At 62.6% G+C, this 49,223-nt stretch carries 41 protein-coding genes, 1 tRNA gene and 1 pseudogene; 14 read left to right on the top strand and 29 right to left on the bottom strand.

From position 1 onward, the window contains the following. Both E2A64_RS09925 and E2A64_RS09920 read right to left on the bottom strand, forming a co-directional pair. A pseudogene (locus E2A64_RS09925) lies at nucleotides 1-180 on the bottom strand (5-aminolevulinate synthase); the annotation flags it as partial. A 212-nt stretch (nucleotides 181-392) separates the two neighbouring features. After that, nucleotides 393-1,781, bottom strand: coding sequence for a glutamine synthetase family protein (locus E2A64_RS09920; RefSeq protein ID WP_133284180.1), 1,389 nt, complete (start codon nucleotides 1,779-1,781; stop codon nucleotides 393-395). 116 nt (nucleotides 1,782-1,897) lie between these two features. On the opposite strand from E2A64_RS09920, the gene E2A64_RS09915 reads away from it, so the two are divergent. Then, nucleotides 1,898-3,289: an aspartate aminotransferase family protein gene (locus tag E2A64_RS09915; protein ID WP_133284179.1), complete on the top strand. Its 1,392-nt coding sequence runs from the start codon at nucleotides 1,898-1,900 to the stop codon at nucleotides 3,287-3,289. 100 nt (nucleotides 3,290-3,389) lie between these two features. Here E2A64_RS09915 and E2A64_RS09910 read toward each other — a convergent pair whose 3' ends face one another. The 6 genes from E2A64_RS09910 to pcsA form a co-directional block, all read right to left on the bottom strand. Further along, nucleotides 3,390-4,460 carry a BMP family ABC transporter substrate-binding protein gene (locus E2A64_RS09910; protein ID WP_133284178.1) on the bottom strand — a complete coding sequence of 357 codons (1,071 nt, stop codon included), beginning with the start codon at nucleotides 4,458-4,460 and terminating at the stop codon, nucleotides 3,390-3,392. Between the two features lie 67 nt (nucleotides 4,461-4,527). Continuing rightward, nucleotides 4,528-5,448 (bottom strand): ABC transporter permease, encoded by a 921-nt coding sequence (locus tag E2A64_RS09905; RefSeq protein ID WP_133284177.1) that lies wholly within the window; start codon nucleotides 5,446-5,448, stop codon nucleotides 4,528-4,530. Between the two features lie 9 nt (nucleotides 5,449-5,457). Further along, nucleotides 5,458-6,543: an ABC transporter permease gene (locus E2A64_RS09900; RefSeq protein ID WP_133284176.1), complete on the bottom strand. Its 1,086-nt coding sequence runs from the start codon at nucleotides 6,541-6,543 to the stop codon at nucleotides 5,458-5,460. Further along, a complete protein-coding gene (locus tag E2A64_RS09895) occupies nucleotides 6,543-8,117 on the bottom strand; it encodes an ABC transporter ATP-binding protein (protein ID WP_133284175.1) in 1,575 nt (524 codons plus the stop codon). Before E2A64_RS09895 ends, E2A64_RS09900 begins: the two co-directional genes overlap by 1 nt. Nucleotides 8,118-8,192: 75 nt before the next feature. Next, on the bottom strand, nucleotides 8,193-9,170 hold the full coding sequence (locus tag E2A64_RS09890) for a quinone oxidoreductase family protein (protein WP_133284174.1): 978 nt from the start codon (nucleotides 9,168-9,170) through the stop codon (nucleotides 8,193-8,195). After that, nucleotides 9,167-9,919: a phosphatidylcholine synthase gene (gene pcsA / locus E2A64_RS09885; RefSeq protein ID WP_133284351.1), complete on the bottom strand. Its 753-nt coding sequence runs from the start codon at nucleotides 9,917-9,919 to the stop codon at nucleotides 9,167-9,169. The genes E2A64_RS09890 and pcsA overlap by 4 nt, the downstream gene beginning before the upstream one ends. A gap of 182 nt (nucleotides 9,920-10,101) precedes the next feature. Between pcsA and E2A64_RS09880 the strand changes: the two genes are divergently transcribed. Continuing rightward, nucleotides 10,102-11,325, top strand: coding sequence for a UbiH/UbiF family hydroxylase (locus E2A64_RS09880; RefSeq protein ID WP_133284350.1), 1,224 nt, complete (start codon nucleotides 10,102-10,104; stop codon nucleotides 11,323-11,325). Here the strand turns inward: E2A64_RS09880 and E2A64_RS09875 are convergent. Continuing rightward, a complete protein-coding gene (locus E2A64_RS09875) occupies nucleotides 11,302-12,264 on the bottom strand; it encodes an AEC family transporter (protein ID WP_133284173.1) in 963 nt (320 codons plus the stop codon). The two genes, E2A64_RS09880 and E2A64_RS09875, sit on opposite strands and share 24 nt — an antisense overlap. Before the next feature lie 144 nt (nucleotides 12,265-12,408). On the opposite strand from E2A64_RS09875, the gene hspQ reads away from it, so the two are divergent. Beyond that, nucleotides 12,409-12,738 (top strand): heat shock protein HspQ, encoded by a 330-nt coding sequence (gene hspQ / locus E2A64_RS09870; RefSeq protein WP_133284172.1) that lies wholly within the window; start codon nucleotides 12,409-12,411, stop codon nucleotides 12,736-12,738. Nucleotides 12,739-12,821: 83 nt separating this feature from the next. Here the strand turns inward: hspQ and E2A64_RS09865 are convergent, their stop codons facing one another. Continuing rightward, the gene (locus E2A64_RS09865) at nucleotides 12,822-13,454 is read right to left on the bottom strand and encodes an invasion associated locus B family protein (protein ID WP_133284171.1); all 633 of its coding nucleotides are present in this window, start codon (nucleotides 13,452-13,454) and stop codon (nucleotides 12,822-12,824) included. A gap of 365 nt (nucleotides 13,455-13,819) precedes the next feature. On the opposite strand from E2A64_RS09865, the gene E2A64_RS09860 reads away from it, so the two are divergent. Together E2A64_RS09860 and E2A64_RS09855 are read left to right on the top strand one after the other, a co-directional pair. Next, entirely contained in the window at nucleotides 13,820-15,691 is a 1,872-nt protein-coding gene (locus tag E2A64_RS09860) for an extracellular solute-binding protein (RefSeq protein WP_133284170.1), read from the top strand. A 55-nt stretch (nucleotides 15,692-15,746) separates the two neighbouring features. After that, on the top strand, nucleotides 15,747-16,433 hold the full coding sequence (locus E2A64_RS09855; protein ID WP_244598206.1) for a DsbA family oxidoreductase: 687 nt from the start codon (nucleotides 15,747-15,749) through the stop codon (nucleotides 16,431-16,433). A gap of 29 nt (nucleotides 16,434-16,462) precedes the next feature. Here the strand turns inward: E2A64_RS09855 and E2A64_RS09850 are convergent, their stop codons facing one another. The 9 genes from E2A64_RS09850 to E2A64_RS09810 all read right to left on the bottom strand — a co-directional run bounded on the left by E2A64_RS09850 (nucleotide 16,463) and on the right by E2A64_RS09810 (nucleotide 26,328). Then, complete coding sequence (locus E2A64_RS09850) at nucleotides 16,463-17,620, bottom strand: alpha-hydroxy acid oxidase (RefSeq protein ID WP_133284169.1); 1,158 nt, start codon at nucleotides 17,618-17,620, stop codon at nucleotides 16,463-16,465. After that, entirely contained in the window at nucleotides 17,617-18,840 is a 1,224-nt protein-coding gene (locus E2A64_RS09845) for a hypothetical protein (RefSeq protein WP_206662439.1), read from the bottom strand. Before E2A64_RS09845 ends, E2A64_RS09850 begins: the two co-directional genes overlap by 4 nt. A 73-nt stretch (nucleotides 18,841-18,913) precedes the next feature. Continuing rightward, entirely contained in the window at nucleotides 18,914-19,915 is a 1,002-nt protein-coding gene (locus E2A64_RS09840) for a zinc-dependent alcohol dehydrogenase (protein ID WP_133284167.1), read from the bottom strand. After that, nucleotides 19,915-21,243, bottom strand: a complete 1,329-nt coding sequence (hisD, locus tag E2A64_RS09835) for a histidinol dehydrogenase (protein ID WP_133284166.1) — start codon at nucleotides 21,241-21,243, stop codon at nucleotides 19,915-19,917. The genes E2A64_RS09840 and hisD overlap by 1 nt, the downstream gene beginning before the upstream one ends. A 52-nt stretch (nucleotides 21,244-21,295) precedes the next feature. Then, nucleotides 21,296-22,093: an ABC transporter permease gene (locus E2A64_RS09830; RefSeq protein ID WP_133284165.1), complete on the bottom strand. Its 798-nt coding sequence runs from the start codon at nucleotides 22,091-22,093 to the stop codon at nucleotides 21,296-21,298. After that, nucleotides 22,090-22,989, bottom strand: a complete 900-nt coding sequence (locus E2A64_RS09825; protein ID WP_244598205.1) for an ABC transporter permease — start codon at nucleotides 22,987-22,989, stop codon at nucleotides 22,090-22,092. Before E2A64_RS09825 ends, E2A64_RS09830 begins: the two co-directional genes overlap by 4 nt. A 186-nt stretch (nucleotides 22,990-23,175) precedes the next feature. After that, a complete protein-coding gene (locus E2A64_RS09820) occupies nucleotides 23,176-24,273 on the bottom strand; it encodes an ABC transporter substrate-binding protein (protein ID WP_133284163.1) in 1,098 nt (365 codons plus the stop codon). Between the two features lie 37 nt (nucleotides 24,274-24,310). Further along, the gene (locus E2A64_RS09815) at nucleotides 24,311-25,444 is read right to left on the bottom strand and encodes an ABC transporter ATP-binding protein (protein WP_244598204.1); all 1,134 of its coding nucleotides are present in this window, start codon (nucleotides 25,442-25,444) and stop codon (nucleotides 24,311-24,313) included. Nucleotides 25,445-25,551: 107 nt separating this feature from the next. After that, the gene (locus tag E2A64_RS09810) at nucleotides 25,552-26,328 is read right to left on the bottom strand and encodes an SDR family NAD(P)-dependent oxidoreductase (protein ID WP_133284162.1); all 777 of its coding nucleotides are present in this window, start codon (nucleotides 26,326-26,328) and stop codon (nucleotides 25,552-25,554) included. Nucleotides 26,329-26,402: 74 nt separating this feature from the next. Here E2A64_RS09810 and hisC point away from each other — a divergent pair, with 74 nt between their 5' ends. Next, a complete protein-coding gene (hisC, locus tag E2A64_RS09805) occupies nucleotides 26,403-27,506 on the top strand; it encodes a histidinol-phosphate transaminase (protein WP_133284161.1) in 1,104 nt (367 codons plus the stop codon). A 33-nt stretch (nucleotides 27,507-27,539) separates the two neighbouring features. Here the strand turns inward: hisC and E2A64_RS09800 are convergent, their stop codons facing one another. Beyond that, nucleotides 27,540-28,898, bottom strand: a complete 1,359-nt coding sequence (locus tag E2A64_RS09800; RefSeq protein WP_428977472.1) for a formimidoylglutamate deiminase — start codon at nucleotides 28,896-28,898, stop codon at nucleotides 27,540-27,542. Between the two features lie 111 nt (nucleotides 28,899-29,009). On the opposite strand from E2A64_RS09800, the gene hutI reads away from it, so the two are divergent. From hutI to E2A64_RS09775, 5 genes are read left to right on the top strand one after another with little or no spacing between them, the layout of a single operon-like run. Next, nucleotides 29,010-30,194: an imidazolonepropionase gene (hutI, locus tag E2A64_RS09795; RefSeq protein ID WP_244598203.1), complete on the top strand. Its 1,185-nt coding sequence runs from the start codon at nucleotides 29,010-29,012 to the stop codon at nucleotides 30,192-30,194. After that, on the top strand, nucleotides 30,187-31,716 hold the full coding sequence (gene hutH, locus E2A64_RS09790; RefSeq protein WP_133284158.1) for a histidine ammonia-lyase: 1,530 nt from the start codon (nucleotides 30,187-30,189) through the stop codon (nucleotides 31,714-31,716). The genes hutI and hutH overlap by 8 nt, the downstream gene beginning before the upstream one ends. Further along, entirely contained in the window at nucleotides 31,716-32,528 is an 813-nt protein-coding gene (gene hutG / locus E2A64_RS09785) for an N-formylglutamate deformylase (protein ID WP_133284157.1), read from the top strand. The genes hutH and hutG overlap by 1 nt, the downstream gene beginning before the upstream one ends. 12 nt (nucleotides 32,529-32,540) lie before the next feature. Beyond that, the gene (gene hutU / locus E2A64_RS09780; RefSeq protein ID WP_133284156.1) at nucleotides 32,541-34,238 is read left to right on the top strand and encodes a urocanate hydratase; all 1,698 of its coding nucleotides are present in this window, start codon (nucleotides 32,541-32,543) and stop codon (nucleotides 34,236-34,238) included. Continuing rightward, on the top strand, nucleotides 34,235-34,771 hold the full coding sequence (locus tag E2A64_RS09775; protein WP_133284155.1) for a HutD/Ves family protein: 537 nt from the start codon (nucleotides 34,235-34,237) through the stop codon (nucleotides 34,769-34,771). The genes hutU and E2A64_RS09775 overlap by 4 nt, the downstream gene beginning before the upstream one ends. 6 nt (nucleotides 34,772-34,777) lie before the next feature. Here the strand turns inward: E2A64_RS09775 and hutC are convergent, their stop codons facing one another. The 3 genes from hutC to E2A64_RS09760 all read right to left on the bottom strand — a co-directional run bounded on the left by hutC (nucleotide 34,778) and on the right by E2A64_RS09760 (nucleotide 39,639). Further along, nucleotides 34,778-35,554: a histidine utilization transcriptional repressor HutC gene (gene hutC, locus E2A64_RS09770; RefSeq protein WP_133284154.1), complete on the bottom strand. Its 777-nt coding sequence runs from the start codon at nucleotides 35,552-35,554 to the stop codon at nucleotides 34,778-34,780. A gap of 255 nt (nucleotides 35,555-35,809) precedes the next feature. Beyond that, nucleotides 35,810-39,319, bottom strand: a complete 3,510-nt coding sequence (mfd, locus tag E2A64_RS09765; RefSeq protein WP_133284153.1) for a transcription-repair coupling factor — start codon at nucleotides 39,317-39,319, stop codon at nucleotides 35,810-35,812. After that, nucleotides 39,316-39,639, bottom strand: coding sequence for an FAD assembly factor SdhE (locus tag E2A64_RS09760; RefSeq protein WP_133284152.1), 324 nt, complete (start codon nucleotides 39,637-39,639; stop codon nucleotides 39,316-39,318). Before E2A64_RS09760 ends, mfd begins: the two co-directional genes overlap by 4 nt. A 100-nt stretch (nucleotides 39,640-39,739) precedes the next feature. Here E2A64_RS09760 and recG point away from each other — a divergent pair, with 100 nt between their 5' ends. Next, complete coding sequence (gene recG, locus E2A64_RS09755) at nucleotides 39,740-41,857, top strand: ATP-dependent DNA helicase RecG (protein ID WP_133284151.1); 2,118 nt, start codon at nucleotides 39,740-39,742, stop codon at nucleotides 41,855-41,857. A 6-nt stretch (nucleotides 41,858-41,863) separates the two neighbouring features. Here recG and E2A64_RS09750 read toward each other — a convergent pair whose 3' ends face one another. The 3 genes from E2A64_RS09750 to glmU all read right to left on the bottom strand — a co-directional run bounded on the left by E2A64_RS09750 (nucleotide 41,864) and on the right by glmU (nucleotide 45,966). Then, nucleotides 41,864-42,559, bottom strand: a complete 696-nt coding sequence (locus E2A64_RS09750) for a DUF502 domain-containing protein (protein WP_133284150.1) — start codon at nucleotides 42,557-42,559, stop codon at nucleotides 41,864-41,866. Between the two features lie 103 nt (nucleotides 42,560-42,662). Then, nucleotides 42,663-44,489, bottom strand: coding sequence for a glutamine--fructose-6-phosphate transaminase (isomerizing) (glmS, locus tag E2A64_RS09745; RefSeq protein ID WP_133284149.1), 1,827 nt, complete (start codon nucleotides 44,487-44,489; stop codon nucleotides 42,663-42,665). Between the two features lie 115 nt (nucleotides 44,490-44,604). Beyond that, nucleotides 44,605-45,966, bottom strand: a complete 1,362-nt coding sequence (gene glmU / locus E2A64_RS09740) for a bifunctional UDP-N-acetylglucosamine diphosphorylase/glucosamine-1-phosphate N-acetyltransferase GlmU (protein WP_133284148.1) — start codon at nucleotides 45,964-45,966, stop codon at nucleotides 44,605-44,607. A 112-nt stretch (nucleotides 45,967-46,078) separates the two neighbouring features. Between glmU and E2A64_RS09735 the strand changes: the two genes are divergently transcribed. Further along, nucleotides 46,079-47,023 carry a DMT family transporter gene (locus tag E2A64_RS09735; protein ID WP_133284147.1) on the top strand — a complete coding sequence of 315 codons (945 nt, stop codon included), beginning with the start codon at nucleotides 46,079-46,081 and terminating at the stop codon, nucleotides 47,021-47,023. A gap of 7 nt (nucleotides 47,024-47,030) precedes the next feature. Here the strand turns inward: E2A64_RS09735 and E2A64_RS09730 are convergent, their stop codons facing one another. Next, nucleotides 47,031-47,774 (bottom strand): cytochrome c biogenesis CcdA family protein, encoded by a 744-nt coding sequence (locus E2A64_RS09730; protein ID WP_158285727.1) that lies wholly within the window; start codon nucleotides 47,772-47,774, stop codon nucleotides 47,031-47,033. A 315-nt stretch (nucleotides 47,775-48,089) separates the two neighbouring features. Here E2A64_RS09730 and E2A64_RS09725 point away from each other — a divergent pair. Further along, nucleotides 48,090-48,165: transfer RNA gene (locus E2A64_RS09725), tRNA-Lys, on the top strand. Nucleotides 48,166-48,185: 20 nt separating this feature from the next. On the opposite strand, the gene E2A64_RS09720 is transcribed toward E2A64_RS09725, so the two are convergent. Both E2A64_RS09720 and E2A64_RS09715 read right to left on the bottom strand, forming a co-directional pair. Beyond that, entirely contained in the window at nucleotides 48,186-48,425 is a 240-nt protein-coding gene (locus E2A64_RS09720) for a hypothetical protein (protein WP_133284146.1), read from the bottom strand. Between the two features lie 47 nt (nucleotides 48,426-48,472). Further along, nucleotides 48,473-49,156 (bottom strand): hypothetical protein, encoded by a 684-nt coding sequence (locus E2A64_RS09715; RefSeq protein ID WP_133284145.1) that lies wholly within the window; start codon nucleotides 49,154-49,156, stop codon nucleotides 48,473-48,475. Nucleotides 49,157-49,223 lie beyond the last annotated feature (67 nt).

The raw sequence follows: 49,223 nt of genomic DNA, 5'->3' as shown, positions 1-49,223 counted from the left end.
GCCCATGCCGAGATAGTCGTTCGAGCACCAGACGGTCACGTCCTGTTCGCTACCGTCCTCGCGATAGCGCGTGGCCGCCGGAAACTGACCCCGCTGGCGGGCGATATCGGCGAATACGCGATAGTTCCCGGCCTTCCGGAGACCTTCCAGCCCCGCCTCGAAAAACGCGTCGAAATCCATAGCAAAAACCTTATATATCCCCACAGAGAATGCGCAATGCCAGGATGGTGGTCAACCCGCGCGGCGCAAATTCCCGAAACCCGCAGTCAAAACTACACGACCAAGCGTTCAGGGGTGGTAAACCAGGGCCGTCATATCTCACAGTTGGATCGGGATTTCCAGTACTTGGCACATATCCCGACTGCGACGAAACGTCGTTAAAGCGAGGCCTCTTACAAATAGGTCGAGCGCTCCAGAGGGGTAATCTCGTTGTCGAAGGCGACAAGCTCCGCGCGCTTGATTTCACCGAAAATCCGGCGGAGTTCGGCACCGAAATAGCGGCGGATGAAATCCGAGCGCTCGAAGTCCTCGATGGCGTCGTCCATGTCGTCGGACAATTGCGGCAAAGGAACGTTGTAGGCATTCCCCTCGACCGCCGGCGGCGGCATCCTGCCGGCCTCGATTCCCTCCAGCATGCCTCCCAGAACACCGGCGAGCACGAAATAGGGATTTGCGTCGGCACCCGACATGCGATGCTCCAGCCGCCGGGCCTTGTCGTCGGAAGCCGGCACGCGGACGGCAACGGAGCGGTTGTTCCGGCCCCAGGCGATACGGGTCGGCGCATAGGAACCGGCCTGCAGGCGGCGATAACCGTTGAAGCTCGGTATGTAGAAGAGAAGCGTGTCCTTGAGCGTCGACAAGAGACCGGCGGCCGCGTGCTGCAGACGCGTGTCCCCGTCCTCTCCGGCAAAGATATTGTCGCCGTTGGCATCGAGCACCGAGGCGTGCACATGCATGCCGTTGCCGGGCCATTCGAGGAACGGCTTGGCCATGAACGTGGCCTTCAGTCCGCGATTGTCGGCGCATTCGGAGATGACCCGGCGCAGGAGAACGGTGTCGTCGGCAGCGGCCATCGGATCGGCGCGATGCTTGAGATTGACCTCGAACTGCCCCGGAGCCGCTTCCTTGATGATGGTGTCGATCGGCAGGTTCTGGGCCAGAGCCGCGCCGCGGATCTCGGCGAACAGGTCGCTCTGCCCGCGCAGTTCCGACAGCGAATACATGTGCTGCTGTTCGGGCCCCGGCCCCTCATCCTTGCCCATGCGGCCCGAGCGGCGGAATGCGGCCGGATCGACCAGATAGAATTCGAGTTCGAAGGCGACGACGGGATTGAGGCCCTTGGCCGTATAGCGGTCGACGATGCCCTGCAGCGCATTGCGCGGGTCGATCGGATAGGGCTCGCCCTCCTCCGTATACATGGACATGAGCACCTGGGCCGCAGGCCGCGGCGACCACGGCGAACGGTTCACGCGGCCGGGAATGGCGCGGCAATAGCCGTCGATGTCGCCGGTCTCGATATGAATGCCGGTCGCCTCCACCTCGCGTCCCCAGATGTCGAGACCGAAGATCGAGAGCGGCAGGTTGATGCCGGGGGCGAATACCTTGGAGATCGCTTCCGCCGGTCCCCACTTGCCGCGCAGCACGCCATTGATGTCAGCGATCAGGAAATCGACCGATTCCAGGTCGGGATTGTCGGCGAGGAACTTTTCGGCTTCCGCGTTCGGTGAAACCCGAGCCTCGGCGTTCACTTCAGCCGTGGCAGTCTGACTCTCATTCAGCATGCAAACCTCTTGTGCGTGTTCACCGCGCTTGTCCAAGCGGCGAAACTGTGCTCACTTCCGAGCCTTCCTAGCCTGCCTCGGGCGGCGCTTCCAATGTTATCTGCAGGAATTTAGAAATGCGCGTCAATGTTTCTTCCCACGATCTGAAGGTGTCCGACCACGCTCACCACTTCCATCCCTTCACCGACCATGGTGCGCTCGGGGTGGATGAGAGGCGAGTGATCTCCCGCGCCGACGGTGTCTGGCTGTGGGACACGGACGGCAACCGCATCATGGATGGCATGGCAGGGCTCTGGTGCGTCAATGTCGGCCACGGCCGCAACGAGATCGTCGAAGCCGTGCGCGCGCAGATGAGCGAACTCGCCTACTACAACACCTTCTTCAAGACCTCCCATCCGCCGGTGATCGAACTGTCGGAGAAGATCGCCGAGATCGCGCCCGACCACATGAACATGGTTGTTTACGGATCTTCCGGCTCTGACGCCAACGATACCGTTTTCCGCATGGTTCGCACCTATTGGGACGTGATGGGCAAGCCCGAGAAGAAGGTGATCATCTCGCGCAAGAATGCCTATCACGGCTCCACGGTCGCCGGCGCATCGCTCGGCGGCATGGGCGGCATGCACGGCCAGGGCGGCCTGCCGGTTCCCGGCATTCATCACATCGACCAGCCCTACTGGTTCGGCGAAGGCATGAAGACCGGCATGAGCGAAGAGGAATTCGGCATCTGGGCCGCGCGGGAACTCGACAGGGCGATCGAGGAGATGGGTGAAGACAAGATTGCCGCCTTCATCGCCGAACCGATCCAGGGCGCGGGCGGCGTCATCGTCCCGCCGGCGAGCTACTGGCCGGAAGTGAAGAAGATCCTCGAAGCACGCGACATCCTCTTCGTCTCCGACGAGGTGATCTGCGGCTTCGGCCGTACCGGCGAGTGGTTCGGCGCCGACTATTACGGCACGAAGCCCGATTTCATGCCGATCGCCAAGGGCCTGACATCCGGATATCTGCCGCTCGGCGGCGTGATCATCTCCGACCGGGTCAAGGAGGTCTTCCACCGTTCCGAAGCCGGCGAATTCTATCACGGCTACACCTATTCGGGTCACCCCGCCGCCTGTGCGGCTGCCCTCGCCAATCTCGAGATCATGAAGCGCGAAAACCTCGTCGGGCGCGTGAAGAACGATATCGGGCCCTTCATGCAGAAGCTCTGGGCCGAACTCGGCGAGCACGATCTGGTCGGCGAAGCCCGCATGGTCGGCCTTGTCGGCGCCCTCGAACTGGTGCCGCAGAAGTCGGATCTCTCCAGGCGTTTCGACAATGTCGGCCGGGTGGGCACGATCGCCCGCGACCATTCCTTCAAAAACGGGCTCGTCATGCGCGCCGTTCGCGACAGCCTGATCATCTCGCCGCCGCTGGTGATGTCCGAAGAGGAAGCGAGCGAAATGGCGGCCACCGCCAAGAAGACACTGGACGACACCTGGAAGACGCTGAAGGCCGACGGCCTGGTCTGACGCTTAAGTCGCGGGCGCGAGCCCTCCGGTAGACGACCGACAAGAAGAAAGGGCGCCTGATGAAGGCGCCCTTTCCATTATCTGCGGTTTGTCGTGCCGGTTACTGCGGCAGCTTGTCGTCCACGCCTTCGACGTAGAAGTTCATGCCGAGAAGCGTGCCGTCGTCGGAGACTTCACCTTCCTTGAGCCACTCGGTACCGTCCTGCTTCTTGATCGGGCCGGTGAAGGGATGCAGTTCGCCGGATTCGATCTTGGCCTGGGTTTCTTCAGCCTGAGCCTTCACGTCGTCAGGCATGTTGGTGTAGGGCGCCATCGACAGAATGCCGTCCTTCAAACCGTCCCAGCTGGACTTGCCGCCTTCCCAGGTTCCGTCCATCGCAGCCTTGATCTGCTTGACATAATACGGACCCCAGGTGTCCTCGATGGCCGTCATCTGCGCGTTCGGACCGGCTTCGATCTGGTCGAATGCCTGGCCGAAAGCCTTGATGCCGCGCTCTTCGGCGACCTGCATCGGGCCGGTGGAATCGGTGTGCTGGGTGATCACGTCGACGCCCTGGTCGATCAGCGCCTTGGCCGCATCGGCTTCCTTGCCGGCGTCGAACCAGGTGTTGACCCAGACGACCTTCAGCTTGAAGTCAGGATTGACCGAACGCGCGCCGAGCAGGAAGGAGTTGATGCCCATCACCACTTCCGGGATCGGGAAGGACGCGATGTAGCCGGCAACACCGGTCTTGGAGACTTCACCGGCAATCTGACCGATGATGTAGCGCCCCTCGTAGAAGCGCGAATTGTAGGTCGTCAGGTTCGGCGCGGTCTTATAGCCGGTGGCGTGCTCGAACTTGACGTCCGGGAACTTCTCGGCGGCTGCCACCGTCTGGTCCATGAAACCGAAGGACGTGGTGAATATGATGCCGCAGCCGGAACGGGCGAAGCGCTCGATTGCGCGCGACGCATCGGGGCCTTCCGGCACGTTTTCCAGGAACACGGTCTCGACCTTGTCGCCGAGTTCCTTGTCGACCATCTGGCGGCCGATGTCGTGGGCCTGGGTCCATCCACCATCGGTCTTGGAACCGACATAGATGAAGCAGGCCTTGAACTTGTCTTGGGCAAAGGCGCCGCCGGCAGCGGTAAGCGCCACGGTTGCAGTCAATGCGAACAGGATTTTCTTCATGGATTTCCCTCTGTGTTTTGCCCCGGAGCTCCCCGGCGCAATCCCTCTGTTGGTTTGGTGTCGTCGCCTACCGGTCGGGTACGAACGGCTGTGCAAGTGAGGCCGGTGTGTTCATCACCGTAAGTCTTCTGTCCCTCGATATTAGGACGAGAACGACGATCGTTGCCAGATAGGGCAACGAAGAAAGAAGCTGCGACGGAATGCCGAAGCCGAGCGCCTGGGCGTGCAGCTGGCCGATCGTCACCGCGCCGAAGAGATAGGCGCCGCCGATGACCCGCCACGGCCGCCACGACGCGAAGACGACGAGGGCAAGCGCGATCCATCCGCGACCAGCCGTCATGTTCTCCACCCATTGCGGAGTGTAGACGAGCGACAGATGCGCACCGGCAAGACCCGCGCACGCCCCGCCGAACATGACCGCCAGATAGCGGTATTTCAGCACGCTGATTCCCAGCGCATGAGCCGACTTGTGGTTGTCGCCGATGGCCCGCAGCGTCAGCCCCGTGCGCGTCCGGAACAGGAACCACATCACCGCCGCCGTCAACGCGATCGAGACGTAGAACAGCGGATCCTGCCCGAACAGGAGACGGCCAATCACCGGAATGTCGGTCAGGACCGGAATGTCGAGATTGGGCAGACGTTCGCCGGCGCGGCCGACGAGATCCTCGCCGATCATGCCGGACAGGCCTATGCCCAGCAGCGTCAGCGACAGGCCGGTGGCAACCTGGTTGGTGGCAAAGGACAGGGCAAGCACGCCGAAAAGCAGCGACAGGACCGCGCCCGCCAGGATGCCGGCCAGGACGCCGATCCACGGGTTGCCAGTCAGATAGGAAGCGGCGAAAGCGCAGACCGCACCGATGACCATCATGCCCTCGACACCGAGATTGAGCACTCCGGATCGCTCGACCACCAGTTCCCCGATGGCGGCGATCAGAAGCGGCGTGGAAGCCGTCGCGATCGTCAGGAGAACGCTTTGAAAAATATCCATCGGTCCGCCCTACCCCGAAACCTTGACCGGATCGCCGAAGACGAGGCGAACGCGATAGTGAATGAGTGTGTCGCAACCGAGCACGAAGAAAAGAAGAAGGCCCTGGAAGACGCGCGCCACCTTGTCCGAAATGCCGAGCGACATCTGCGCGCCCTCGCCGCCGAGATAGGTCAGCGCCAGTACGAACCCCGCGGCGATGGCGCCGAGCGGGTTGAGGCGCCCCAGGAAGGCCACGATGATGGCGGCGAAGCCGTAGCCGGGCGATATGGTCTCGCGCAGCTGGCCGATGGCGCCGGACACTTCCGATATCCCCGCCAGGCCTGCAAGTCCGCCGGACAGGATGAAGGCGAAGAACACCATCCTGGTCGAGGAGAAGCCGGCAAAACGCCCCGCGCGCGGGCTTCCGCCCAGCACCTTCACCTCGAAACCGCGCAGCAGGTATTTCATCATCACCCAGACGATGACCGCCGCGATGATGGCCAGCACGATGCCGAGATGCGCGCCGCCCTGGGACGGCATGATCTCGGGAAGGCGGGCGGCGGAGGGAAAGCGGATCGAGCCGGGAAAGTTGTTGCCGTTCGGATCGCGGAATACGCCGCGGGCCAGCCAGTCGAGGAAGAGTTGGGCGACATAGACCAGCATCAGGCTGGTCAGGATCTCGTTGGTGTTGAATTTGGTCTTCAGGAGCGCGGGGATCGCGCCCATGGCCGCGCCGCCGATGAAGCCGAAGAGAAGCATGAGCGGCAGCGTCAGGGCATTCTGGAAGTCGGGCATAAGGATCGGGATCAGCGAACCGGTGATCCCGCCGATGATGAACTGGCCTTCGGCGCCGATGTTCCAGTTGTTGGAGGCATAGCAGACCGACAGCCCCACGGCGATCATGATCAGCGGCGCGGCCTTGATGGCGAGTTCGTGAAGCTGCCAGGTCTCGCTCAGCGGCTCGATGAAATAGATGTAGAGCGCCTCGAGCGGCGGCTTGCCCAGGAACGAGAAGATGATGAAACCGGCAATGACCGTCAGCGCCAGCGCAAGCAGCGGCGAGACGGCGGAAAACAGTGCGGACTGCTGCGGCCGCTTGACAAGTTCTATACGCATCAGGCGCCCGCCTCTTCCTTGACGCCCTCGAAGGCCATGTGTCCCGGTTCGGCGCCGCCCATCAACAGCCCGATTTTCTCGTAGGTGGCTTCGGCGATCGGCACCGGCTCGGACAGCCTGCCGTCGTGCATGACGGCGATCGAGTCGGAAATCTCGAAGAGCTCGTCGAGGTCCTGGCTGATGACAAGCACGGCCGAGCCGGAGCGCGCAAGTGCAATCAGCGCCTTGCGGATGCGGGCCGCCGCGCCGGCGTCAACGCCCCAGGTCGGCTGGTCGACGATCATGACGGACGGCTGGCGATCGAGCTCACGCCCGATCAGATATTTCTGCAGGTTTCCGCCGGACAGCGCCGAGGCTTCCGGGTCTTCAGCGGTCTTTCGAACGTCCATTTCGCTGATGACGCGCTGCGATGCCGCCTTGACCGCGGCGTTGCGGATATAGCCGAAGGCGCCGAGCATCGTCTTCCTGTCGGTCTGGTGGCGCGACAGGAGCATGTTCTCCGAAAGAGGCAGCGAGGGTACCGCGCCATGACCGAGACGTTCTTCCGGCACGAATCCGACACCGAGGAGACGGCGACCGGAAATGCCGCGGGTGCCGCACTTCTCGCCGTTGAGAGTGATGACGTCGGGACTTTTCTGAACGGCCTCTCCGGAGATCGCCTCGAAGAACTCGCCCTGCCCGTTGCCCGCGACACCGGCAATGCCGATGATCTCGCCGGCGCGCACCGTCAGGTCGATCCCGCGGAGCGGAATGGAGAATGGCGTCGCCGGCGGGCGCTGCAGATTGCGGATCTCGATGAGCGGCTTGCCGAACTCCGGCGCCGCGCCTTCGCGTTTCACCGTTTCGACATCGGAGCCAACCATCATGTTGGCGAGCGACGATGGGGTCTCGTCGCGCGGCACGCAGTGACGGACCACCTTGCCGTGACGCAGAACCGTCGCCGTGTCGCAAAGACGTTTGACCTCGTCGAGCCGGTGCGAAATGTAGAGGATGGACTTGCCCTCGGCCTTCAGGCGTTCGAGCGTCTCGAACATCTTGTTGGCTTCCTGCGGCGTCAGCACCGAGGTGGGTTCGTCGAGGATGATGAGATCCGGCTTTTGCAACAGGCAGCGGATGATCTCGATGCGCTGGCGCTCGCCGACCGACAGATCGCCCACCATGGCGTTAGGATCGAGCGGCAGGCCGTAGTCTACGGAGAGCTGGCGAGCGGTTTCGGCAATCTTGTGGATCGGCGTCTTTTCCTCGAGCACCAGGGCGATGTTCTCGGCGGCGGTAAGCGCCTCGAAGAGCGAGAAGTGCTGGAACACCATGCCGATGCCGAGACGGCGGGCTTCCCCGGGACTGCCGATCCTCACCGGCTGGCCCTTCCAGAGAATTTCACCTTCGGAGGGATCGAGAACGCCGAACATCATTTTGACGAGGGTCGACTTGCCGGCGCCGTTTTCGCCAAGTAGCGCGTGAATTTCACCAGGCGCGATCGAAAGATCGATCCCGTTGCAAGCCTTGACCTCGCCGAAGACCTTGGTGAGACCCGTGGTCTTCAGGAGTTCTGTACCCTCATTTCCGCTCTGCACGCGTCCCCCATGAACAAAAAGCAGGCACGACACCTTTTTGCGCAACAATCAAGCTTCACTAATTTTGAAGCTATTTCAAGGGAGAAGTACTGTCGTCCCCGTCGTTTTCCGATTTTCGAGATCCTCATGGGCCTGCCTTGCATCCGCCAGGGCATAGCGCTGATTGATGTCGATCGAGAGGATTCCCCTGGCAATGACGTCGAACAGGGCATTGGCGGAGCCGGTCAGGTCGTCACGGCTTGCAATATAGGTGAACAGGGTCGGCCGGGTCATGTAAAGCGACCCTTTCTGGCTGAGTATCGCCAGCGGAAATGGCTCGACATTGCCGGAGGACTGGCCGAAGCTTATCCACATGCCGCGCGGCCTGAGGCAGTCGAGCGAACCTGGAAACGTATCCTTGCCGACGGAATCGTAAACCACGTCCACGCCCTTGCCGTCGGTCAGTTCCCTGACGCGCGACACAAAATCCTCGGAGCGGTAGTTGATCACCTCGTCATAGCCGTTGCCACGCGCCATTTCGGCCTTTTCGTCGGAACCGACGGTCCCGATGACGCGGGCGCCGAGCGATTTTGCCCAGCGGCCGGCCATCGAGCCCACACCGCCTGCGGCAGCGTGAAACAGGATGGTCTCGCCCGGCTTCACCGGATAGGTGCGCAACAGAAGATATTCGACGGTCATGCCCTTCAGCATGGCACCTGCGGCGACTTCCAGATCGATGCCGTCGGGCACCTTCACGGCGCGATCGGCGGGCAGCAGGCGCTCCTGGGCATAGGAGCCGAGGCCGGAGACATAGGCAACCCTGTCGCCGACCGCGAGATCGTTCACCCCATCGCCGACGGCCACCACGGTGCCGGCCCCCTCGCCGCCGGGAACGAACGGCGTCCCGTTCGGAGCCGGATAGAGACCGGAGCGATAATAGACGTCGATGAAGTTGAGACCCGAGGCCGCAGTCCTGATCCTTATCTCGCCTGGCCCCGGATCGCCCACCGGGTGATCCTTCCATTCGAGGACTTCCGGCCCGCCGGGGGCGGATACGAGAATGGCCTTCGTCATTGGGTTTCGCTCCCCGCGGTTTCAGCCTTCTTGCCCAGATCGGGGAAGAGCTGCAGGACGGCGCCGATAACGAGAAGATACAGACTTGTAGCCATCACTGCCCATTTGAGCCAGTCGGGGGACGCAAAATGCAGCAGCAGCGCTGTGGCACCGAGCACCGACCAGACCGCGAAAATGGTGAGATTGAGCGGCCGCAGGCGCTGCACGCGCACGGGATGGAGAAAGTTGATGGGCAGGAACGTGGCAATGACTGCAAACAAAACAGCAGTGAAAGCAGGCATTTCCGACGGGTTTATAACAAACAGGCTGAAGACGAGCATGTTCCAGGTGACGGGAAAACCGGAAAAGAAGTTCTCGTCCGTCTTCATGCCCGTATCGGCATAATAGATGGCACTCGAAACGACGATCAGGCCGGCGGCGACGAAGGAGAGGTATTCGCCGAGCATGCCGCTTTCATACAGCGCATAGGCGGGCACGAGGACATAGGTGACGTAATCGATGACATTGTCGAGCATCGTGCCGGACCAGTTCGGCAGCACTTCCGTAACCTTCAGCTTGCGCGCGATCGGCCCGTCGATACCGTCCACGGCGAGTGCCAGACCAAGCCACCACCACATATCGACGAAACGCGCCTCGCCGGCTGCGACGACGGCCAGGAACGCCAGATAGGCGCCGGATGCGGTGAGGATGTGAACGGAAAAGGCGCGGATTTCGGCATAAGGGACGCGCCGATACTTGAAAAAAGGAATTTTCATCGGCAATCGCACCGATTTTCTGGGGTCCGCATCCTGTTCTCTCCCGTCTGCGCCAAAACACCCCATGGAAAAGAAGCGGAATCGGCTCTAAATCGGTCCTGGTATTCTTAGAACGGTTTTATGAGCGAAAGGGGTGCCCAAGCAACCGCTTTCCTTCCGCAAGGAGACATGTCGTGGTGGACGAATTCGATATCGCCGTTGTCGGTGGCGGGCTTGCCGGTACGATGGCGGCGCTGGCGGCGGCGGCGGAAGGCTGGAGCGTCGCCTTCATCGCGCCCCCTCCTCCCGGCAATGACCGGCGCACGACCGCCCTGATGACGGAATCGATCGAGATGCTGTCCCGGCTCGGCGTCTGGGATGAGGTGCGCAAGGAATCGGCAGCCCTTTCGACCATGCGCATTCTCGACGGCACGAAGCGGCTCTTTCGCGCCCCGCCGGTGAGCTTCCAGTCTTCCGAAATCGACCTCCCGGCATTCGGCTACAACATTCCGAACAAGCCGCTGATGGCGGCGGCAACCGCACGGGTGGAGGCCGTCGACGCGATCACGCGCATTCCCCAGGCGCTGGCCGAAGCGCATGAGGACGGCGGCGTGATGAAATTGACGCTAGAGGACGGCACTCTCCTGACAGCCGATGCGATCATCGCCGCCGACGGCCGCAAGTCGAAGGCCCGCGAATGCGCCGGCATTTCCGCCAAGACCTGGAGCTACAGGCAGACGGCGGTGGTGCTCAACTTCACCCACCAGATGCCGCACAACAACATTTCGACCGAGTTCCACACCGAGGCCGGGCCCTTCACCCAGGTGCCGCTTCCGGGCAACCGTTCAAGCCTCGTCTGGGCAATGGATCCGGACGAAGTCGAGGACGTGATGAATATGGAGCGCGAGGAGCTCAATGCCCGCGTCGAGGGGCGCATGTCGTCCATTCTCGGCGCCGTCGAGGTCGAGGACGGGTACCAGGCCTGGCCGATGTCGAGCATGATCGCGCAGAATTTCGCACGTGGCCGCACTTTTCTCATCGGCGAAACGGCGCATGCCTTCCCGCCGATCGGCGCCCAGGGGCTCAATCTCAGCCTGCGCGACGTCGAGATGGCCATCAGCCGGATACGCGACGTCGGCGGCCCCGCAAAAGCCGATGCCGCCGCACTCTCCTACGACAGGGCCAGGCGCTCGGATGTGTCGAGCCGTACCTTCGGCGTCGACCTTCTCAACCGCACGCTCCTGTCTTCGTTCCTGCCGGCGCAGATGCTGCGCGCAGGCGGCCTTGCCGTCCTCGATGCCATCAAGCCGTTGAAGATGCTGGCCATGCGCGAAGGCATGACGCCGGGCTGGCGCAAGCGTTCGATACTTCCGAATATCGCGGACATGGCAGCGGACTTACGGAAAAAGGTCAGCCGGTAGCGTTCCCGACGTTATCAGCCACAACAGGATAGACACGGTCGCCACGGACGTCACGGTGGTGACCAGAATGCAGGCCGAGGCGCGCTCGGTCCATACGCCGTATTGCTGGCCGATCACGAAGACGTTGGTCGCCGTCGGCAGGGACGCGAGCAGCATGGCGGTAAAGACCCAGATACGGTCGAAATCGCCCACCCACGACATGGCGAGATACATCATGGGCGGGTGGACGATCAGTTTCATCGGCACGATGTAGCCAAGCTCCGGCGGCACGCGCTTCAACGGTCTGAGCGCCAGCGTCACCCCCATTGCAAAGAGCGCGCACGGCGCTGCTGCCTGGGCGAGATAGTCGATCAGGCGGCTGACCGGCAGCGGTGGCTGGAAATGGACGGCGGCGGCGAGGACACCGGCGGCGGTCGCCATGATGAAGGGGTGAAAGGCGATCTTCCGCACCACGTCGATTGCGAGCTGGGCCGGAGGCCGCTTGTCGTCGCCGGCGAGCGCCATCATCATCGGTGCCACGGCGAAGTGCATCAGGTTCTCGAAACAGAAGATCAGCGCCACCGGCACGGCGGCCTTCTCGCCGAAGGCAAGAATCGCGATGCCGGGTCCCATGTAGCCGATATTGCCGTAAGCCGCGGCAAGCCCCTGGATGGTCGCGGAATCGATGCCGGCCTTCCGGATCAGGACAGCAACAGCGAAAACCAGCGCGAAGACGAAATAGGTCACGATCATCGAGGTGAGGACGAAATCCCAGCGGGCGAGCTCCTCGATCGGCGTCTTCAGGATCAGCTTGAAGAAAAGCGCCGGCAGCGCGATGTAGATGATGAACGTGTTCAGCCAGCCGAGCGCTTCCTGCGACTGACCGGTTATCCGGGCAGCGATATAGCCAAGAAGAATGAGCCCGAAGAACGGGAGGACCAGCCCGGCGATTTCTGCCATGTGCAACCTCGGCGGGGCGGCCAACAGCGCCATCCCCTCACTGAACAGATGCTGTGGCTATTGGTCCCTCGCCGCATGGTCAAGATCAACGCGTTGATTTTTTGCGCAGCTGCCACCATGTTTCAGGGAAGGAAAGGAAATTTGATGGACCAGCAAACAGCGCGTTTCGGTATCGGCCAGGTCGTCAAGCACCGCATCTTCCCGTTCAGGGGCGTCATCTTCGACGTCGATCCGGTCTACGCCAACACCGACGAATGGTACAATGCCATTCCCGAGCAGGTACGTCCGCGCAAGGACCAGCCGTTTTATCATCTGCTCGCCGAGAACGACGAGACCGAATACGTGGCCTATGTTTCAGAGCAGAACCTGCTGCCTGACGACAGCGGCACGCCGCTGCGCCATCCGCAGCTCAATGAGTTCTTCGGCCCCGCAGTCGATGGGATCTACAAGCCGCTCGAGCGCAACAGCCACTGACGACCGCCAATCGCATTCGATAAAAAAGGCCCGGATGATTGCTCATCCGGGCCTTTTCCTATCATCGGTTCGAAGCGAAGCGCTTACTGCTGCTTGGCCGCGTTCTGGGCGTCTTCGAGCTTCTTGCGCGCTTCTTCCGCCTTCTTCGACATTTCTTCCTGCAGGAGACGCTGGCGCTCCTGAAGTTCCGACTGCTTGATCGGCTCGCCATCATAGGCCTGAGTGAAGCCTTCGAGCGAAATCTTGATCGGGGTCGGGGTGCGCTGGAAGTTGACCGAGGTCAGAACCAGTTCGCCGCCCTTCTTGTAAGAGGCGATCATCTGGTCGGTGAGCACGGTTTCGGCCACGCACTTGTCGGGCATGCAAACCGAATAGCCAAAGCGCTGAGCCTGGCCGCCATCCACCTGGACGTTGATGCCGGGCTGAATCATGCGGGCGCTCGGCACGGAGACCTGCATGATCTTGCGGTTGACCTTGCCCGTCACCTCGATGAGGCCGACGGCGGTCAGAAGCTGGCCGGTGGGGGCGGAAACGATGTTCTGCACGATGCAGACGTCGTTGTCTTCCTGCTTGGTGCAGACCTTGTACCAGCCCTGGCGCGGAGCAGCGGCTGCTCCGCCCTGTTCCTGGGCGATGGCCGGCAGCGCACCGAAAGCGCCCACAGTGAACCCGGCAGTGACGAGGGCTGCGAGTGTCCGTTTGGTAGTGGTGATCATGGGTCTGGTTTTCTCCTGCAAACGCCCCTGCGGACACGGCACTTCCAAGCAAAGGTGCGCACGCTTTCCGCGTCGTTGTTTCTGCGGCGCTTTTGTTCGCCAATTGAGGCGAGACAATGACCGGTAGCGCCTCGTGTTACCTCCTGCGGAAGCGAATTTCCACCCCTCTCCACGGGTAGCCGTGAAAAATACCGTTCGGCCGTTTTCATGTCTCGACCCGAAATTATCCAAGGGCGCTGTGCAAAAGGTGGCGGTCCTCAAATGGCCGCATTTGGGCTTTGTGGCAGAAGGGCCGATCCGCATGTTACGTTGCGTGACAGAATCGGGGCCACCAGAAACCGGCGAGACAGGCTGAGGGAGACGGAATGTTCAACACAGGCGCAACGCGTGCGGTCCGGCGGAAGGCCGGGCTGCCGGCGAGGTTTCTGGCGGCGGCGCTGGCCCTGCTTGCAATCGCGCCATCGGGCACACCGGCGGCCAACGCCGAACCGGTACATGCGATCGCGATGCATGGCAGTCCCTCATTGCCGGCAGACTACACTCATTTTCTCTACACCAATCCCAAGGCACCCAAGGGCGGGGAAGTCACCTACGGGGTCGTCGGCTCCTTCGACAGCCTCAATCCCTTCATCCTGAAGAGCATGCGCACGACGGCGCGCGGCGTGATCGACCAGCAATACGGCAACCTCGTCTTCGAACCGCTGATGATGCGTGCGCAGAGCGAACCCTTTTCGCTCTACGGCCTTCTGGCCAAGACCGTGGAGTGGGATGAGGATCGCACATTCATCCAGTTCAACCTCAATCCGGATGCCCGCTGGTCCGACGGCAAGCCGGTCACCGCCGACGACGTGATCTTCACCTTCGAGCTTTTCCGCGACAAGGGCCGTCCGCCCTACTCCACACGCCTCGATCGCGTGGAGAAGATGGAAAAGGTTGATGAAAACAGCGTCAGGTTTACCTTCAACGACCAGTCGAACCGCGAATTTCCGATGGTTCTCGCCCTGACGCCCATCCTGCCGAAGCACGCCACCGACGCCGAAAACTTCGAAAAATCGACATTGGAGGCGCCCATCGGGTCGGGGCCCTATCGTGTCGGCGCCATCGTGCCGGGCGAGCGCATCACCTATGAGCGCAACAAGGATTATTGGGCGAAGGACCTGCCGGTCAAAAAGGGGCAGGACAATTACGACAAGATCACAATCGAGTATTTCCTGTCGGAGAACACCCTGTTCGAAGCCTTCAAGAAGGGTGTCATTGACATCTATCCCGACGGCTCGGTGACCAACTGGCTGCGCGGCTATGATTTTCCGGCCGTCAAGGACAAGAAAGTCGTCAAGGAAACCTACAAGAACCAGACGCCGTCCGGGATGTACGGCTTCGTCTTCAACACCCGGCGGCCGATCTTCCAGGACAAGGCGGTCCGCAAGGCGCTGACGCTGCTTTTCGATTTCGAATGGGTGAACAAGAACCTCTACGAGAACGTCTACACACGCACGCAATCCTTCTGGCAGGGTTCGACGCTTTCGAGCTACAAGCGCGCGGCGTCAAACGCGGAAAAGAAGCTTTTGGCTCCCTTCCCCGGAACGGTCGATCCGGACGTGATGGACGGCTCTTTTCGGCTGCCGGTCAGTGACGCATCCGGTCAGGATCGCAAGATCCAGCGCGCGGCCTTCGACATTCTCAAGGACGCCGGCTACGCGATCAAGAACCGCCAGATGGTTGGTCCGGACGGTCGCCCGCTCGCCTTCGAGGTGATGACCCAGAACGAGGGGCAGGAAAAGCTGGCAATCGCCTATCAGCGATCGCTCGCTCCGCTCGGCATCAAGCTGTCGATCCGGACCGTGGATGACGCGCAATATCAGCAGCGCTCCCAGGACTTCGACTACGACATGGTCGTCAAATCCTATCCTTCCTCACTCTCGCCGGGCATTGAACAGATCGGGCGCTGGGGATCGAAGGCCAGGGATCTGCCCGGAAGCTTCAATTTCGCCGGCGTTGCCGATCCCGCCGTCGATGCGATGATAGATGCGATGCTGAACGCGCGCAGCCAGAGCGATTTCCAGGCCGCGGTGCGCGTCTTCGATCGCGTGCTCCTGTCCGGCTATTACATCGTTCCGGCCTATCATCTGGACGAAAGTTATCTGGCCCATTGGGAACGGGTGACCGGTCCGGCGGGCATCGCGCCGCTATACGGCTATTACCTGCCCGCATGGTGGGACAAGAACGCGGGAAAGTGACATCCGCGTTCCGGCTCCCCATATGAGGGGCAGACAGCAGCAAGGATACCCCGCCATGCCCGACACCATGACCGCCCAGCCCTTTACCATCGACATCGTGTCAGATGTCATGTGTCCGTGGTGCTATATCGGCAAGCGAAGGCTCGATGCCGCGCTCAAGGACATTGGTGCGGACATTCCGCTCGATGTGCGCTGGCGCCCCTACCAACTCGATCCGACCCTGCCCAAGGAGGGCAAGGACCGGCGCGCATATCTCGAAAACAAGTTTGGCGGTCCCGAAGCCGCCGAACGCGCCTATGCCAATGTTCGGGCGGCCGGCGCCGAGGAGAACATTCCGTTCCACTTCGAGCAGATCGAAGTCTCCGCCAATACGCTCGACGCCCATCGGCTCATTCGCTGGGCCGGCTCGCAAGGCACGGACGTCCAGGACAGGATGGTGGACATCCTGTTCCGGATGTATTTCGAGGACGGTCGCAACATTGGCGATGACGCGGTGCTTCTCGAAGCAGCCGGCGAAGCTGGTCTCGACCAGAAAATCGTTCGGGAACTGCTCGAGTCGGGTGCAGATCGGGATGCCGTGACCCAGGAAATCGCCATGGCCCAGAAGATGGGCGTGACCGGCGTGCCCTGTTTCATCCTCGACGGCAAGCACGCCTTGATGGGCGCACAGCCCGCCGAGCTGATCGCCAAGGCCATTCGTCAGATCGCGTCGGAGAAAACCGAGGGCGCAAAAGCGGGCTAAATGCCTGTCTTTGCCATCCCCGTGCCGGTTTACGGGCGCAGCACTTCGGTCCCGGCGCGCCGGAGTTCGTCGATGGACGACAACCCCATGAGATTCAGCGTGATCTCGATTTCGCGTTCGAGCAGCTGGATGAGGTGGTTGACGCCCGCCTCGCCCTCGGCTGCGACGGCCCAGGCAAATGGACGTCCCATCAGCACATAGTCCGCCCCGAGCGCGATTGCCTTGATGACGTCGCTTCCGCGCCGGAAGCCGCTGTCCACGAACAGCGCGGCAGACGGCCCCAGAGCGTCCCGGACTTCCGGAATCATGGACACCGTGGACCGTCCGTGATCGAGCTGCCTGCCGCCGTGATTGGACAGGACAATGCCGTCGATCCCGGCTCCCCGCGCCAGCGCAGCGTCTTCCGGATCGGATATGCCCTTAATGAAGAGTTGACCGGACCACGCCTTGCGGAGTTCGGCGACGGTATCCCAGGTCAGGTTCTTGTCGAGACGCCGGGAGAGGTTTCCGGCTTGCGCCATTGCGCCGCGGCCGAATTCGGCGCGTCCCCTGACCAGTTCGACCTCCGGAAAACCGGAGCGCAGCAGGTTCAGTGACCATGAGGGCCGCCGGGCGAATTGCCAGAAGAGCCCCGGCGTCATTCGGTCGACGCTGCGGAAGCCGTTCTTCACGTCACGTTCGCGTACGGATGTGATGGCCGTATCGACCGTCAGGAAGATGCGTTCGACGCCATGGTTCCTGCAGGCTTCGAGATGCTCTGCATTCACCGCCGGATCTTCGTCGAGGTAAAGCTGGAAATCGGGCGCTGCACCCGCTGCCTTCCCGATCGTGCCCAGACCGTTGATGGAGAATGTGGACAGCACGAACGGGATGCCGGCTCTCGCAGCGGCGCGCGCAACCGCGATATCCCCGTCCTTGCGGTAAAGGCCCAGGAAGCCGACAGGTCCCGGTCCGAACGGCAAGCGGGACGAGCGCCCGGCCGCTGTCACGGACAGGTCCGGCTTTGGATCGAGGGGAGCGAGAACCCGTTGACGCAATGTGTAGTGGTCGAAGCCGTCCCGGTTGCGCCGAAGCGTGGTTTCAGAAAAGGAGCCGCCGTCGATATAGTCGGCAAAGATTTTTGGCAGGCGGCGGCGCGCCGCCTTGGCGAAATCCTCGACGTTCTGGTAGCGGCGCTCGAGGCTCATTCCGGACGCACCGCGTCGAAGAACCGCGTGAACATGTCCTCGCCCTCAATCGGCCGCGATGCCGCGGACAATGCCACGCCGAGCCCGATCGCCGAGGAAACGGGATTGTGGCGATCAGCGCCCTCGCCCGCGTTCAGGTTCATCACCAGCGTGGGAGACAGGAACAGGCCGGTACGCACGATCTCTTCCCAGTCCGCCGGCAGCAGGCCTTCGTCCCGCAGATGGGCAAGCCACGGTTTCCAGAACGTCTCTGCCTTCGCTTCGAGCAGCGCCATGCGCACCTGACCGGGCTGCCAGTCGGTTTCGAAGTGGACAACGCCATCCTTGAGCCTGACCCGCGCCGTGAACCGCTCTTCCGCCATTTCGGGATTATAGAGCCAGAACGGGTGAGCGAAGATGTTGTGGAAGGTCGACTTCACCTCGGCCAGAAGGGACGGCACCTTGTCGCCGGCAAAGGCCGGATCGAAGAAGGCCAGCCTGTCGCGGGTATCGCCACGTTCGTACCAGACATTGGCATTATGCGCGTCGCCGTGAGCAACGATGCCACCCGCAGCCGCGGTGTTGGCAGGGCGGTAACGCTCATGCGCCTCGTCGAAGGCCTGCCGCATCGTGGCGCGGTAACGGAGGCCGTTGACCGTAACGGCGGCATCGGCGATCTCGCCCCAGCTGACCGACACGTCGTCGGGGAACAGGAACTGCCTGCCGACATAGAATTTGGCGAAACGTCCGCCCGGATAGGCGCCGCCCGGCAGGTCGATCAGCCGCTCGTAGAACAGCCGATGGATCGGCTCCGCCGCAGCCTCCTCTTCCGAAATTGGCTGAAGCGTGGACCTGGCGATCGAAAGGATGCGCCCGTTGAGATCGGATTCCGAATCTCGCGCCCGGGCGATAGCGTCGGCATCCGGCTTCTGGTCGAGTTCGAAAAGGACGTCGGAAAACCTCGGATCGGACCGCCGGCGATAGATCAGCAGCTGCTCGCCGGGCAGCGTCGACATATGCACCGGCTGGTCGACGGGAAGACCGGCCGAAGACAGGATATCGGCGCGATAATATTCGCCGGTCATGTCCTCTTCGCCTTCCTCCTGATGGAACTTGAAGAAATAGTTTTCCTCACCCGAGCGGAAAAACCCGTTCAGCGAGTTCAGCGAATACTGGTCGAGATTGATCCGCAGTTCCGCAACGGGGATGTCGAACAATTCGGCGATGAACGCCTCGAGCATCGTAGCGGCACGCGAAGGATCCTGCCGTGCGACAGCACGAATTTCTGCGGTCCGCGAGGAGCGCGTCGTCTCGTCAGCCACCGGTTTCTCCAATCTTCACAAGCGTCTTGATGCCGGTGGTCCGGCCCGCGAGCAGCCGGTCATAGGCAGCCGGAACGTCAGCCAGGGCGACGATGCTCTCGATAAAGGGATCGAGATGCGGAGCCAGGTCGGGCAGCATGTCGCCGATCATGGCCAGTTCGTCGTTGAAGGCATGACAGCCGACGAGGGCGATCTCGCGCTCGACAAGATGAACCGGATCGATGATGTCCGCAGCATTCCCGATGCCGACAAGCCCCAGCCGGCTCGCACCGGCTATGGTGGAAAGAAGCCCCTTGATCACATGGGCATTTCCCGTCGTATCGACGGCATGGCGATAGTAATGCGCGGCCAACCCATCGAGGTCGAAGACTTTTGCGCCTGCGGCTTCAGCCACCAGCCCGGTCCGGGCGGCATTGCGGTCGACGATCAACACGGGATGCCCGGCGCGCGTCGCAAGCAGCGTGATCAGGCCACCGATGGGTCCGCATCCCGTCACAACGATTTCCGCGCCGTCCGGGACATCCATGAGTTTGAGAGCATGCAAAGCCACGGCCAGCGGCTCGGCCATGGCGAGATGTTCGTCGGACACGCCTGCGGGCGCCTTGAGCACATTGCGGCCCGGCAAGGTGACCTGTTCGGCAAAGCCGCCATCGATGACCTCACCCAGGAACCCGAGATGGGAGCAGACCTGCCCCACGCCGTTCCGGCAAGACGGGCATTTTCCGCAGATGTAGCGGCTATCGACGATCACCCGGTCGCCGATCGCCACACGGGAGACAGCCGCGCCGACAGCCGTCACCGTGCCGGTGAACTCGTGTCCGGCCACCGAGGGCGCGCGGCTGATCCATGCGCCGGTCCGATAATTGTGGAGGTCGGAGCCGCAGATGCCCGCGACGGAAACCGCCAGGGTCACTTCATCCTGCGCGGGAGCGGCAGGGGTGGAAACCGTCTCGAAGCGCAGGTCACCCACCCCGTGAAGGCGTACCGCTTCCATCAGATGTCCTTCAGATACTCTTGGCGCAGATCGCTGACGGCATTGGCGTGCGAGGAGAAGCCCTCATACTCCGCAAGCGTCTTGGCGGCCTTCGCCATTTCCGGGTAGCCCTTTTCGGTGACGTAGCCGATGGAGCTGCGGCGCACGAAGTCGGATACGGACAGCGGACCATAGGTATTGGCACCCCTAGACGTCGGAAGCACGGCATTCGGGCCAAGCGCAAAATTCGCAATCGACACCGGCGTGTGTGTGCCAAGCAGAATTTCCGAAGCCTCGGTGATCTCGCCGAGATAGTCGAAGGGCTTGGTCGACAGGATCTCGAGATGTTCCGGTGCGTATTCGTTGACGAAGGCACAGGCGTCATCCATGTCCTTCGCCAGCACGATGCCGCCCGACTGACCGGTCAGCACGGTGCGCGAGAACTCGACCCGCTGTTCGGTCATCTTGCCCCAGAGTTCCGGAAGTGCGGCAAGCGCCTCCTCCACCACGCGCTCGGACGGCGTGACCAGCCAAGCGGAACTGTCGGGACCATGCTCGGCCTCGATCAGAAGGTCCATTCCGGCAAGGCGTCCCGATACGGTGTCGTCGGCGAGGATGACGCATTCCGACGGACCTGCGGGAAGGCCCGGATCGATGATGCCCGCGAGCAGACGCTTGGCGGCGACCACCCAGGGGCTGCCCGGACCGACGATCTTGTGCGCCTTCCTCACCGTTTCGGTGCCGTAGGCGGCGGCTGCCACCGCCTGCGCGCCGCCGCATTTGTAGACGGTTTCGACGCCGGCAATCCGGGCAGCGACGAGGGTCGCGGCATCCACCTTCCCATCCGGTCCGGGCGGCGTGAAGATGGCGAGATTCGGCACCTTGGCGACGACGCCCGGAACCGCCGTCATCATGGTGACGGAGGGGAAGGACCCCTTGCCGCGCGGCACGTAGAGCGCGACCGAGTTGATCGGCAGATAGCGGTCACCGGCGAAGGCGCCCGGACGCACTTCCTTGAGCCACATCGCCTCGGGTGCCTGTTCTTCATGGAAGTTTTTGATGTTGCCGATGCCGAAGCGGATTGCTTCGATCACCTTGTCGTCGACCAGGCCGAATGCCTCGTCGAACTCGGCTTCCGAAACCTGCAGCGTTTCGGCGGTCAGCGACGCAGCCTTGTCGAAATCGCGTCCGTAGCGCACGAGCGCGGCATCGCCTTCGTTCTTCACCGCATCGATGATCGGCTGGACCTTTTCGAGGAAGAAGGACAAATCCGATTCGGACCGGCGGACAAGCGCTGCGCGCTCTGCGTCGCCGAGGCCGGCGAGTTTCTGGACGTTGATGTCGGACATGACAAACCCTTTCAGTCAGCGAGTGGTGGCAGCAATCGAGCCCGGCCAGCCATCATTTGGATTTCAGGAAGATTTCGAGGCCCACGAGGCGGTCGAGAAGCCAGACCGCAAACAGAGCGATGACGACGAACACGGACGAGACCGCGGCCAGATCCGGCGTGATGATCGACCGGATGTTGTTGTAGATCTGAACCGGCAAGGTGACGGTGCGCGCGTCGGTGAGAAGGAGGGAGACGAGAAATTCGCTCATCGCCAGAACGAACATCAGGAGACCGCCGGTGATGACACCGGGCATGACGCCCGGCAGCGTGACGTACCAGAAGGTTTCGAACCGCCCTGCCCCGCAGCTCGACGCGGCAAGCTCGAGATCGCTGTCGAGCGCCCCGGCGGCAGACGAGACCGACCAGATGATGAAAGGAAGGTTGATCACCGCGAGCGCGACACCGATCGGCCAGAGACTGCCCAGGATGCGCCATTCGCCGAAGATCAGCATCATGCCGATGCCCGACCCGATCAGCGGAATCGTGAACGGCAGGAGCAGATAGACTTGGACCAGATTGGCGAAGCGGATCCGGAAACGCGCCAGCGCTAGGCCCGCCAGCGTTCCGATGGGAACGGAGACGATGAGGCAGACCGTGGAGACAAACAGCGAGCGGATGAAAGCCTGCTGGAGATCGCGTGCGAGCGCGATCTTCTCATACCACCTGAATGTGAAGCCTTCGGGCGGAAACGAGATCATGTTGGCGGTGGTGAACGATGCGCCAACCACGATGATCGTCGGCACCGACAGGATGAGGATGCAGAACCAGACGATGGTCCAGAACAGGAAACGTTGCGACACGGCGGTCATTTCTTTCCTCCCATGCCGAGCGTTCCGGCGCCGAATATCGAAATGACGATGGCGACGAACACCGATCCGAGGACAACCAGCATAAGCGCCAGCGCCGCGCCGAGGCCCTGGTCGGCGGTGCGGAAAAACTGGTCATAGATCGCGTTGGCGATGAAGTCCTGCGAACCGCCGCCCAGCATGGCCGGCATGGCGAAGTCGGTCAGCGCCAAGGTTCCGACGACGAGGCCCGCCCCGATCAGGCCCGGCTTGGCCATCGGGATCACCACATGGCGGAAACTCTGGAGCCAGTTCGCGCCGAGAGAGGCCGCGGCAGTCTCCGTCTCGCGCGGAATGGCGGTCAGCGCCGGTGCCAGCATGAGAACCGCAAATGGCAGCATGTACTGCACGAGGCCGAAGACGACGGCAGGAAAATTGAACAGGAGGCGGATCGGCTCCACGCCGACGAGCCCCAGTGCATTATTGGCAACGCCCGTGGTGCCGAGAATGATCAGAAGACCGTAGGCGCGCACCACCTGACCGATGAAGAACGGCAGGAACAGCGTGACGAGCAGGACCTTGCGCACGGCCGAACTCGAAGTCCGGACCATGATGTAGGAATAGGGCAGCGCCAGCAGGAGCGTGAAGAAGACGGTCAGCACCGCACCGAGGACAGATCGCCAGATGATCTTCCCGTAAGTCGCGTTCTCGACGACCGTGCGATAGTTCTCCAGCGTGTAATTTTCCGACGGCAGGAATGTCGAACGATCGAGCGTATGCAGCGAACTGTCGGCCATCTGGAAAAGGCCAAGCACAAGCAGGCCGACGAGCAACAGCGCCGGCATCAGCAGCGCCCAGCCGGTGTAGGGCATCATGCGCGCCGGCCAGACGATATCCAGCGTTCGGTTCAGCGCATCCATGACGCGCCACCGCAAGGGATATCTGAAGGTCCTGGGCGTTTGGTTGCTGGACGGGGTTTGCGGCATCAGTCCGTCGTTCCGATTTATCTGCGGCAGGTTTCCAGTGGCGCGCCGGCCGTGGACGGTCGGCGCGCCACTCGAGGCAAAACCGGCGCGAACGCATGTTGCGCGCCGGTGCAGACGCACTTAGCCCTGCATGATTTCCTTGAACTTCGCGAACCAGTCGCTCTCGTTCTGGACCTGGACCGCCGAGGAGATGCGGATCAGGTGTTTGAAATCCTCGGGCTTGGTCGGATAGGACGGATCGTTTTCCAGTCCTTCCGGCGGGGTCAGGCCGGGCACGACGCCGGGCAGTCCGAGGCCGTCGAGCCAGACCTGCTGGCTTTCCTGCGACAGGGCGAGGTTGACGTACTGCTTGGCCCAATAGGCTTCGTTCTCGGGAAGGTTCTTCGGCACCCACAGGCAGTCGGTGTCGAACTTGCAGCCTTCTTCCGGCACGGTCCAGGCCAGCTCGACGCCGTTCTTCTTGGCAGCGAGGGCGTTCGTCGAGATCGTGCAGGCCGCATCGATTTCACCGTTCTGGAACCAGGTGGTGAAATCCGGGTCTTCGCCCAGAAGCGGGTTCTGCGCCTTCATTTCGCGCACGAAATCCCAGCACGGTTCCATGTTGTCCGGGATATCGTCCAGCGAACCGCCGCCGGCGACCTGAGCGGGGAAATGGAAGCCGATGCCGTCATTGTAGAGCGCGACGCGGCCCTTGAACTTCGGATCGAGCAGATCGCGCCACGACTTCGGCGGGCCGTCCGGGAACGCTTCCGGACGATAGGCCAGGACGTAGACGTAGCCATAGGTGTTGACGATCGGATAGCCTTCGAGACCGACCGGCTTGGCGAGTTCCGTGGTGTTGGCGAGGTTTGCGAGGTCCGAAAGGTCCTCGGTCACGCCACGCAGCGCCGACTTGGTGGCATTGGTGGTGGTGTCCCAGTTGACGTGGATCGGCGGAACGCGACCCTGTGCCACTGCGGCCCAGAGCTTGGGCTGGATTTCGTTGTCCTCGGTCAGGTCGTGACGAACATTGATGCCCGTCATCTCCGTGAAGCGGTCGGACACGCCCTTCTTGAGCGCCTCGACCCACTCACCGCCCCATGCACGCACGATGATTTCGGACGGCTTTTCGGGCTCCTGGGCGAACACATGCCGGGTGGGCATGGAGGCGAGCAGTGCCGCGCCGCCGGTAGCTACGCCGGCACGAAGAACGCTACGGCGGGTAAATGGCTTATGCATTGATAGTCTCCTCTGAGGTATGCAGCTGTTATTATTGTCATTCTGCTGCGTGGCGAAAGATCTTCAGGTCGCGACGATTCCAGCCGATGGCAACCGGATCGCCAATATCGAAAAGGCCGAAACCTTCGGGGTCGTGGTGGTAGACGCGGAAGGTCGTACCGGGCAGAGACGCTGCCTCGACGATGTACATCTGCCGCTCACCCTCGAAAATCGTATCGATGACGGTGGCATCCAGCTGCATCTCGCACGCGCCGAGCGCCGGCGCGGACCTGGCGAGGCGGATCTGTTCGGCGCGGATTGCCGCGATGACGGGAACACCCTCCGTCACATCGCCCGCCGAAACGCCGAGAACCTTGAGGTCGCCCGACTGGAGATCGCCGTCGGCGGTCGCCTTGCCCTCAACGAAGGAAGACAGGCCGAGAAAGCCGGCGACGAAAGGATTGGTCGGTGCGCGATACAGCTCGACGGGCTTAGCGTGCTGCTGAATGCGTCCGCCGTCCATGACGATGATATCGTCCGAGACGACAAGGGCCTCGCGCTGGTCGTGGGTCACATTGATCGTCGTGACGCCGAGTTCGTGCTGGATACGGCGGAACTCGAGCTGCATCTCCTCGCGCAATTTGACGTCGAGGGCGGCGAGCGGCTCGTCGAGAAGAAGGAGATCCGGCTCGAAGACCAGGGCGCGGGCGATGGCGACGCGCTGCTGCTGGCCGCCCGACAGCTCGTTGATCCGGCGATTGCCGTAGCCGCCGAGTTTGACCAGTTCCAGAAATCCGTTCACCCGGTCCGGGATCGTCCGGGGATCGAAACGGCGCATCTTCAGCGGGAACGCAACATTCTCGGCGGCGGTCATGTGGGGAAACAGGGCAAGCCGCTGGAACACCATTCCGATCGAGCGGCGATGCGGCGGCGCCGCCCCGACAGCCTTGCCGTTGATCGTTATCTCGCCGGCGGTCTGCTTCTGAAAGCCCGCGATCATCCGCAGCAGCGTCGTCTTGCCGGAGCCGGAGGGACCGAGGATCGTCAGGAACCTGCCCTTCTCCAGCTCGAAGCTCGCATCATCCACCGCCAGAACACCGCCGCCGAAGTCCATCGAGACGTGGCTCGCACGCACCGCGATCTCGCGGGCGCCGTCTGCGGGTGCGTATTGTGCGGCGGATCGGTCTGTCATCGTTGCCCCTGCAATCTGCTTTGAGCGAAGCTAAGCACTTCTCGGATTAAAAGTATATACTTGTTTTTCGCCTCAGGGTGGGCTTTTGGCGGAAAATTCGCCATCGCCTAAATCTTAGCCAGATAGCCGCCGTCGATGATCACACATTGACCGATTATATATCTGGCAGCGCTGGAGGCGAGGAATTTCACCGTGCCGGAAAGATCGGAGAGCTCACCGAGGCGGCCTGCCGGGATGCCGGAGATCATCTGCTCCACCCAGGCCTTGTTCTCGTAGAAGACGCTGGTCATGTCGGTCTCGAAATAACCCGGCGCGATTGCGTTGACCCGTATTCCCAACGGCGCCCATTCGGCGGCCATGGCACGCGTCATGCCGAGAATTCCGCTTTTCGACGCACCATAGGGCACCGCGCCCGGCACTCCCACATAGGAGGTCAGGGAGGCCAGGTTGATGATCGAACCGGACCCCGCATCCGCCATCTTCGATGCCACGGCCTGCGCGACGAAGAAGGCACCCTTCAGATTGGTGTCGACGATCTTGTCCCACAGCGCCTCGTCGGCTTCGAGGGTGGGCCGAACCTCCTCGACGCCGGCATTGTTGACGAGAACATCGATGGAACCGAGGTTCGCGACACGGGACTTGATATCCTCGACATTGCGCTGGTCGAGGGTGAGGATTTGGACCTCGGCTCCCAGCGAGCGGGCCTCCTGCCCCACCCGGTCGAGCGCGTCGGCATTGCGCGCACCGAGGATCAGTCGCGCTCCGTCGCGGGCGAAAGACAAGGCGATTTCGCGCCCGATACCCCGACTTGCGCCAGTCACGAACACGGTCTTGCCCGTGAAATCGAACGTCACGTCGCTGCCTGAACCACTTTGACCTTGCATCGGAATTCGATCTCCTATTGATATGTCTATACATAGAGTGACCAATCGTCACCCGCGAGTCAACGGAGAGCATCATGCGCCCGCCCAGGTTTTCAGCCCGATCCGAAATTGCAGCGCTCAAGCCCTATAATTCCGGTCTGACACTCGACGACGTCGCGGCGCGCGCCGGAGGACGTCGCATAGCAAAACTTGCATCGAACGAGAACCCACACGGGCCGAACGAAGCCACCAAAAAAGCGATGGCGGACGCCATATCTCGCCCCTTCCTCTACCCGGATCCGTCCGGGCGCGCCCTGGTCGACGAGATTGCCGCCCAGACCGGCGCGGAGAAAAGCCGCATCGTGCTTGGTGACGGGTCCGAGGATCTCCTCAACGTGCTCGCCCGCGCCTCGCTGAACGCCGGAGACGAGGTCGTCACGCTCTTCCCCTCCTTCCCCCTTCACGAGGACTACGCCATCATGATGGGCGCTGAGGTCACCCGCATCGGCCTGACGTCGGAATTCTCGATCGACACGCCCGCACTTCTGAAAGCAGCGGCGCGGCCGGTCCGCCTCATCCTGATCGCAAATCCGATGAACCCGGCAGGCCTCTGGCTGACGCCGAAGGATCTCGATGCGCTGCTCGACGCCCAGCATCCGGACAGCCTTCTGTGTCTCGACGAAGCCTATGTGGAATATGCGGCGGGCCCGGATTTTGCCTCCGCCGCCACACGCCTTGAAAGCCACGACAAGCCGCTCCTGATCCTGCGGACATTCTCCAAGGCCTACGGACTGGCGGCATTGAGGATAGGCTACGGAATATCGAACAGCGACGACGTCATTCGCGCCATGAACCTCGTCCGCACGCCCTTCAACGTCAACGCCGTGGCACAGGCTGCCGCCCTTGCCGCCATGACCCGGACCGACGCCATGGATCAGGCGGTCGCCCACACGCTGAAAGAGCGAGCGCGCATGGCCGAAACGCTCACAGGAATGGGGCTGCGCGTGCTGCCGTCAAAGGGCAACTTCCTTTTCGTCGATTGCGGCCAGCCGTCCATCGAAGTCGCGGACCGCCTGATTGACCACGGCGTCGTGGTCAAGCCCTGGAAACAGGAGGGATACGAGACCTTCATCCGGGTTTCCGTCGGCCTGACCTGGGAAAACGACCAGTTTCTGGAGGCCTTGAGCCGGGTTCTCTGATCCCGGCCTGTCAAAGCCGCGGCAGGATTTTCTTCACGACAGAACGCGCTTCAGGACATCGGCGAAACGCGACTGCACCTCGTCTCGCCGAATGTGACGGCCTGCCTGCACCACGTGCGCCCCGGCGGCCCATACGTCGGACACACCCGTGTCGCGGCCGAAAATCCAGCGATCGAGCAGCGCGTCACCCTGATCAAGCCCCAGAGGATCGCGCAAGCCCACGAGATCCGCCGGCGCGCCAGCCGCAAGTTCCGGAGTGGGAGCATCCAAGGCCTGCGCCCCGCCTGAAAGCGCCGCGTCGAACAACCTGCGCCCGGTCGAACCACCCTCTTCTGCCAGAACATTGCGCGCGCGGGACTGAAGCCGCTGACCGTATTCGAGAATGCGCAGTTCCTCGGCAACATCGATGCGCACGTTGGAATCCGTTCCGATCGCGATCCGGCCGCCTGCCTCCAGGAATTCGGGTGCCGGGAACAAGCCGTCCCCGAGATTGGCTTCGGTGACCGGGCACAATCCCGCAACGGCGTTCGAGGCCGCGACATGTCTTGTCTCGGCTTCGGTCATGTGCGTCGCGTGGATCAGACACCAGTTTTCATTCACATCGAAATTGTCGAGCAGCCATTCGACCGGGCGCCTGCCTGAGAAAGCCTGACAGTCCTCAACCTCCTGAACCTGCTCGGCGATATGAATGTGCAATTTGCGCCCCGGAAGCGCCTCGCAAAGCTGGCTGAGATCCTGATGGCTGGCTGCACGCAGCGAATGGGGCGCAAAGCCGACGCGATCCTGCGCTCGGCTCCGACGTGCGTCGCAACGCCCGACGAGATCGACAAAGCGCGCGACGGAATGGAGGAAGCGTCGCTGCCCCTCGTCCGGAGCGCGCGGCCCGAAACCGCCATGGGCATAGAAAACAGGCAGATGCGTCAGGGCGATGCCGGTTGCCTCTGCCGCGTCGAAAATCCGGTCTGACAGTTCGGCGGGATTGTCGTAGGGCGAACCGTCCGCCGCGTGGTGGAGATAATGGAATTCACCGACGCGTGTGTAGCCCGCTTCCAGCATCTCGACATAAGCCATCTCGGCAAGAGCCGCGACGTCTTCGGGACCGACCGACAGGGCGAAGCGGTACATCATTTGCCGCCAGGTCCAGAAGCTTTCACGCCCGGTGCCCCGCATCTCGGTCAACCCGGAGTGCCCGCGCTGAAACGCATGACTGTGCACGTTGGGCATGCCGGGCAGAAGCGTTGAGACCCGCACATCACCGGGTTGCGCCTCCGCGTCCGTCGTGACGGCGCCGACGAAGCCGCGAACGACCTCGATCCGGACATTATGGGCCCAGCCATCCGGCAACAGCGCCTTGTCTGCGAAGATCATGTTCTGCTGCTCCCGTTCCCAAATCCACTGCGATGACGGCGGACCGGCCAAAATTGACCTTTTCAACCGATGGCTGTTATGTATATACTTATTGAACAACGGATGCAAAGCTCAAAAACCGCACCGGGGACTCATATGCCAGACGCCCTTCTTCTTACCAATGCACGGCTCGCCTACGGAAACGACGAGCTGGTCGACATTGCCTTGCAAGATGGCCGGATCGCGTCCGTGGGCGCTGCGCTGCCGACGGAAAATCTCGAGGTCATCGACTGCGGCGGCCGCCTCGTCACGCCCGGACTGATCGACTGCCACACGCATATCATCCACGGCGGCGACCGGACCAACGAGTTCGAGATGCGCCTTGAGGGCGCCAACTACCAGGACATCGCCCGCGCCGGCGGCGGCATCGTTTCGTCGGTGGCAGCCACGCGCGCGCTCAACCCCGAGGAGCTGCTTGCCGCCTCCCTCACGCGCATAGACGCGCTTCTCGCCGAGGGCGTGACGACGCTCGAGATCAAGTCCGGATACGGCCTGTCGATCGTATCCGAACTCGACATGCTGCGAGCGGCGCGACTGCTGGAGACACGCCGGCCGGTGCGGGTCAAGACCACCTGGCTTGCCGCCCACACCATGCCGAAGGATTTCGACGGCAGCAGGGACGACTACATTCGCGACGTTGCCATCGCCGGACTGAAACAGGCGCATGAAGAGGGTCTCGTGGATGCAGTCGACGCATTCTGCGAATCCATTGCCTTCTCCGCCGAAGAAATCCGTCCGCTGTTCGAGACGGCCCGTAACCTGGGGCTCCCGGTCAAGCTCCATACGGAACAGCTCACGCGCTCCGGCGGAACCTCGCTCGCCGCTGAGTTCGGCGCCCTCTCCGTCGATCATTTCGAGTATGCAGACGATCCGGAAGTTCAGGCCATTGCCGCCTCCGGCACAGTGGCCGTTCTGCTGCCCGGCGCCTTCTACATGCTCAACGAAAAACAAAAGCCGCCTGTCGGCGCCCTGCGCAAGGCGGGCGTGCCGATGGCGCTGGCGACCGACTGCAATCCAGGAACATCGCCGGTCTCGTCCATTCTCACGACGATGAACATGGGCGCCGTCCTGTTCGGGCTGACCGTTCGCGAATGCCTCGATGCCGTCACGCTCAATGCCGCCAGGGCGCTTGGCCTTGAAAACGAAATCGGCGTTGTCGCACCCGGCGCATCCGCTGATCTCGCCATCTGGGATGCCGAGCGACCGGCACAACTCGTCGGGCGCCTCGGCGCAAATCTTCTGCATAAACGCATTTTCAAAGGAACAGTCGTCCATGGCTGAAACGCTCACGCCCGGCCAGGTGTCGCTTCGCACCCTGGCGGACATCTACTGGAACACAACCGAGATCACCCTGTCGGAGACCGCTCTTCCCGGCATCGAACGCGCGGCCGCCCGCATCGCGGAAGTCGCCGCCGGCAATGCGCCGGTCTACGGCGTCAATACCGGGTTCGGCAAGCTGGCTTCGATCCGCATCGAGAGCACCGATGTCGCCACCCTGCAGCGCAATCTGATCCTCAGCCATTGCTGCGGGGTCGGAGAGCCGCTGGCGCCGGAGATCGTGCGCCTGATCATGGTGCTCAAGCTGATGTCGCTGGGCCGTGGCGCGTCGGGCGTCCGACCGGAGATCGTCGCCCTGATGCAGGCCATGCTGAAATCAGGCGTGCTTCCCGTCATTCCTGAAAAGGGCTCGGTCGGCGCTTCGGGCGATCTCGCCCCCCTCGCCCACATGACGGCTGCGATGATCGGCGAAGGCGAAGCCTATCACCGGAATGAACGCCTTCCTGCCCGTGACGCACTCGCACGCGCGGGGCTCGAACCCGTTGTCCTGTCAGCCAAGGAAGGGCTTGCGCTGATCAACGGAACGCAGGTCTCGACGGCTCTGGCGCTCGCAGGCCTGTTCCGTGCCGAACGCGCGCTGCAGGCCGCGATCGTCACCGGCGCTCTTTCGACGGATGCGGCGATGGGCTCGACCGCTCCCTTCGCGGAGGAAATCCACACGCTGCGCGGCCACCGCGGGCAAATCGAGGTCGCGGCCACGCTGCGCAACCTTCTCAACGGTTCGCAGATCCGTGACAGCCACGCGGAGAACGACGAACGGGTCCAGGATCCCTATTGCCTGCGCTGCTATCCGCAGGTGGCCGGCGCCTGTCTCGACCTTCTGCGCCAGGCCGCCGCAACGCTCGAAATCGAGGCCAATGCCGCCACCGACAATCCGCTTGTCCTCTCTGATGGAGAGGTTGTCTCGGGCGGCAACTTCCATGCAGAGCCCGTCGCATTCGCGGCCGACATGATCGCATTGGCCGTGGCCGAAATCGGCTCGATCTCGCAGCGCCGCATCGCCATGCTCGTGGATCCTGCATTGAGCTTCGGACTTCCGGCGTTTCTCTCGCCCAAACCCGGCCTCAACTCCGGCCTGATGATCGCGGAGGTCACCTCCGCCGCCCTGATGAGCGAGAACAAGCAGCTCTCGCATCCGGCCTCGGTGGACTCGACCCCGACCTCCGCCAACCAGGAGGATCACGTGTCAATGGCATGCCACGGTGCCCGCCGGCTGCTGCAGATGACGCAGAACCTGTTCAATATCGTCGGCATCGAAGCCCTGACGGGCGCTCAGGGCATCGAGCTCAGGAGCCCGCTTGCCACCTCGGCGCCCCTGTCGTCGGCAATCGCGCGGCTCAGGCAGGACGTCGGTTCTGTCGTCGACGACCGCTACATGGCGCCCGATCTCGTGGCTGCCGCCGATCTGGTTCACTCCGGTGAACTCGCCGCCCCTGTTTACGAGATGCTCCCGGAGGTCTTCTGATGGAGCCGGTCATCATCAACAGGGGCGACAGCCCGCTCGTTCTCGGTCTGCCGCATACCGGCAGCCACGTACCGGAAGACATTTTCTCGAAACTGAACGATGAGGGCCGGCTGCTGCGCGATACGGACTGGCATATCGATAAGCTCTATGACGGGCTGATCGACGGTGCCACGACGGTCCGGGCGACATTCCATCGCTACGTCATCGATGCCAATCGCGATCCCTCCGGCCAGTCGCTCTACCCCGGACAGACCACGACCGGGCTGGTGCCCCTCACCACATTCGACAACATGCCGATATGGCGCGAGGGAGAGGAGCCGGACGAAGCGGAGATCAGCCGCCGCGCCGAACACTTTCATGCGCCCTATCACCGGGCACTCGAAGCCGAACTCGAGCGCGTGAAGGCCATTCACGGCTATGCCGTCCTCTACGATTGCCATTCGATCCGCTCGGTCATTCCATGGCTGTTCGACGGCATCCTGCCCGATTTCAACATCGGCACCGACGAAGGCCGCACCTGCGACCCGCTGATCGAGGAAGCGGCTTATTCCGCGACCAAGGCGACCGGTCGCACGCATGTGCTCAACGGGCGCTTCCGCGGCGGCTGGACGACACGGCATTACGGGCGCCCCGACAAGGGCTTCCACGCCGTTCAGATGGAACTCGCACAATCCTCCCATCTCGCGAGCGAAGTCCCGCCATTCGATCTGGATGGCGAAAAGGCCGACAGGCTGCGCAGGCAGCTTGCCGACATTCTTACTGGCATCATGCGCGCAGCGGCCGATGCCGCGGGCCGCGCGAACCGGCATTGAAAGGACAAACGGATGACCAACCCCCGTCACAATCAGCGCGATGTCTTTCCGCCGACCGGCACCGAGCTCAACGCCAAGAGCTGGCTGACCGAAGCGCCGCTTCGCATGCTGATGAACAACCTGCATCCGGACGTCGCCGAGAACCCGCACGAGCTCGTTGTCTATGGCGGCATCGGTCGGGCCGCGCGAACCTGGGACGACTTCGACGCCATCGTCGCGGCACTGAAGGATCTGGAAGCCGACGAAACGCTGCTGGTCCAGTCCGGAAAGCCGATCGCAATCGTCACGACGCACCCGGATGCGCCGCGCGTGCTGATCGCGAATTCGAATCTCGTGCCGAACTGGGCCAATTGGGAGCACTTCAACGAGCTCGATAAGAAGGGCCTGATGATGTACGGCCAGATGACGGCCGGCTCCTGGATCTATATCGGCGCCCAGGGCATCGTTCAGGGGACCTACGAGACCTTCGCGGAAGCCGGCCGCCAGCATTATGACGGCGACCTGACCGGCAAGTGGATCCTGACCGGCGGCCTCGGCGGCATGGGCGGCGCCCAGCCGCTGGCAGCCGTCATGGCCGGCGCCTGCTGCCTTGCCGTGGAGTGTGACGAGACCCGCGCCGACTTCCGCATCCGCACCCGATACTGCGACGAGAAGACCCACGACCTCGACGAGGCGCTGGCGATGATCGACCGATGGACCAAGGCGGGCGAAGCGAAATCCGTGGCGCTGATCGGAAACGCGGCGGACATCTTCCCGGAAATCCTGCGGCGGATGCAGGCAGGTGAAGACATGCCCAATGGCCGCCCAGACATCGTGACCGACCAGACATCGGCGCACGATCCCTTCCACGGCTATCTGCCCAGGGGCTGGAGCGTGGCCGAGTGGCGCGAGAAGCAGGAAAGCGATCCGCAGGCGGTGAACCGCGCCGCCCGCGCCTCGATGAAGGATCATGTCGAAGCCATGGTCGGTTTCTGGAATGCCGGCGTTCCGACGCTGGATTACGGCAACAACATTCGACAGGTGGCGCAGGAGGAAGGGCTGGAAAATGCCTTCGCCTTCCCCGGCTTCGTTCCCGCCTATATCCGTCCGCTCTTCTGCAGGGGGATCGGACCGTTCCGCTGGGCGGCACTCTCCGGCGATCCGGAGGACATCCGCAAGACCGACCAGGCGATGAAGGAGCTGTTTCCCGACAATGAGCACCTGCACCGCTGGCTCGACATGGCTCAGGAGCGCATCGCATTCCAGGGCCTTCCGGCGCGCATCTGCTGGATCGGCCTCGGCGACCGCCACCGCGCGGGTCTCAAGTTCAACGAGATGGTTGCCAATGGCGAACTCAAGGCCCCGGTCGTGATCGGCCGCGATCATCTCGATTCAGGTTCCGTCGCCTCACCGAACCGCGAGACGGAAGCGATGAAGGACGGATCGGACGCCGTTTCCGACTGGCCGCTTCTGAACGCGCTGACCAACACCGCGTCGGGCGCGACCTGGGTGTCGATCCACCATGGCGGCGGCGTGGGCATGGGCTTTTCCCAGCACGCAGGTGTCGTCATCTGTGCCGACGGAACGCCGGAAGCCGCCAGGCGTCTCGAGCGCGTTCTGTGGAACGATCCCGCCTCCGGCGTCTGGCGTCATGCCGATGCCGGCTATCAGGACGCCATCGACTGCGCGCGCGAGCACGGATTGCGGCTTCCGCGGATTCTCGGATCGTGACGAGGATTTATCGCGGGGTGGAGCGACGCTTCACCCCGTGGAAGAACGGCGGCGGCGAGACCGCGGAAATCCTGTGCGAACCGGCCGGTGCCGGTTTCGACGATTTCGACTGGCGCATCAGCACGGCGAAGGTCAGCCGGTCGGGGCCCTTCTCGCGCTTCCCGGGTGTCGATCGCGTTCTTACGGTGATCGAAGGCGGCGCGATGAGGCTGCGGTTCGAGGACGGCCGGACGACAGAGGCGCGCCCAGGCAGCGGGCCGCACCGGTTCCCGGGCGATCTCGGCTGCGACGCAGAGCTTCTGGCCGACGAACTTCTCGATCTGAACCTGATGGTCCGCCGGCCGTTTCAGGGGGCGGTTCATGAGGCCGGCGAAGCCATCGACACGGCAGATCTAAAGGCAGCCTATCTCTTCGCGCTCGATGAGCTGCACTCTCACGGGCTTGCCGCACATGACCTGATGGAACTGGCTGCCGTGCGGAAATTAATCGTTCCCGAAAACGCGCTGGTTCTGACGATCGCGCGCGGCAGCTAGATCGGGCTAGTGGCCGACCTTGGAATCGAATTCGGCAATCAGCTGATGGGCTTCGCCGGGATAAAGAAGGCGCGCGCAGGTCACCCAGTTCTCCTCGATCTGCGTTCGGCGCTGCACTTCCAGACAGGCAGCACCCACCGGCAACTCCAGGAGCATCGCATCGCGGCCGGACACGTTGATCGCCCTGACGTGATGCCGCGCCCTGGTCCAGGGCATGGTGCTCAGCAGCCAGGCGCCCGGCACTTCCCTCTCGAAATCGACCGTCATGGCATCCGGTGCGGTTGCGACATTGATGACGCGGGTTTCCAGGCAGAACGGCTCGTCGTTGGAATAGTGCAATCCCTGCAGGAAAAGGCAGTCGCTGGCGACGTCGTCTTCCTGGAGATTGAGGATCCTGCGATCCTGCGCGTTGCCTGAGCGTCTTTCGCTGGAAAGAAGCGACCATCGGTAGCGGCGACCGAGTGCGGCCACTTCCTCGCCGATATTGTTGATTGCAAGAACCGCGGATTCCGCGCGTGGCTGCGCCACCACAGTGCCGCTGCGCTTGCGGCGGATGACGAAACCGTCGGACGCCAGGCGGGTCAGCACCTTGTTCATCGTCATGCGGGAGACGCCGTACTGATCCGCAAGTTCGGTTTCCTTCGGAAGCGAGAAACCGGGCGGCCAGGTGCCATCCACGATCTTGCGTGAAAACTCTTCGAGGATCCGACCGTGCAGCGTGTCGGACTTTTCAATCGCCATCGTGTTCCTCGTCTCGCCCGGGCGCGTCTTGCGACGCGGCATTTATCGGGTCTTCCTCTCGCCCCACGTTGATACGCGAGCCGCGGCTTCAAGTATATACATCGTTCGCGCTCAGGGTCAGCGCGCATTCCAAACCCTGCCCAGAGTTGCACAGGCCGGATTAAGGTTAGATCAACGGTGAGCGCTTTCATGCACGGATACAAGGCGCGGGCGCCCGCGACACTCCCCCGCAAGCGATGTCGAGCAATCCGCTTTGATATAGACATATCGCCCGCATGAACGGGCGGCGTGTCCGGATTATTGCGCCTCGGCGATCTCGGCCATTTTCGTCATCACCACTGCCGCGCCGACCAGGCGCTTCTCGCCCGTCGGCAGATCGCGGGAAAGGAAAATGCTCTGATCGGGCCGTATCTTGGCGAGGCTGCCCTGCGTCGAGATGTACTTGACGAGGCCTGCCGGGTTCGGGAACTCGCCGTTGCGGAACTGGATGACGACACCCTTGGGCCCGGCATCCACCTTCTCGACATTGGCCTTCCGGCACAGCGACTTGATGTAGACGATCTTCAAGAGATGCTCGACTTCCGTCGGCAGCGGGCCGAAGCGGTCGATCATCTCGGCGCCGAAGCCGTCGATCTCGGAAATATCCGCGATATCGCCCAGACGGCGGTAGAGGCTCATGCGCAGGTTGAGATCGGGGACGTAGTTTTCCGGGATCATCACCGGCGTTCCCACCGTGATCTGCGGCGACCAGCCGGTGTCGACGATATCCTCGTCACCCTTGAGCTCGGCAACGGCTTCCTCGAGCATGTGCTGGTAGAGTTCGAAGCCGACTTCCTTGATGTGACCCGATTGTTCTTCGCCCAGCAGGTTGCCCGCCCCGCGTATGTCGAGATCGTGGCTGGCAAGCTGGAAGCCCGCCCCCAGCGTGTCGAGCGACTGGAGCACCTTGAGGCGCCGGTCGGCGGTCGCCGTCAGCGTCTTGTTGACCGGCAGGGTCAGGAGCGCGAAGGCACGCGCCTTGGAACGGCCGACGCGACCACGGATCTGGTAGAGCTGGGCAAGGCCGAACATGTCGGCGCGATGCACAACGAGCGTGTTCGCCGTGGGCACATCGAGACCGGATTCAACGATCGTCGTCGACAGGAGAACGTCATAGCTGCCGTCATAGAAGGCGTTCATGATGTCGTCGAGTTCGCCGGAGGCCATCTGGCCGTGCGCGATTGCGAATTTGAGTTCCGGCACATCCGAACGCAGCCATGCGGCGACGTCCTGGAGATCGGAAACCCTCGGACAGACGTAAAAGCTCTGACCGCCGCGATAATGTTCGCGCAGCAGCGTCTCGCGCACGGTCAACGTGTCGAACGGCGTGATGAAGGTTCTCACCGCCATGCGGTCGACCGGCGGCGTGGTGATAAGCGAAAGTTCGCGCACTCCGGTCATTGCGAGCTGCAATGTGCGCGGGATGGGCGTGGCCGACAGCGTGAGCACGTGGACGTCGCTCTTGATCTCCTTGAGCCGCTCCTTGTGCTTGACGCCGAAATGCTGCTCCTCGTCGACGATCAGCAGCCCGAGATTGGCAAAATCGACCGAAGAGCCCAAAAGCGCGTGAGTGCCGACGACGATGTCGCACTTGCCCGATTTCAGTTCCTGCTTGGTCAGCGCCAGTTCCTTCGTTCCCACAAGGCGCGAAGCCTGCGCGACGCGGATCGGGTAGCCTTTCAGCCGCTCGGCAAAGGTCTTGTAGTGCTGCCGTGCCAGAAGCGTCGTCGGCACGACGACGGCGACCTGAACGCCGTTCATGGCGGCGATGAAGGCGGCGCGCAGCGCGACCTCGGTCTTTCCGAAGCCGACGTCGCCGCAGACAAGCCGGTCCATCGGCTGGCCGGCCGCCAGGTCTTCCCGCACCGCCTCGATGGCGGCCATCTGGTCTTCGGTCTCCTCATAGGGGAACCGGGCCGCGAACTCGTCATAAAGGCCCTCAGGCGCAGCGAGCACCGGCGCCGAGCGCATGTGCCGCTCGGCGGCGATACGGATAAGACCCGCCGCCATGTCGAGAAGCCGCTTCTTGAGCTTGGCCTTGCGCGACTGCCACGCCACACCGCCCAGCTTGTCGAGCTGTACGCCTTCCCCGTCCGAGCCGTAGCGTGAGAGAAGCTCGATGTTCTCGACGGGCAGGAAGAGCTTTGCGCCCTCGGCATAATGCAGTTCGAGACAGGCATGGGGCGCACCCGCCGCCTCGATGGTTCTGAGGCCCATGAAGCGGCCGATGCCGTGCTCTGCGTGGACGACCAGCGAGCCCTCGTCGAGACCGGCGACTTCGGAAATGTAGTCCGCGCCGCGCTTCTTGCGCCGGTTGCGCCGAACAAGGCGGTCGCCGAGAATGTCCTGTTCGCCGACGACGACCGTCCCATCGGCCTCGAAGCCGCCCTCGACGGCGAGCACGGCCGCCGCTGCCTGGCCCTGCTTGAGCTTCGCGACGTCAGAGAATTTTTCGACACGCCTGACCTTTTCGAGCCCGTGCTCATCGAGCACCTGCAGGAGACGATCAAGCGAACCTTCGGTCCAGGCCGTGACGAGCACCTTGGAGCCATTGGCGCGCTTTTCGGCGATATGAGCGACCGCCTTGTCGAAAAGATTGACGCGCGCCTCGCCGTCCTCGCGCTTCTCGGCCTCGGCCGCCCAGCGCGGACCGACATGGGCATCGAGTTCGAAGACCTTGCGGACCGAGGTTTCCGGCTCGGTAAAGGGCGACAGCCGCAGCGAACCGGCGTGGTCGAGCGTGACGGAGAATTCCTGCTGGTCGAGATAGAGCGCGTCCGGGGGCACGGGCTTGTAGGGCGCTGCCTGGATGCCCTGCCCCTTGGACTGGGAAAGCTGTTCGTCACGGGACTGGTAATAGTCGACGATCTGCTCGCGGCGCTCTCCGGCTGCCTCGACCGCCACATGGTCGGTGACGATGCGAAAGCCGGCGAGATAGTCGAACACCGTTTCCAGACGTTCGTAGAAGAGCGGCAGCCAATGCTCCATGCCGGCGAAGCGGCGCCCTTCGGAGATCGCGGCATAAAGCGCGTCGTCGCGCGTCGCGGCGCCGAACTGCCGCAGATAATTGGCGCGAAAACGGCTCACGGTCTCGGGATCGAGCGAGACCTCGCTCATGGCGTTGAGCCTGAGTTCCCTCACCTGCCCCGTGGTGCGCTGGGAGACCGCATCGAAATTCCTGATCGTCTCGAGCGTATCGCCAAAGAAATCGAGACGGACGGGTTCGTCGGCACCGGGCAGGAAGGCATCGAGAATACCGCCGCGCACGGCATATTCGCCAACGTCGCGGACAGTCGCCACGCGATCAAAGCCCAGGCGTTCGAAACGGGCGGCGAGATCTTCCATCCTGATGACGCTGCCGGCGCGGGCGGAAAAGCCCATCTGGCGAATAGCATCGCGCGGTGGAACGCGCTGGAGCACCGCATTGACGGTGATCAGAACGATCGCGCCATGGGCGTTGTCCTCAATGGCCGCCAGGCCCGACAGCGCTTCGAGCCTGCGGGCCGACACGTCGGCACCGGGAGACACACGGTCATAAGGAAGGCAATCCCAGCCCGGCAGCGTAAGAACGGGAATGTCGGGCGCGAGAAAGGCCAGATTCTGCTCGATATCGACGATGCGCTGACCGTCGGAGAGAATGTAGGCGACCGGGCGGCCGGCGCGCGCCAGCTCCGCCAGCACGAAGGCATCCATTCCGGGGGGAACGGCGGACAGCGTTGCCGGACCTTCATAGCCCGTCAGCGATTTCAGGAGTTTTTCGGGTATCATTGCGGGTCGGTCCGCTCCGTCTTCAGTCCGCCATCGCCACCGAATTGGGGCCGGAATGCCGCGATGCGCTCGAACAGCGGCGTGGCCAGTTGCGGCGGGCACTCCTTCTCTCCGTTGATCCAGGACAGAAGATCGGCGTCATCCTCTCCCATAAGCGTTTCGAGCGTGTCGAGTTCCGCTTCGGTCAGGTCGGCGATCTGCTGGTCGGCGAAACCGCCGAGGATCAGATCCATTTCACGAATCCCGCGGCGCCAGGCGCGCACGAGCAGCCGCCGCCGGCGCGGGTCGAGGTCGGCACTGGTTCGGGTGGTTCCGGTCATGAGGTCCTTCTTTCGCGTCGCCTCAATAGCCGAACCGGGATCGGTTGTCAGCCATTCATCAAGCCTTGCAAATGACGCAGATAGTCCGTTTCCTGCGCCCATGCGACCGATCGAACTCGATTCCCTCTTCCGGCCCGTGGAAAACCTTCCCGGTATCGGCCCGAAACTCGCCGAAGCGCTGGCGCGCGTGACCGGACGGGAGGATGCCGACGACACCCGCGTGGTCGATCTTGTGCTGCTGCCGCCCTACAATCTGATCGACCGCAGCAAGAACCCCGGCATTGCCCATTCGCCCGAAGGCGTGATCGTGACGCTGACGGTGCGCGTCGACCGCCACCAGGCTGCACCACGCGGACGAGCCAACGTGCCGCACCGTGTATTCGTGCATGACGAGACCGGCGAACTGGCGCTGGTCTTCTTCAACGGCAAGCAGCAATGGCTCGAAAAACAGATGCCGGTCGGCGAAACGATCATCGTGTCCGGCAAGGTCGACTGGTATAATGGCCGTCCGTCCATGGTCCATCCGGACCATATCGTGCCCGAGGCCGAGAAGGACGAGCTGCCGCTTTACGAGCCGGTGTACCCGCTTACCGGCGGGCTGTCGCCGAAAGTGTTGCGCAAGGCAGTCGCCTCGGCACTGACGCAGCTGAAACCGCTGCCGGAGTGGTGCGACCGGCACTTCATCACGCAGCACGGCTTCCCCAGTTTCGATGAAGCGGTCCAGCGGCTTCATGCGCCTGAAGATGCTGCCGATCTCGATCCCAAGGCACCCGCCCGCCGCCGTCTCGCCTATGACGAGCTGCTGGCCGGCCAGGTGTCGCTTGCCATGGTCCGCAGCCGGCTGAGGAAGCTTCCCGGCCGCTCGATCAGGGCAGAGGGAACATTGCGTGGAAAAATTCTTGGCCACCTTCCCTTCTCGCTGACCGGCAGTCAGGACGCCGCCATCAGGCAGATCCTAGCCGACATGACCAGCGAGGATCGGATGATCCGTCTGCTGCAGGGCGATGTCGGCTCCGGCAAGACGGCGGTCGCCCTTCTCACGATGGCCGACGCCGTGGAAGCCGGCGGCCAGGCCGTGCTGATGGCGCCGACCGAAATCCTTGCGCGCCAGCACTACGCCTCCATCAAGGGCCCTGCGGAAGCCGCGGGGGTTTCGGTCGACGTGCTGACCGGGCGGAGCAAGGGCCGCGAACGCACCGAAATCCTCGGACGGATCGAGAGCGGCGCGGCGCAGATCATCGTCGGCACCCATGCGCTGTTCCAGGAATCGGTCGTCTACAAGAACCTCACCTATGCGGTGGTCGACGAGCAGCATCGTTTCGGCGTGCACCAGCGTCTGCGGCTGACCGCCAAGGGCCAGGCGCCGCACATGCTGGTGATGACGGCGACGCCCATCCCGCGCACTCTCGTTCTCTCCGCCTTCGGGGACATGGACGTCTCGCAGCTCACCGACAAGCCGGCGGGCCGGAAGCCAATCTCCACGGCGACGATCCCCGACGAGCGGCTGGGCGACATCGTCGGACGTCTCAAATCCGCCGTCCAGGAGGGCAAGAAGGCCTACTGGATCTGCCCGCTGGTCGAGGAGAGCGAAAAGAGCGACCTGATGAGCGCGGAAGAGCGCGCGGCGAGCCTCAGGAAGGCGTTCGGCAAGGACCTCGCGCCGCTTGTCGGGCTGGTTCACGGGCGCATGTCCGGCGAGGAAAAAGACCGCGCCATGACAGCCTTCAAGACCGGCGAGACCCGTCTTCTCGTGGCCACGACCGTGATCGAGGTGGGTGTCGACGTCCCCGACGCCACGATCATGGTGATCGAGCATGCCGAGAATTTCGGCCTGTCACAGATCCACCAGCTGCGCGGCCGGGTCGGTCGCGGCTCGGAAGCCTCGAGCTGTCTCCTCCTTTATCACGGCCCGCTGAGCGAGACGGCGCATGCGCGGCTGGCGGTCCTGCGCGACAGCGAGGACGGTTTCCGGATTGCCGAGGAAGACCTGCGGCTGCGCGGCGAAGGCGACCTTCTCGGAACCCAGCAATCGGGCATGCCGGGCTTCCGGCTGGCCGATCTCTCTGCCCATGGCGATCTTCTGGAAATGGCGCGGAACGATGCACGGCTCTTGAGCGAGACCGATCCGGATCTCTCCGGCGTGCGCGGACAAGCCGTCAGGATACTGCTCTATCTCATGCGCCGCGACGAAGCGATCCGCTTCCTCCGGTCCGGCTGACGCCGGTCATTCGCTGACGGTGATCTGCTTCTGCTTGGACTTTGCCGGAAGCTTGGGCGGCGCAGGCGGATATTGCGGCGACACGAGGCCCGCGGAGATGACCATCTTTGCCGCTTCCTCGACCGTCATGTCGAGCATGATGATATCCTTGCGCGGCACGAATAGCAGGAAGCCGGATGTGGGGTTCGGCGTCGTCGGCAGGAACACCGAGATGGTTTCCTCACCGGGCAGCTTGTGGTCGACCTCGCCCTTGGTGTCGGTGGCGATGAACACGATGGACCACAGGCCCTTCCGGGGATACTCGATGAGGGCCGCCTGCTTGAACGAATTGTTCTGCTCCGCCAGTACCGTCTCGAAGATCTGCTTCAGTCCCTTGTAGAGCACACGCACCAGCGGCATGCGATCGAGAAGCGATTCTCCGAACCCGATAATGGTCCGGCCCACCAGGTTGGCGGTGAGGAAGCCGACCATGGTCAGCGCCACCAGCGCAACCAGCAGTCCGTAACCCGGGAGGCTGAAAGGCAGATAGGTATCGGGATTATAGGCCGAGGGAAGATAGGGTTTGACCCAGCCATCCACCCAGAGCACGAAAGACCAGGTGAGGTAGGCCGTGATGACCAGCGGCGCGACGACGATGAGACCGGTCAGGAAATAGCGCCTGAGGCGCATGCCGGCCGTGTTCTTCTTCACCGGTTCGTTCATCGACTGCCCTTCATGCGAAATCGTCAGGCAGCCTAAGTGCCGCCGCACGCCCGTTTATATGGCGTGCGGTGCAACATTCCGCAAGATGCGCGGACCGGCAGGCCTATTCGACCGTGACGGATTTGGCGAGGTTGCGCGGCTGATCGACGTCGGTGCCCATGAAGACCGCCGTATGATAGGCGATCAGCTGAACAGGAAGGGCATAGAGAAGCGGCGTGACGATTTCGGCAGCCTGCGGCAGCACGATCGTCTCCATCGTCTGGAGCGCCGTTTCGCGCGCGCCCCGCTCGTCGGTAATCAGCACGATGCGACCGCCGCGAGCAGCGACCTCCTGCATGTTCGACACAGTCTTTTCATAAAGCTGGTCGTGCGGTGCGATCACGATGACCGGCATGTCCTCGTCGATCAGTGCGATCGGACCATGCTTGAGCTCGCCCGCCGCATAGCCTTCGGCGTGGATATAGGAAATTTCCTTGAGCTTGAGCGCGCCTTCGAGAGCGAGCGGGAAATTGGTGCCACGCCCGAGATAGAGCACGTCCTTGAAATGGCTCAGGTCGCGCGACAGCGCCTCGATCCTGGGCTGTATTTCGCGCAGGACCTCGCCCAGCACACGCCGCCCCTCGACGAGGGCCTGCACCATTTCGGCTTCCTGCTCGTCCGACAGGGTGCCACGCGCCTTGCCCGCTGCGATCGCGAGCGCGGCAAGAACCGAAAGCTGGCAGGTGAAGGCCTTGGTCGACGCCACGCCGATCTCTGGTCCGGCGAGCGTCGGGAAAACGGCATCGGATTCGCGTGCAATCGTCGATTCCGGCACGTTGACGACCGCGCCGATGGTCACGCCTTCCGACTTGCAATAGCGCAGCGATGCGAGCGTGTCCGCAGTCTCGCCGGACTGGGACACGAACAGCGCAGCCATCTTGCCGGTCAGCGGCATCTCCCGGTAGCGGAACTCCGAGGCCACGTCGATCTCGACAGGCAGACGGGCGTAGCGCTCGAACCAGTACTTGGCGATGAGACCGGCATAATAGGCCGTGCCGCATGCAGAAATGGCCAGACGGTCGAGGTTTGCGAAGTCGATCCCCTCGATCGGCTTGGCCTTGCCTTCGGCAAAGTCGATATAATGCGAGAGCGTGTGGCTGATGACCTCCGGCTGCTCGTATATCTCCTTTTCCATGAAGTGCTTGTGGTTGCCCTTGTCGACCACATAGGCCGCACCCCGGCTGATGCGCCGGGCGCGCTCGACCTGCCGGCCGGACGCATCGTAGAATTCGGCGCCGGCCCGGGTGACGACGCACCAGTCGCCATCCTCGAGATAGGTCACTTCATCGGTAAAGGGCGCGAGCGCGATGGCATCGGAGCCGAGATACATCTCATCCTTGCCATGGCCGACAGCGAGCGGCGGGCCGTTGCGCGCACCGACGATCATTTCCTCGTCGTCACCCGAAAACAGGATGGCCAGCGCATAGGCGCCTTCGAGCCGCGAGATCGCGGCCCGGGCCGCATCGCGGGAGGCCATGCCTTCCGACAGGTAATGAGACACAAGGTGGGCGACGACTTCCGTGTCGGTCTGGGTGACGAATTCCGCCCCCGAGGCCGTCAGCTCACGACGCAGGCTGGCGAAATTCTCGATGATGCCGTTGTGAACGACGGCAACGCGGCCCGCGAAATGCGGATGCGCGTTGTTCTCGGTCGGCGCGCCGTGCGTCGCCCAGCGCGTGTGGCCGATGCCGATATGACCCGGAAGCGGGTTGGATGCGAGCCGGCCCTCGAGATTGCCGAGCTTGCCTTCGGCGCGCCGGCGGTCGAGCTTGCCGTCCTGGAGCGTGGCGACACCGGCGGAATCATATCCGCGATATTCCAGCCGCTTGAGCGCATCCACCAGCAGGGGCGCCACATCGCGCCCGCCAATGATCCCGACAATTCCGCACATAAATGGTCTCCCCTGATCCCGTTGGCGAAAGCTATAGAGGGCTACGCTTGACCGCGCCACAGGACCGGTTATCGGCCGCCTTCACATATCGTGACATCAAGTTACTGATACAGCCTTACTTTTTCGTATTCTTCGCCGCCTTGCGCGCTTCCGCCCGCGCCCGCAGCACGCTTGCCTTGCCGGGATAGTTCTCCTGCGTCACGCGGCTGAGCGCCAGCGCATCGGCTTCCACGGCCTTCGTGATGACCGATCCCGAGCCGATATAGGCTCCGTCACCGATCTTCACCGGCGCAACGAGCGAGGAGTTGGAACCGATAAAGGCACCGGCGCCGATTTCGGTCAGGTACTTGTTCACGCCGTCATAATTGCAGGTGATCGTGCCCGCGCCGATATTGGCTTTCGCGCCGATGACCGCATCGCCGATATAAGTCAGGTGGTTGACCTTGGCGCCGGCGCCGATCTCCGCCTTCTTGACCTCGCAGAAATTGCCGACCTTGGATTTTTCTCCCAGATCCGCGCCCGGACGCAGCCGCGCGAACGGCCCGACAGCCGCACCCGCGCCGACCTTGGCCCCTTCCAGATGGGAGAAGGCGTGGATGACGGCGCCCTCGCCCACCGTGACGCCCGGTCCGAACCAGACGTTCGGCTCGATCAGCACATCATTGCCGATTTCGGTGTCGTGCGAGAAATAAACGGTTGAAGGATCGGAGAGTGTGACACCCGAGAGCATGACCTCGCGGCGCTTGCGGGTCTGCCATTCGGCCTCCAGCGCGGCGAGTTCGGCACGGGTATTGCAGCCCATCATGTCCGTCTCGGGCGCTTCGAGCGCGATCACCCTGCCGCCGCGCGCACGGCAGATGGAAACGACGTCGGTAAGATAATATTCTCCCTTGGCATTGTCGTTGCCGATCGCCTCGAGAAGCGCGATCGCCTCGTTGCCGTCCATGGTGATGATGCCGCCATTGCAGAAGTCGATCTTCCTCTGCTCCTCGGTCGCTTCCTTTTCCTCGACGATCGCGGTCAGCTCGCCGTTCTCGACGATCATCCGGCCATAGCCGTGCGGATCGGCGGCGGTAAAGCCGAGAACCACCATGTCGGCGCCGTTCCTGCGCGCCTCGATCGCGTCACCGAGGCTTTGCGGGGCAATCAGGGGCGCATCGCCGTAAAGGACGATGACGTCGTCAAAACCCTCGGCGATCACGTCGCGCGCCATCAGGACCGCGTGGCCGGTGCCCTTGCGTTCGGATTGGAGCACGGACGTGCACTCCAGACCGGCCCTCGCACCGGCTTCGGCGACCTTTTCGGCATCGCGGCCGACGACGAGGGCGACGCGTTCGATGCCGGCCGCCTTGGCCGCCGCGGTGACATGGGTGATGATCGGCAAGTTGCCGACCGGATGCAGCACCTTCGACATGGACGACTTCATTCGTGTGGCATCGCCCGCTGCGAGAATGACCGCCAAGCTCTTTCGCTGCATCTGTGTACTCCGTCTCTTTGTCCGCCGGGCCGCATTGTTCGCGTGGAACCGAATCCCCTATAGGTTCAGCCACGCCCGTTGACCGGGTTCATACCGCACATACCGGGAGCCCATGTCCAAGTCCACATCAACACCGATTCACGGCGAAAGCGCCAGCCTCGTTCCCTATCTCGTCATGCTGGCGACACCGCTGTTCTTCTCGTCGAACCTGATTTTCGGACGGCTGGCCATTCCCGAGGTCGCACCGTTCACCCTCGCCTTCATCCGCTGGACGGCGGCGGCGCTCATCCTCACCCCCTGGGTCATGCGCGAATGGGCTCCCGCGCGCGCCTTCGTCACCGGGCATCCGCGCCACTGGCTGCTGCTCGGGTTCCTCGGGATGTGGATCTGCGGCGGCATCGTCTATCTCGGTCTCGAATACACCACGGCGACGAACGGCACGCTGATCTACACCACGTCGCCGCTGATCATCCTGATCATCGAACGGCTCTTCTTCGGCCGCCCGGTCACCGGCCGCGAGATCGCGGGGATTATCATCGGCTTCCTGGGCGTGGCGGTCATCGTGCTGAGGGGCGAGCCCCAGGCCCTGCTGTCTCTTCGCCTCAACACGGGTGACCTTCTGTTCGTGGTCGCAGCCATCTCCTGGGCCGCCTATTCGGTGCTGTTGCGAAAGAACCGGCCGGAGGGACTGAACACGCTGTCGCAGTTCGGCGTCGTCGCGGCAGCCGGCGCGGTGCTTCTCATGCCGATGGCGCTATGGGAGTTTCTCAGCGGCGCGCGCATGCCGGTGACGACCACGGCCTGGGGCGGAATTGCGGGCATCGTCTTCTTTGCCTCGCTGCTGGCCTTTTCGGGCTTCCAGTACGGCATCGCGCGCCTCGGCGCCGCAACGGCGGGCATCTTCATGTATCTTCTGCCGCCCTACGGGGTGGCGCTTGCCGTCCTGGTGCTCGGGGAACCGTTTCATCCCTACCACCTGGTGGGCATCGCAACCGTGCTGACCGGGCTCATCATGGCGACGGCAAAGCGGCCGCGCACGCGCGCCGATACGCGCTGAGACGCCCTCAGCCGATCAGGCCGAGCGCCGGGAAGGTTTCCAGCAGCCAGTAGGACATGGTCGCCATCCCGCCGGTGAGAAACAGGATGCCGGTCAGCACCAGAAGTCCGCCGGTGACCTTCTCGACCGTGCCGAGATGCCTGCGGAAGCGCTGCAGGAACCGCATGAAGGCGCCGGAAAAGAGTGCGGCCAGCCAGAACGGCAGCGCCAGGCCGAATGAGTAGAAGGCCAGCAGCAGGGCGCCGGCGCCGACCGTCTGCTGCGAGGCGGCCACTCCGAGAATCGCGCCCAGAACCGGGCCGATACAGGGTGTCCAGCCAAAGGCGAAGGCCAGGCCCATGACATAGGCTCCCGACAGCGTGGCCGGCTTGCCGCCGCCGTTGAAACGCGCCTCGCGCGCCAGCAGCGGAATGCGGAACACACCCATGAAGTGCAGGCCCATGACGATGATGATCGCGCCGCCGATCTTGGAGAACAGGTCGATGTTCTGGCGCAGCATCGAACCAATCGAAGATGCGCCCGCGCCGAGAGCGACGAATACCGTGGCAAATCCGAGCGTGAAGAAAAGCGAGGCGAAGAAGACCTGCTTCTGCAGCGTCCTGTCGCGCGGACGGTCGCCATGATTGAAGTCGTCGAAGGAAACACCGGCCATGTAGCACAGATAGGGCGGCACCAGCGGCAGCACGCAGGGCGAGAGAAACGACAGCGCACCTGCGAAAATGGCGGTCAGCAGCGAAATATCGGCAATCACGGAAACCCGGCCTCTTACCCTGAACTCTCATGCCCGGTCCGGCCTTCGGCATGATGCGCGCGCCCGTCCCGGTGGTATTCCCACTCGTTTCGGGGCTTCTACCGGTCCTGCCGGTGACTGACCAGTCACAAATTCCGGAGCGGACGCGATGCCGCATGGCCGCCGGCGACCGTTCAGACCGAAAGACGGCGGCAAATGCGGCCCGGGAATACAAGCCGTTGAAAGGATGAAAAAAGCGCGGTTTTTGTGGTTGACCGCACGAAAGACCCTGCCTATGTTCCGCGCCACCCGAGCCGGTCACCCGGCGCCTTTCGGGAGCGCGTAGCTCAGCTGGTAGAGCAACTGACTTTTAATCAGTAGGTCCAGGGTTCGAACCCCTGCGCGCTCACCATAGGAATCAACGCTTTAGAGCTAGATCGCTGCCAAATTGGCGGCTAAAATACTCTCACACATGACACATACCCACGCACCTCGGATGGATCCGAAGCCAGTCGCCGCGCCTGGCGCCTGAACTTCCAATTCATTGAATGCACCGCCATCGGTTTCTTCAACGATCTGCAAGTGACCAGAATCCTCAAGAGCATCTGGCACCAAAAAATCCCAATAACCACTAGTAGTTACATAATTAGCTGCCACGTAAATTTTCGACATCTCACCCTCCTTGAAAAAAGCAAACACACACCATTATCTTCAATATATCACTTCACATCCCCCCCATACCTTACGGAAATCTGAATCCTTAAAACATCTTTATGATATTCATTCTGTATATAGTCGTATTTTATCTCCGTGTTGAAATCAGAAACCCTTAGAGATAAATTCCGCAGACCCCACGATATTGGTGTGACGCAAAAAAATGCCCAATCAGAAATCGCAGAAAAGCGACCGACTAATGCAAGACAACTATCGTACCGAAGGTACCCATCAATCAAATAGTGACGACCACTGAAATTCGCATTCTGCCACTGATGTGGAAACTTGTAGGTTTTGACACCTTCGTTCTCCAGCCAAGACGCCATACTTTCTGGAGAATTTAGCTTCTGCGAAACATGGAACAAGCAAACTTCCAACTGCGCGCTTGTTTTTGGCGCCTTCCAATTAAACGCACCAATGGCTCCGTCATCGGAAGATGAAGCCATGCAATTCGACAGGTCTGGAAAACTCTGAAAGGCGCTGAAGTAATAGCCGCGCTCGAAAACATTCATAGCTTCCCAGCGTTCTACTATTGGACGCCCACGTAGATAATACCGCTCCGCAAAAGCGGCATTAATCGACCCGGCATCCGAGTGAAGATAACCGTCCCATAGGGCTATGGCTGGCCGCATGAGAGACACCATCGCAAAGAGCAGTAAGGCGGCAAGGACAGCCTTCAAAACGCGCATTTACGGCTCCTCCGAGAGCACGAAGTCAGATGCCAGTTCGGATGATGCATTTTCCTGTATCGACCAC

Source organism: Pseudohoeflea suaedae, assembly GCF_004354915.1.
Classification (GTDB): Bacteria; Pseudomonadota; Alphaproteobacteria; order Rhizobiales; family Rhizobiaceae; genus Pseudohoeflea; species Pseudohoeflea suaedae.
The sequence above is the reverse complement of the archived record's forward strand: the minus strand, read 5'-3'. Positions and strand labels throughout refer to the sequence as shown.

Bases quoted from the DNA above. Each gene is read 5' to 3' on its own strand.
- E2A64_RS09920 (WP_133284180.1), bottom strand. From the start codon at position 1,781: ATGCTGAATGAGAGTCAGACTGCCACGGCTGAAGTGAACGCCGAGGCT.
- E2A64_RS09915 (WP_133284179.1), top strand. From the start codon at position 1,898: ATGCGCGTCAATGTTTCTTCCCACGATCTGAAGGTGTCCGACCACGCT.
- E2A64_RS09910 (WP_133284178.1), bottom strand. From the start codon at position 4,460: ATGAAGAAAATCCTGTTCGCATTGACTGCAACCGTGGCGCTTACCGCT.
- E2A64_RS09905 (WP_133284177.1), bottom strand. From the start codon at position 5,448: ATGGATATTTTTCAAAGCGTTCTCCTGACGATCGCGACGGCTTCCACG.
- E2A64_RS09900 (WP_133284176.1), bottom strand. From the start codon at position 6,543: ATGCGTATAGAACTTGTCAAGCGGCCGCAGCAGTCCGCACTGTTTTCC.
- E2A64_RS09890 (WP_133284174.1), bottom strand. From the start codon at position 9,170: ATGACGAAGGCCATTCTCGTATCCGCCCCCGGCGGGCCGGAAGTCCTC.
- E2A64_RS09875 (WP_133284173.1), bottom strand. From the start codon at position 12,264: ATGGCAGAAATCGCCGGGCTGGTCCTCCCGTTCTTCGGGCTCATTCTT.
- hspQ (WP_133284172.1), top strand. From the start codon at position 12,409: ATGGACCAGCAAACAGCGCGTTTCGGTATCGGCCAGGTCGTCAAGCAC.
- E2A64_RS09865 (WP_133284171.1), bottom strand. From the start codon at position 13,454: ATGATCACCACTACCAAACGGACACTCGCAGCCCTCGTCACTGCCGGG.
- E2A64_RS09860 (WP_133284170.1), top strand. From the start codon at position 13,820: ATGTTCAACACAGGCGCAACGCGTGCGGTCCGGCGGAAGGCCGGGCTG.
- E2A64_RS09855 (WP_244598206.1), top strand. From the start codon at position 15,747: ATGCCCGACACCATGACCGCCCAGCCCTTTACCATCGACATCGTGTCA.
- E2A64_RS09850 (WP_133284169.1), bottom strand. From the start codon at position 17,620: ATGAGCCTCGAGCGCCGCTACCAGAACGTCGAGGATTTCGCCAAGGCG.
- E2A64_RS09845 (WP_206662439.1), bottom strand. From the start codon at position 18,840: ATGCTCGAGGCGTTCATCGCCGAATTGTTCGACATCCCCGTTGCGGAA.
- E2A64_RS09840 (WP_133284167.1), bottom strand. From the start codon at position 19,915: ATGGAAGCGGTACGCCTTCACGGGGTGGGTGACCTGCGCTTCGAGACG.
- hisD (WP_133284166.1), bottom strand. From the start codon at position 21,243: ATGTCCGACATCAACGTCCAGAAACTCGCCGGCCTCGGCGACGCAGAG.
- E2A64_RS09830 (WP_133284165.1), bottom strand. From the start codon at position 22,093: ATGACCGCCGTGTCGCAACGTTTCCTGTTCTGGACCATCGTCTGGTTC.
- E2A64_RS09825 (WP_244598205.1), bottom strand. From the start codon at position 22,989: ATGGATGCGCTGAACCGAACGCTGGATATCGTCTGGCCGGCGCGCATG.
- E2A64_RS09820 (WP_133284163.1), bottom strand. From the start codon at position 24,273: ATGCATAAGCCATTTACCCGCCGTAGCGTTCTTCGTGCCGGCGTAGCT.
- E2A64_RS09815 (WP_244598204.1), bottom strand. From the start codon at position 25,444: ATGACAGACCGATCCGCCGCACAATACGCACCCGCAGACGGCGCCCGC.
- E2A64_RS09810 (WP_133284162.1), bottom strand. From the start codon at position 26,328: ATGCAAGGTCAAAGTGGTTCAGGCAGCGACGTGACGTTCGATTTCACG.
- hisC (WP_133284161.1), top strand. From the start codon at position 26,403: ATGCGCCCGCCCAGGTTTTCAGCCCGATCCGAAATTGCAGCGCTCAAG.
- hutI (WP_244598203.1), top strand. From the start codon at position 29,010: ATGCCAGACGCCCTTCTTCTTACCAATGCACGGCTCGCCTACGGAAAC.
- hutH (WP_133284158.1), top strand. From the start codon at position 30,187: ATGGCTGAAACGCTCACGCCCGGCCAGGTGTCGCTTCGCACCCTGGCG.
- hutG (WP_133284157.1), top strand. From the start codon at position 31,716: ATGGAGCCGGTCATCATCAACAGGGGCGACAGCCCGCTCGTTCTCGGT.
- hutU (WP_133284156.1), top strand. From the start codon at position 32,541: ATGACCAACCCCCGTCACAATCAGCGCGATGTCTTTCCGCCGACCGGC.
- hutC (WP_133284154.1), bottom strand. From the start codon at position 35,554: ATGCCGCGTCGCAAGACGCGCCCGGGCGAGACGAGGAACACGATGGCG.
- mfd (WP_133284153.1), bottom strand. From the start codon at position 39,319: ATGATACCCGAAAAACTCCTGAAATCGCTGACGGGCTATGAAGGTCCG.
- E2A64_RS09760 (WP_133284152.1), bottom strand. From the start codon at position 39,639: ATGACCGGAACCACCCGAACCAGTGCCGACCTCGACCCGCGCCGGCGG.
- recG (WP_133284151.1), top strand. From the start codon at position 39,740: ATGCGACCGATCGAACTCGATTCCCTCTTCCGGCCCGTGGAAAACCTT.
- E2A64_RS09750 (WP_133284150.1), bottom strand. From the start codon at position 42,559: ATGAACGAACCGGTGAAGAAGAACACGGCCGGCATGCGCCTCAGGCGC.
- glmS (WP_133284149.1), bottom strand. From the start codon at position 44,489: ATGTGCGGAATTGTCGGGATCATTGGCGGGCGCGATGTGGCGCCCCTG.
- glmU (WP_133284148.1), bottom strand. From the start codon at position 45,966: ATGCAGCGAAAGAGCTTGGCGGTCATTCTCGCAGCGGGCGATGCCACA.
- E2A64_RS09735 (WP_133284147.1), top strand. From the start codon at position 46,079: ATGTCCAAGTCCACATCAACACCGATTCACGGCGAAAGCGCCAGCCTC.
- E2A64_RS09720 (WP_133284146.1), bottom strand. From the start codon at position 48,425: ATGTCGAAAATTTACGTGGCAGCTAATTATGTAACTACTAGTGGTTAT.
- E2A64_RS09715 (WP_133284145.1), bottom strand. From the start codon at position 49,156: ATGCGCGTTTTGAAGGCTGTCCTTGCCGCCTTACTGCTCTTTGCGATG.